At 67.7% G+C, this 54,970-nt stretch carries 62 protein-coding genes and 3 tRNA genes; 60 read left to right on the top strand and 5 right to left on the bottom strand.

What is annotated here, in order from left to right; genetic code table 11:
- Positions 1 to 403 precede the first annotated feature (403 nt).
- From RIU97_RS16605 to RIU97_RS16560, 10 genes are all read left to right on the top strand, one after another.
- Positions 404 to 476 (top strand) — tRNA-Thr (locus RIU97_RS16605).
- A gap of 48 nt (positions 477 to 524) precedes the next feature.
- Positions 525 to 597 (top strand) — tRNA-Met (locus RIU97_RS16600).
- A gap of 88 nt (positions 598 to 685) precedes the next feature.
- Positions 686 to 850, top strand: coding sequence for a 50S ribosomal protein L33 (rpmG, locus tag RIU97_RS16595; protein WP_003956487.1), 165 nt, complete (start codon positions 686 to 688; stop codon positions 848 to 850).
- A 171-nt stretch (positions 851 to 1,021) separates the two neighbouring features.
- Entirely contained in the window at positions 1,022 to 1,474 is a 453-nt protein-coding gene (locus tag RIU97_RS16590) for a MaoC family dehydratase N-terminal domain-containing protein (protein WP_404957500.1), read from the top strand.
- A gap of 1 nt (position 1,475) precedes the next feature.
- A complete protein-coding gene (locus RIU97_RS16585; RefSeq protein ID WP_361753642.1) occupies positions 1,476 to 1,904 on the top strand; it encodes a MaoC family dehydratase in 429 nt (142 codons plus the stop codon).
- Positions 1,905 to 2,367: 463 nt separating this feature from the next.
- Positions 2,368 to 2,937, top strand: coding sequence for a TetR/AcrR family transcriptional regulator (locus RIU97_RS16580; RefSeq protein WP_404957497.1), 570 nt, complete (start codon positions 2,368 to 2,370; stop codon positions 2,935 to 2,937).
- 86 nt (positions 2,938 to 3,023) lie between these two features.
- Positions 3,024 to 4,469 (top strand): DHA2 family efflux MFS transporter permease subunit, encoded by a 1,446-nt coding sequence (locus RIU97_RS16575; RefSeq protein WP_404962857.1) that lies wholly within the window; start codon positions 3,024 to 3,026, stop codon positions 4,467 to 4,469.
- Positions 4,470 to 4,580: 111 nt separating this feature from the next.
- Positions 4,581 to 4,979, top strand: a complete 399-nt coding sequence (locus RIU97_RS16570) for a DUF3291 domain-containing protein (protein WP_404957495.1) — start codon at positions 4,581 to 4,583, stop codon at positions 4,977 to 4,979.
- A complete protein-coding gene (locus RIU97_RS16565) occupies positions 4,976 to 6,091 on the top strand; it encodes a UDP-N-acetylmuramate dehydrogenase (RefSeq protein ID WP_404957493.1) in 1,116 nt (371 codons plus the stop codon). The genes RIU97_RS16570 and RIU97_RS16565 overlap by 4 nt, the downstream gene beginning before the upstream one ends.
- 16 nt (positions 6,092 to 6,107) lie before the next feature.
- The gene (locus RIU97_RS16560; protein WP_404957491.1) at positions 6,108 to 6,524 is read left to right on the top strand and encodes a hypothetical protein; all 417 of its coding nucleotides are present in this window, start codon (positions 6,108 to 6,110) and stop codon (positions 6,522 to 6,524) included.
- Here the strand turns inward: RIU97_RS16560 and RIU97_RS16555 are convergent.
- Together RIU97_RS16555 and RIU97_RS16550 are read right to left on the bottom strand one after the other, a co-directional pair.
- Complete coding sequence (locus RIU97_RS16555; RefSeq protein ID WP_404957489.1) at positions 6,514 to 7,533, bottom strand: adenosine deaminase; 1,020 nt, start codon at positions 7,531 to 7,533, stop codon at positions 6,514 to 6,516. The two genes, RIU97_RS16560 and RIU97_RS16555, sit on opposite strands and share 11 nt — an antisense overlap.
- 144 nt (positions 7,534 to 7,677) lie before the next feature.
- Positions 7,678 to 8,904 carry a pyridoxal phosphate-dependent aminotransferase gene (locus RIU97_RS16550; protein ID WP_404957487.1) on the bottom strand — a complete coding sequence of 409 codons (1,227 nt, stop codon included), beginning with the start codon at positions 8,902 to 8,904 and terminating at the stop codon, positions 7,678 to 7,680.
- A gap of 237 nt (positions 8,905 to 9,141) precedes the next feature.
- On the opposite strand from RIU97_RS16550, the gene RIU97_RS16545 reads away from it, so the two are divergent.
- The 10 genes from RIU97_RS16545 (at position 9,142) to RIU97_RS16500 (ending at position 22,487) form a co-directional block, all read left to right on the top strand.
- A tRNA-Trp gene (locus tag RIU97_RS16545) sits at positions 9,142 to 9,214 on the top strand.
- A 106-nt stretch (positions 9,215 to 9,320) separates the two neighbouring features.
- On the top strand, positions 9,321 to 9,602 hold the full coding sequence (gene secE / locus RIU97_RS16540) for a preprotein translocase subunit SecE (protein WP_030388883.1): 282 nt from the start codon (positions 9,321 to 9,323) through the stop codon (positions 9,600 to 9,602).
- A gap of 84 nt (positions 9,603 to 9,686) precedes the next feature.
- A complete protein-coding gene (gene nusG / locus RIU97_RS16535) occupies positions 9,687 to 10,607 on the top strand; it encodes a transcription termination/antitermination protein NusG (protein WP_404957484.1) in 921 nt (306 codons plus the stop codon).
- 164 nt (positions 10,608 to 10,771) lie between these two features.
- Positions 10,772 to 11,206 (top strand): 50S ribosomal protein L11, encoded by a 435-nt coding sequence (rplK, locus tag RIU97_RS16530; protein ID WP_266934889.1) that lies wholly within the window; start codon positions 10,772 to 10,774, stop codon positions 11,204 to 11,206.
- An 89-nt stretch (positions 11,207 to 11,295) separates the two neighbouring features.
- Positions 11,296 to 12,024 carry a 50S ribosomal protein L1 gene (gene rplA / locus RIU97_RS16525; RefSeq protein WP_362395249.1) on the top strand — a complete coding sequence of 243 codons (729 nt, stop codon included), beginning with the start codon at positions 11,296 to 11,298 and terminating at the stop codon, positions 12,022 to 12,024.
- 179 nt (positions 12,025 to 12,203) lie between these two features.
- Entirely contained in the window at positions 12,204 to 13,130 is a 927-nt protein-coding gene (locus RIU97_RS16520) for a hypothetical protein (protein ID WP_404957481.1), read from the top strand.
- Positions 13,131 to 13,395: 265 nt separating this feature from the next.
- Positions 13,396 to 13,926, top strand: coding sequence for a 50S ribosomal protein L10 (rplJ, locus tag RIU97_RS16515; RefSeq protein ID WP_030710304.1), 531 nt, complete (start codon positions 13,396 to 13,398; stop codon positions 13,924 to 13,926).
- 110 nt (positions 13,927 to 14,036) lie between these two features.
- The gene (gene rplL, locus RIU97_RS16510) at positions 14,037 to 14,420 is read left to right on the top strand and encodes a 50S ribosomal protein L7/L12 (RefSeq protein ID WP_356525203.1); all 384 of its coding nucleotides are present in this window, start codon (positions 14,037 to 14,039) and stop codon (positions 14,418 to 14,420) included.
- A 587-nt stretch (positions 14,421 to 15,007) separates the two neighbouring features.
- Entirely contained in the window at positions 15,008 to 18,490 is a 3,483-nt protein-coding gene (gene rpoB, locus RIU97_RS16505) for a DNA-directed RNA polymerase subunit beta (RefSeq protein ID WP_404957478.1), read from the top strand.
- A gap of 97 nt (positions 18,491 to 18,587) precedes the next feature.
- Positions 18,588 to 22,487, top strand: a complete 3,900-nt coding sequence (locus RIU97_RS16500; protein ID WP_319726621.1) for a DNA-directed RNA polymerase subunit beta' — start codon at positions 18,588 to 18,590, stop codon at positions 22,485 to 22,487.
- A gap of 99 nt (positions 22,488 to 22,586) precedes the next feature.
- On the opposite strand, the gene RIU97_RS16495 is transcribed toward RIU97_RS16500, so the two are convergent.
- The gene (locus RIU97_RS16495; RefSeq protein ID WP_404957476.1) at positions 22,587 to 25,055 is read right to left on the bottom strand and encodes a YfhO family protein; all 2,469 of its coding nucleotides are present in this window, start codon (positions 25,053 to 25,055) and stop codon (positions 22,587 to 22,589) included.
- A 367-nt stretch (positions 25,056 to 25,422) separates the two neighbouring features.
- Between RIU97_RS16495 and rpsL the strand changes: the two genes are divergently transcribed.
- The 4 genes from rpsL (at position 25,423) to tuf (ending at position 29,780) form a co-directional block, all read left to right on the top strand.
- Entirely contained in the window at positions 25,423 to 25,794 is a 372-nt protein-coding gene (rpsL, locus tag RIU97_RS16490) for a 30S ribosomal protein S12 (protein ID WP_007265893.1), read from the top strand.
- A gap of 2 nt (positions 25,795 to 25,796) precedes the next feature.
- Entirely contained in the window at positions 25,797 to 26,267 is a 471-nt protein-coding gene (rpsG, locus tag RIU97_RS16485) for a 30S ribosomal protein S7 (RefSeq protein ID WP_007265894.1), read from the top strand.
- Positions 26,268 to 26,306: 39 nt separating this feature from the next.
- Positions 26,307 to 28,436 carry an elongation factor G gene (gene fusA / locus RIU97_RS16480; protein ID WP_404957472.1) on the top strand — a complete coding sequence of 710 codons (2,130 nt, stop codon included), beginning with the start codon at positions 26,307 to 26,309 and terminating at the stop codon, positions 28,434 to 28,436.
- A gap of 150 nt (positions 28,437 to 28,586) precedes the next feature.
- Positions 28,587 to 29,780 (top strand): elongation factor Tu, encoded by a 1,194-nt coding sequence (gene tuf, locus RIU97_RS16475; protein WP_031146566.1) that lies wholly within the window; start codon positions 28,587 to 28,589, stop codon positions 29,778 to 29,780.
- Between the two features lie 183 nt (positions 29,781 to 29,963).
- On the opposite strand, the gene rfbC is transcribed toward tuf, so the two are convergent.
- Together rfbC and rfbA are read right to left on the bottom strand one after the other, a co-directional pair.
- On the bottom strand, positions 29,964 to 30,563 hold the full coding sequence (rfbC, locus tag RIU97_RS16470) for a dTDP-4-dehydrorhamnose 3,5-epimerase (RefSeq protein ID WP_404957470.1): 600 nt from the start codon (positions 30,561 to 30,563) through the stop codon (positions 29,964 to 29,966).
- Entirely contained in the window at positions 30,560 to 31,435 is an 876-nt protein-coding gene (rfbA, locus tag RIU97_RS16465; RefSeq protein WP_362806209.1) for a glucose-1-phosphate thymidylyltransferase RfbA, read from the bottom strand. Before rfbA ends, rfbC begins: the two co-directional genes overlap by 4 nt.
- A gap of 81 nt (positions 31,436 to 31,516) precedes the next feature.
- On the opposite strand from rfbA, the gene rfbB reads away from it, so the two are divergent.
- The 36 genes from rfbB (at position 31,517) to rpsK (ending at position 54,859) form a co-directional block, all read left to right on the top strand.
- Positions 31,517 to 32,494: a dTDP-glucose 4,6-dehydratase gene (rfbB, locus tag RIU97_RS16460; protein ID WP_361753608.1), complete on the top strand. Its 978-nt coding sequence runs from the start codon at positions 31,517 to 31,519 to the stop codon at positions 32,492 to 32,494.
- Complete coding sequence (gene rfbD, locus RIU97_RS16455) at positions 32,491 to 33,411, top strand: dTDP-4-dehydrorhamnose reductase (protein ID WP_404957467.1); 921 nt, start codon at positions 32,491 to 32,493, stop codon at positions 33,409 to 33,411. The genes rfbB and rfbD overlap by 4 nt, the downstream gene beginning before the upstream one ends.
- On the top strand, positions 33,408 to 34,742 hold the full coding sequence (locus RIU97_RS16450) for a hypothetical protein (RefSeq protein ID WP_404957465.1): 1,335 nt from the start codon (positions 33,408 to 33,410) through the stop codon (positions 34,740 to 34,742). Before rfbD ends, RIU97_RS16450 begins: the two co-directional genes overlap by 4 nt.
- A 68-nt stretch (positions 34,743 to 34,810) precedes the next feature.
- Positions 34,811 to 35,500, top strand: a complete 690-nt coding sequence (locus RIU97_RS16445) for a glycosyltransferase family 2 protein (RefSeq protein ID WP_202200157.1) — start codon at positions 34,811 to 34,813, stop codon at positions 35,498 to 35,500.
- Entirely contained in the window at positions 35,497 to 35,955 is a 459-nt protein-coding gene (locus RIU97_RS16440; RefSeq protein WP_404957462.1) for a DUF2304 domain-containing protein, read from the top strand. Before RIU97_RS16445 ends, RIU97_RS16440 begins: the two co-directional genes overlap by 4 nt.
- A 5-nt stretch (positions 35,956 to 35,960) precedes the next feature.
- On the top strand, positions 35,961 to 36,860 hold the full coding sequence (locus tag RIU97_RS16435; RefSeq protein ID WP_404957460.1) for a glycosyltransferase family 2 protein: 900 nt from the start codon (positions 35,961 to 35,963) through the stop codon (positions 36,858 to 36,860).
- A gap of 31 nt (positions 36,861 to 36,891) precedes the next feature.
- Positions 36,892 to 38,736, top strand: a complete 1,845-nt coding sequence (locus RIU97_RS16430) for a hypothetical protein (RefSeq protein WP_404957458.1) — start codon at positions 36,892 to 36,894, stop codon at positions 38,734 to 38,736.
- A 188-nt stretch (positions 38,737 to 38,924) separates the two neighbouring features.
- Positions 38,925 to 40,037, top strand: coding sequence for a hypothetical protein (locus RIU97_RS16425; protein WP_404957456.1), 1,113 nt, complete (start codon positions 38,925 to 38,927; stop codon positions 40,035 to 40,037).
- A gap of 469 nt (positions 40,038 to 40,506) precedes the next feature.
- A complete protein-coding gene (gene rpsJ, locus RIU97_RS16420) occupies positions 40,507 to 40,815 on the top strand; it encodes a 30S ribosomal protein S10 (RefSeq protein ID WP_003948644.1) in 309 nt (102 codons plus the stop codon).
- A gap of 14 nt (positions 40,816 to 40,829) precedes the next feature.
- Positions 40,830 to 41,474: a 50S ribosomal protein L3 gene (gene rplC / locus RIU97_RS16415; protein WP_007265899.1), complete on the top strand. Its 645-nt coding sequence runs from the start codon at positions 40,830 to 40,832 to the stop codon at positions 41,472 to 41,474.
- A gap of 4 nt (positions 41,475 to 41,478) precedes the next feature.
- On the top strand, positions 41,479 to 42,129 hold the full coding sequence (gene rplD, locus RIU97_RS16410) for a 50S ribosomal protein L4 (RefSeq protein WP_030725940.1): 651 nt from the start codon (positions 41,479 to 41,481) through the stop codon (positions 42,127 to 42,129).
- Complete coding sequence (gene rplW, locus RIU97_RS16405) at positions 42,129 to 42,452, top strand: 50S ribosomal protein L23 (protein WP_030154694.1); 324 nt, start codon at positions 42,129 to 42,131, stop codon at positions 42,450 to 42,452. Before rplD ends, rplW begins: the two co-directional genes overlap by 1 nt.
- Before the next feature lie 39 nt (positions 42,453 to 42,491).
- Positions 42,492 to 43,328, top strand: coding sequence for a 50S ribosomal protein L2 (gene rplB, locus RIU97_RS16400; protein WP_008739715.1), 837 nt, complete (start codon positions 42,492 to 42,494; stop codon positions 43,326 to 43,328).
- Between the two features lie 12 nt (positions 43,329 to 43,340).
- Positions 43,341 to 43,622, top strand: coding sequence for a 30S ribosomal protein S19 (rpsS, locus tag RIU97_RS16395; protein ID WP_008739713.1), 282 nt, complete (start codon positions 43,341 to 43,343; stop codon positions 43,620 to 43,622).
- Between the two features lie 43 nt (positions 43,623 to 43,665).
- Positions 43,666 to 44,013: a 50S ribosomal protein L22 gene (gene rplV, locus RIU97_RS16390; RefSeq protein ID WP_037792011.1), complete on the top strand. Its 348-nt coding sequence runs from the start codon at positions 43,666 to 43,668 to the stop codon at positions 44,011 to 44,013.
- Positions 44,013 to 44,855 carry a 30S ribosomal protein S3 gene (gene rpsC / locus RIU97_RS16385; RefSeq protein ID WP_008739710.1) on the top strand — a complete coding sequence of 281 codons (843 nt, stop codon included), beginning with the start codon at positions 44,013 to 44,015 and terminating at the stop codon, positions 44,853 to 44,855. The genes rplV and rpsC overlap by 1 nt, the downstream gene beginning before the upstream one ends.
- 5 nt (positions 44,856 to 44,860) lie before the next feature.
- Positions 44,861 to 45,280: a 50S ribosomal protein L16 gene (rplP, locus tag RIU97_RS16380; RefSeq protein ID WP_008739704.1), complete on the top strand. Its 420-nt coding sequence runs from the start codon at positions 44,861 to 44,863 to the stop codon at positions 45,278 to 45,280.
- Positions 45,280 to 45,504: a 50S ribosomal protein L29 gene (gene rpmC / locus RIU97_RS16375; RefSeq protein ID WP_073912892.1), complete on the top strand. Its 225-nt coding sequence runs from the start codon at positions 45,280 to 45,282 to the stop codon at positions 45,502 to 45,504. Before rplP ends, rpmC begins: the two co-directional genes overlap by 1 nt.
- Positions 45,504 to 45,788, top strand: a complete 285-nt coding sequence (gene rpsQ, locus RIU97_RS16370) for a 30S ribosomal protein S17 (RefSeq protein ID WP_355410230.1) — start codon at positions 45,504 to 45,506, stop codon at positions 45,786 to 45,788. Before rpmC ends, rpsQ begins: the two co-directional genes overlap by 1 nt.
- A gap of 106 nt (positions 45,789 to 45,894) precedes the next feature.
- The gene (gene rplN / locus RIU97_RS16365; protein WP_008739701.1) at positions 45,895 to 46,263 is read left to right on the top strand and encodes a 50S ribosomal protein L14; all 369 of its coding nucleotides are present in this window, start codon (positions 45,895 to 45,897) and stop codon (positions 46,261 to 46,263) included.
- Between the two features lie 2 nt (positions 46,264 to 46,265).
- Positions 46,266 to 46,577 (top strand): 50S ribosomal protein L24, encoded by a 312-nt coding sequence (rplX, locus tag RIU97_RS16360; RefSeq protein WP_030008468.1) that lies wholly within the window; start codon positions 46,266 to 46,268, stop codon positions 46,575 to 46,577.
- The gene (rplE, locus tag RIU97_RS16355) at positions 46,577 to 47,128 is read left to right on the top strand and encodes a 50S ribosomal protein L5 (protein WP_030388859.1); all 552 of its coding nucleotides are present in this window, start codon (positions 46,577 to 46,579) and stop codon (positions 47,126 to 47,128) included. The genes rplX and rplE overlap by 1 nt, the downstream gene beginning before the upstream one ends.
- A 5-nt stretch (positions 47,129 to 47,133) precedes the next feature.
- Positions 47,134 to 47,319 (top strand): type Z 30S ribosomal protein S14, encoded by a 186-nt coding sequence (locus tag RIU97_RS16350; RefSeq protein ID WP_003956452.1) that lies wholly within the window; start codon positions 47,134 to 47,136, stop codon positions 47,317 to 47,319.
- Positions 47,320 to 47,542: 223 nt separating this feature from the next.
- Positions 47,543 to 47,941, top strand: coding sequence for a 30S ribosomal protein S8 (gene rpsH / locus RIU97_RS16345; protein WP_007265911.1), 399 nt, complete (start codon positions 47,543 to 47,545; stop codon positions 47,939 to 47,941).
- Positions 47,942 to 47,961: 20 nt separating this feature from the next.
- On the top strand, positions 47,962 to 48,501 hold the full coding sequence (gene rplF / locus RIU97_RS16340) for a 50S ribosomal protein L6 (RefSeq protein ID WP_404957446.1): 540 nt from the start codon (positions 47,962 to 47,964) through the stop codon (positions 48,499 to 48,501).
- 2 nt (positions 48,502 to 48,503) lie between these two features.
- Entirely contained in the window at positions 48,504 to 48,887 is a 384-nt protein-coding gene (rplR, locus tag RIU97_RS16335; RefSeq protein WP_030008471.1) for a 50S ribosomal protein L18, read from the top strand.
- A gap of 45 nt (positions 48,888 to 48,932) precedes the next feature.
- Complete coding sequence (gene rpsE, locus RIU97_RS16330) at positions 48,933 to 49,538, top strand: 30S ribosomal protein S5 (RefSeq protein WP_030298218.1); 606 nt, start codon at positions 48,933 to 48,935, stop codon at positions 49,536 to 49,538.
- On the top strand, positions 49,538 to 49,720 hold the full coding sequence (gene rpmD / locus RIU97_RS16325) for a 50S ribosomal protein L30 (RefSeq protein ID WP_005313525.1): 183 nt from the start codon (positions 49,538 to 49,540) through the stop codon (positions 49,718 to 49,720). The genes rpsE and rpmD overlap by 1 nt, the downstream gene beginning before the upstream one ends.
- Positions 49,721 to 49,722: 2 nt before the next feature.
- Positions 49,723 to 50,178, top strand: coding sequence for a 50S ribosomal protein L15 (rplO, locus tag RIU97_RS16320; protein WP_008739693.1), 456 nt, complete (start codon positions 49,723 to 49,725; stop codon positions 50,176 to 50,178).
- A 187-nt stretch (positions 50,179 to 50,365) separates the two neighbouring features.
- Positions 50,366 to 51,679 carry a preprotein translocase subunit SecY gene (gene secY, locus RIU97_RS16315; protein ID WP_404957442.1) on the top strand — a complete coding sequence of 438 codons (1,314 nt, stop codon included), beginning with the start codon at positions 50,366 to 50,368 and terminating at the stop codon, positions 51,677 to 51,679.
- Positions 51,679 to 52,326: an adenylate kinase gene (locus RIU97_RS16310; protein WP_319725412.1), complete on the top strand. Its 648-nt coding sequence runs from the start codon at positions 51,679 to 51,681 to the stop codon at positions 52,324 to 52,326. The genes secY and RIU97_RS16310 overlap by 1 nt, the downstream gene beginning before the upstream one ends.
- A 92-nt stretch (positions 52,327 to 52,418) precedes the next feature.
- On the top strand, positions 52,419 to 53,270 hold the full coding sequence (map, locus tag RIU97_RS16305) for a type I methionyl aminopeptidase (protein ID WP_404957440.1): 852 nt from the start codon (positions 52,419 to 52,421) through the stop codon (positions 53,268 to 53,270).
- A 138-nt stretch (positions 53,271 to 53,408) separates the two neighbouring features.
- Positions 53,409 to 53,630 carry a translation initiation factor IF-1 gene (gene infA, locus RIU97_RS16300; protein ID WP_003956442.1) on the top strand — a complete coding sequence of 74 codons (222 nt, stop codon included), beginning with the start codon at positions 53,409 to 53,411 and terminating at the stop codon, positions 53,628 to 53,630.
- Positions 53,631 to 53,704: 74 nt separating this feature from the next.
- The gene (rpmJ, locus tag RIU97_RS16295) at positions 53,705 to 53,818 is read left to right on the top strand and encodes a 50S ribosomal protein L36 (RefSeq protein ID WP_003956441.1); all 114 of its coding nucleotides are present in this window, start codon (positions 53,705 to 53,707) and stop codon (positions 53,816 to 53,818) included.
- Positions 53,819 to 54,019: 201 nt separating this feature from the next.
- A complete protein-coding gene (gene rpsM, locus RIU97_RS16290) occupies positions 54,020 to 54,400 on the top strand; it encodes a 30S ribosomal protein S13 (RefSeq protein WP_150518306.1) in 381 nt (126 codons plus the stop codon).
- A 54-nt stretch (positions 54,401 to 54,454) separates the two neighbouring features.
- Positions 54,455 to 54,859 carry a 30S ribosomal protein S11 gene (gene rpsK, locus RIU97_RS16285; RefSeq protein WP_003956432.1) on the top strand — a complete coding sequence of 135 codons (405 nt, stop codon included), beginning with the start codon at positions 54,455 to 54,457 and terminating at the stop codon, positions 54,857 to 54,859.
- Positions 54,860 to 54,970: the final 111 nt, after the last annotated feature.

Below are 54,970 nucleotides of genomic sequence, written 5' to 3'. Positions count from 1 at the left end.
CCCTGGCCGCGGCCCACGGCCCAAGATCACGCAGCGTGCTCAGAGCCTAGGGCGCGGCGCACCCCGCTTCACGGAAGAGCGCAATAGTCGTACCGGTGTGGTGCCCGTACGCCGTAGCGCCCGCGCGTGCGCCCCCGTCGGCCGGGCCGGGCCGGGCCGGCTCGGTTCCGCTCCGGCCGACTCCAACCCACGCCCGTGCGGTACGGGTTCGGGCGCGGGCGAGGCGCGCGTTCGACGCCCGCGCGAGTGTGAGCCCGCACACATTTCGCCCGCAAAGTGGGGCGGGAGTGGGGTGGAAGGGGTGGGTGGGTTGATCGAGAAGGGCTTCGGAACCCCCTCGGAGCCCGGTCCCCGCAAAGGATTTGGGCGATCGGCGGGCAACCGTGTAATGTCTTCATCGCTCGCCCCAATAGCTCAGTCGGTAGAGCGTCTCCATGGTAAGGAGAAGGTCTGCGGTTCGATTCCGCATTGGGGCTCTGGTGAGAGAGGTTCCCCACCCTCGGGTGGGGAGCTGATCACATCAAAGCGGCGTAGCTCAGTCGGTAGAGCAAGCGGCTCATAATCGCTGTGTCACCGGTTCAAGTCCGGTCGCCGCTACACACAGTAGCCGATTGCGGGGTCGGTCTCCCGGTCGGCTACTCTTGTATGCGTTCATCCGTCCCAATTTCCGTCAAGGAGCACTCACGTGGCTGCCACCGACGTCCGCCCGAAGATCACGCTGGCCTGCGTGGAGTGCAAGGAGCGGAACTACATCACCAAGAAGAACCGGCGTAACAACCCGGACCGTCTTGAGATGAAGAAGCACTGCCCGCGCTGCAACTCGCACACCGCGCACCGCGAGACCCGCTGACCCCAGCGAAGTCTCGATAACAGGCACCGTCATGAGGTCGTCCCCTTCATTGGGGGGCGGCCTTGTGTCGTTTCCGTGGTCGGCATCCTTAGCTTCGGCTTCGGCTTCCTCTTCGTCTTCTTTCTTCTTGTCTTTGTGTCTTTCGTGTCCCTTCATCAGGAGGTAGTGAGCATGGCTCTCGACCAGTCCTTCGTGGGGCGGAGCTACCCGCCCACCGATCCGTACGAGGTCGGCCGGGAGAAGATCCGCGAATTCGCGGTTGCGGTGGGTGACGCCAATCCCGTCTACACCGACGCCGAAGCCGCCAAGTCGTACGGCTACTCCGATGTGATCGCGCCGCCGACTTTTGTGTTCGCCATCACCTTCAAGGCGGCCGGCCAGGTCATCGAGGACCCGCAGCTGGGTCTGGACTACAGCCGCGTCGTGCACGGCGACCAGAAGTTCGCGTACTCCCGCCCCGTGCGCGCGGGTGACCGGCTCTCGGTGACCTCCACCATCGAGGCCGTGAAGTCGATGGCGGGCAACGACATCATCGACATCCGCGGCGAGGTCCACGACGAGACCGGCGAGCACGTGGTGACGGCGTGGACGAAGCTCGTCTCCCGCGCCCCCGAGGAGGCCTGACATGGCAGCGCAGATCCAGTACGCCGACGTCGAGGTCGGCACCGAGCTGCCGGCGGCGTCCTTCCCCGTGACGCGCGCCACGCTCGTCCAGTACGCCGGCGCCTCGGGCGACTTCAACCCGATCCACTGGAACGAGAAGTTCGCCAAGGAGGTCGGACTGCCGGACGTGATCGCGCACGGCATGTTCACCATGGCCGAGGCGATCCGTGTGGTCACCGACTGGGTCGGCGACCCGGGTGCGGTCGTTGAATACGGCGTGCGCTTCACCAAGCCCGTCGTGGTCCCGAACGACGACCGGGGCGGGCTGATCGAGGTCACCGCCAAGGTCGCCGCGAAGCTGGACGACAACCGCGTCCGGGTCGACGTGACGGCCATGAGCGCGGGCCAGAAGGTCCTGGGCATGTCCCGCGCGGTGGTCGAACTGGCCTGAGGTGCCGAGGTCCTGAGGTGCTGAGGTCCTGAGGTGGGGGTGGGCGGAGGTGCCGGGGTGCCTCCGCTGGGGCCCGCTGTTGGCGCTCGCCTTGGGACTCGTCGCCGGGGCGGAGCCTCTGCGGGGTTTCCCGTCGGTCTCATCGTCTTCCGTGGCGGGACGGTCCCTCAAGGGCGCTCCTTCGTCGCGTCGCTGCGCGATGGCCTGCGGCCACCCTTGACCGACCGTCCCGCCACGGAAAATCGAAGACAGCCGGGAAACCCCCCAAAGAACGGGCCGGGCGATCAAGGCAGGGACAGGTGTGCCGGTGGCCGGCGGCCCGGTCGGGGGGCGCATCAGATCGCTACGCGGTTTCGCATCTCTCAGCGGCTGCCGGCCGTCTGTGGCCGGGGAGGGGGCTCCCTCTCTCGAAGCCCGGGCTCGCCCCTTGACGAAGTTAGTGATTGAGCACTAACTTTGTGGCATGGCGAGGATGAGTGCAGATGAGCGGCGGGAGAGCGTGATTCGTGCGGCGCTGCACGAGTTCGCTCGGGGTGGTTACTACGGGACCTCCACCGAGGCGATCGCCAAGCGGGTGGGTGTTTCGCAGCCGTATCTCTTCCGGCTCTTCCCCAACAAGCAGGCCATCTTCCTGGCCGCCTCCGCGCGCTGTCTGCAGGAGTCGCGGGACGTCTTCGCCGGTGCCTCCGAAGGGCTGCACGGTGAAGAGGCGCTGCAGGCCATGGCCAACGCGTACACCCGGCTGATCGCCGAGGACCCGGACAAGCTCCAGATGCAGCTCCAGGTCTACGTCACCGTGGCCGCCGCAGAAGCGGCCGGCGACCACGAGTTCGGTGAGGTCGTCCGCGCCGGCTGGGTGGAGCTCTGGGACACCGCCCATCTGGCGCTCGGCGCCGATCCGAACGAGACCACGACCTTCATGGCGTACGGAATGCTGATCAACACCCTCGCCGCCATGGGGTTCCCGCCCGAGCACCGGGTCTGGGAGGGTCTCTATCCGTCGGCCCGCGCCACGGGTCGTCTGGAGGCGTGATGCCGGGGTGCGCCCTGCCGTGCGCGCCTTTTTGTCCGCAAAAGTTAGTCAGCAATAACTAACTATCCCCAGGGGGAATCGTGAACATGCACGACACGGACACCAAGCTCCGGGGGCCCGCCGTCTGGGCCCTCATCCTCACCGGCGTGGCCAGCTTCATGGCCGCGCTCGACAACCTGGTCGTCACCACCGCCCTCCCCGCCATCCGCGAGGACCTCGGCGGCCGGCTGGAGGACCTGGAGTGGACGGTGAACGCGTACACGCTCACCTTCGCCGTCCTCCTGATGTTCGGCGCCGCCCTCGGCGACCGCTTCGGCCGCCGCCGGCTCTTCATCGCCGGCCTCGCGGTCTTCACCGGCGCCTCCGCCGCGGCCGCCCTCTCGCCCGGCATCGACGCGCTGATCGCCGCCCGCGCCGTGCAGGGCGTCGGCGCCGCGATCATGATGCCGCTCACCCTCACCCTGCTCACCGCCGCCGTCCCGGCCGCCCGCCGCGGCATGGCCCTCGGCATCTACGGCGCCGTCACCGGCCTCGCCGTCGCCAGTGGCCCCCTCATCGGCGGCAGCCTCACCGAGCACATCTCCTGGCAGTGGATCTTCTGGCTGAACGTCCCGATCGGTCTGGCGCTCATACCGCTCGCCCGTCTGCGGCTCGCCGAGTCCACCGCTCCGGGCGCCCGCCTCGATATCCCCGGCACCCTGCTCATCAGCGGCGGCCTCTTCGGCATCGTCTACGCCCTGGTCAACGCCAACTCCGAGGGCTGGACCAGTGCCCCGGTCCTCACCGGCCTGATCGTCGGAGCCGCGCTCATCGGCGGCTTCATCCACCACGGCTTCACCCACGCCAACCCCATGCTCCCCATGCGGCTCTTCCAGAACCGCGGCTTCCTCGGGATCAACATCGCCAGCCTGCTGATGTTCCTGGGCATGTTCGGCTCGATCTTCCTGCTCAGCCAGTTCCTCCAGGGCGTCGCCGGGTACTCGCCCACCGAGGCGGGACTGCGCATGCTCCCGTGGACCGGAATGCCGATGATCGTCGCGCCGCTGGCCGGGATCCTCTCCGACCGCATCGGCGGCCGTCCCGTCGTCGCCGCCGGCCTGGCGTTCCAGGCCCTCGGCCTCGGCTGGTTCGCGGCGGTCCTGAGCACGGACGTCTCCTACGTCGCCCAGCTGCCGCCGCTGATCCTCAGCGGGATCGGCATGGCCCTCTACTTCGCCCCCTCCGCCAACGTCCTGATGTCCACGGTGGTCCCCGCCGACCAGGGCAAGGCCTCCGGCACCAACAGCGCCCTGCGCGAGGTCGGCGGAGCCCTCGGCGTCGCCGTCCTGGCCTCGGTCTTCTCCGCCCAGGGCGGCTACGAATCCCCGCAGGCCTTCACCGACGGCACCATCCCCGCCCTGTGGATCGGCGCCGGCGCCGTCGCCCTGGCCGCCGCCTTCGCCCTGCTCCTGCCGCGCCGGGCGAAGCCCTCCCCGGTCCCCGCCGCCGTCGAGGCGGTCGCGACCGCCGAGAAGGTGCCCGCCGCCGGCTGACCGGGCCCGGTCCCGCTCGCCGGCCGGGGCCCGCGCGGGAGGCGGCCGGGAGAACCGCAGCACCGCCCGCGCACGAAGATCCGTACGACTCATCGTGAAGGAGTGCCCGCCATGCCCGACATCCCCTGGTCCACCCCCACCCAGGCCTCCCCCGACGCCGAGGTCTACGTCATGGCCTCCCGCTTCGAGACCGCCACCCTCGCCGGCGCCGTCACGTTCTTCCTCAAGGCCCCCGGCATCGTCCTGCAGATCCGCAAGGCTCCCGGCGCCCACGGGGCCGCCCTGCGGGCACGGGTCCTCCGGCGCACCTTCCTGACCCTCTCCGCCTGGGAGGACCGGGACGCGCTCTACCGCTTCGCGCGGAGCGAGCCCCACCGGTCCAGTTCCCGCGCGGCCGCCGCGTTCATGAAGGAATCGGTCTTCACCTTCTGGACCGTGCGCGCCGACGAGCTGCCCATCGGCTGGGAGGAGGCCGAGCGCCGGCTGGCCGAACAGAAGGCCGCCTCGTGAGTCACGGTCCGTGGCCCCGCAGGGATGCGAGGGGCGCGGACCGTACTCTTGTCCACGTGCAGGAACTCCACGACGCCCCCCTCGCCCCGCTGACCACCTTCCGTCTCGGTGGCCCCGCTGCCCGCCTGGTCACCGCGACCACCGACGCCGAGGTCGTCGCCGCCGTGCGCGCCGCGGACGAGAGCGGCACCCCGCTCCTGGTCATCGGCGGCGGCAGCAACCTGGTCATCGGCGACCAGGGCTTCGACGGCACCGCCCTGCGCATCGCGACCACCGGCTTCGTCCTGGACGGCACCACCCTGGAGCTCGCGGCCGGCGAGAACTGGAGCGACGCCGTCGCCCGCACCGTCGAGTCCGGCCTCGCCGGGATCGAGTGCCTCGCCGGAATCCCCGGCTCGGCCGGCGCCACGCCCATCCAGAACGTCGGGGCGTACGGCCAGGAGGTCAGCGACACGATCACCGAGGTCGTCGCCTACGACCGCACCAGCGGCGAGACGGTCACGCTGACCGCCGCCGAGTGCGCCTTCCGGTACCGCAACAGCACCTTCAAGGACCAGCCCGGGCGCTACGTCGTCCTGCGCGTGCGCTTCGCCCTGGAGGACGCGGGGGGCCTCTCCGCGCCGATCAAGTACGCCGAGACCGCCCGAGCCCTCGGCGTCGAGGCCGGCGACCGGGTCCCGGCCGCCACCGCCCGCGAGACCGTGCTGCGCCTGCGCGCCGGGAAGGGCATGGTCCTCGACCCCGCCGACCACGACACCTGGTCGGCCGGCTCCTTCTTCCACAACCCGATCCTGACCGACGAGGCGTACGCCGCCTTCCTCGCCCGCGTCCAGGACCGCCTCGGCGCCGGCACCGCCCCGCCCGCCTACCCCGCCGGCGACGGCCGTACGAAGACCAGCGCGGCCTGGCTGATCGACAAGGCCGGCTTCACCAAGGGCTACGGCACCGGCCCCGCGCGCATCTCCACCAAGCACACCCTCGCCCTCACCAACCGGGGCGAGGCCACCACCGAGGACCTCCTCGCCCTGGCCCGCGAGGTCGTAGCGGGCGTCCACGCGGCCTTCGGCGTCACCCTGGTCAACGAGCCGGTGACGGTCGGCGTCAGCATCTGAGGAGCCCCGGCCGCCCATGCTCTGTCCCCTGCACGGGGCCGGTACGGACCCCACCCGCCTCGTGGGCCGCACGCTCAGCAGAGTCGTCGCGTCCTGGCACGTCAGCGAGGGCGAACGCTCCGAGGCGCCCCTCGACGTCTGGCTGATCGACAGCGTCGGCGACTCGATCCGCATCACCACCGGGTCCGACCAGTGCCTCATCGTCGAGTCCGCGGCCCCCCACGAGCCCTACGACATGGGGGAGTGGGGCCGCATCGAGGTCGGCGAGGACCTCGGCGACCACCCCTTCCTGCGCCACCTCGGCGAGACCGTCGCCTCGGTCGCCGAGTTCGCGCTGCCCGAGCAGGGCCGCACCCACCTGGAGATCGGCTTCCAGGACGGGCGCCGGGTCCGCGCCGACTGCTACGAGGGGGACCTGCGGCTCACCCGGTGAGCCAGTGGTCGATCCCGGCCAGCAGCTTCTCCTGTACGTCGGCGGGCGCGGCCGAACCGCGGACGGACTGGCGGGCCAGCTCGGCGAGCTCCGGGTCCGTGAAACCGTGGTGGCGGCGGGCGATCTCGTACTGGGCGGCGAGCCGGGACCCGAAGAGCAGCGGGTCGTCGGCGCCCAGCGCCATCGGCACGCCGGCCTCGAAGAGGGTGCGCAGCGGGACGTCCTCGGGCCGCTCGTACACCCCGAGGGCGACGTTGGAGGCCGGGCAGACCTCGCAGGTGATCTGGCGGTCGGCGAGCCGCTTCAGCAGCCGGGGGTCCTCCGCGGCCCGTACGCCGTGCCCGATGCGCGCGGCGTGCAGATCGTCGAGGCAGTCGCGGACCGAGGCCGGGCCGGTGAGCTCGCCGCCGTGCGGGGCGGCGAGGAGGCCGCCCTCGCGGGCGATGGCGAAGGCCCGGTCGAAGTCGCGGGCCATGCCGCGGCGCTCGTCGTTGGAGAGCCCGAAGCCGACGACCCCGCGGTCGGCGTAGCGGACGGCGAGGCGCGCCAGGGTGCGGGCGTCGAGGGGGTGCTTCATGCGGTTGGCGGCGATGAGGACCCGCATGCCGAGGCCGGTCTCGCGGGAGGCCGCGTCGACGGCGTCGAGGATGATCTCGACGGCGGGGATCATCCCGCCGAGCAGGGGGGCGTAGGAGGTGGGATCCACCTGGATCTCCAGCCAGCCGCTGCCGTCCCGTACGTCCTCCTCCGCGGCCTCGCGGACGAGGCGGCGGATGTCGTCGGGCTCGCGGAGGCAGGAACGGGCGGCGTCGTAGAGCCGCTGGAACCGGAACCAGCCGCGCTCGTCGGTGGCGCGGAGCTTCGGGGGCTCACCGGTGGTGAGGGCGTCCGGGAGGCGCACGCCGTACTTGTCGGCGAGCTCCAGAAGGGTCGATGGTCGCATCGAGCCGGTGAAGTGCAGGTGGAGGTGGGCTTTCGGCAGAAGCGTGAGATCGCGTACGTGCTCCATTTGTTGATCCTGCCGTACCGCTGCGCTCGGCGGGAGGGGGTTTTACCTTTTGGAGGCTTGCCCGAACGCGAGAGCGGGGCCGGATGTGGCTGAGCGGCGCCGCCCCGGTGGGGCGGCGCCGCTCAGATCTGGTCGCGGGCCGCTTTAGGCCTTGGCCTCGGACAGGAGCTTCTGGACGCGGGAGACGCCCTCCACCAGGTCCTCGTCGCCCAGGGCGTAGGACAGGCGCAGGTAGCCCGGGGTGCCGAAGGCCTCGCCGGGGACGACCGCGACCTCGACCTCGTCCAGGATCAGGGCGGCGAGCTCGACGGAGGTCTGCGGGCGCTTGCCGCGGATCTCCTTGCCGAGGAGGGCCTTGACCGAGGGGTACACGTAGAACGCGCCCTCGGGGGTCGGGCAGACGACGCCCTCGATCTCGTTCAGCATCCGCACGATCGTCTGACGGCGGCGGTCGAATGCCGTGCGCATCTCGTGGACGGCGTCCAGGTTCCCGGAGACGGCGGCCAGCGCCGCGACCTGGGCCACGTTGGAGACGTTCGAGGTGGCGTGCGACTGGAGGTTCGTCGCGGCCTTGACCACGTCCTTGGGGCCGATGATCCAGCCCACCCGCCAGCCGGTCATCGCGTACGTCTTGGCGACGCCGTTGACCACGATGCACTTGTCGGCCAGCTCGGGGACGATCGCGGGGAGGGAGACGAACTTCGCGTCGCCGTAGACGAGGTGCTCGTAGATCTCGTCGGTCAGGACCCACAGGCCCTTCTCGGCGGCCCAGCGGCCGATCGCCTCGGCGTCGGCCTCGGTGTAGACCGCACCCGTCGGGTTGGACGGGGAGACGAAGAGGACGACCTTGGTGCGCTCGGTGCGCGCGGCCTCCAGCTGCTCGACGGAGACCCGGTAGCCGGTGGTCTCGTCGGCGACGACCTCGACCGGGACACCGCCGGCGAGACGGATGGACTCCGGGTAGGTGGTCCAGTACGGAGCCGGGACGATGACCTCGTCACCCGGGTCCAGGATGGCCGCGAAGGCCTCGTAGATCGCCTGCTTGCCGCCGTTGGTCACCAGGACCTGCGACGCGTCGACCTCGTAGCCGGAGTCGCGGAGGGTCTTGGCGGCGATCGCGGCCTTCAGCTCGGGCAGGCCGCCGGCCGGCGTGTAGCGGTGGTACTTGGGGTTGCGGCAGGCCTCGACCGCGGCCTCGACGATGTAGTCCGGGGTCGGGAAGTCGGGCTCACCGGCCCCGAAGCCGATCACCGGGCGCCCGGCGGCCTTGAGGGCCTTGGCCTTGGCGTCGACGGCGAGGGTGGCGGACTCGGAAATGGCGCCGATACGGGCGGACACCCGGCGCTCGGAGGAAGGCGTTGCAGAGGTCATGCGAGCAATCGTCCCAGACGGCAAAGAAGCGCGGCACACCGTTTCAGTCATCGGACCGGACGCGCACCCGGCGGGGGACGGACACCCTCCGGAGGGCGACCGGAGCATGTCAGCGCGGGTGCTGTTCGACGACAGGGCCCGGTTCACGTACACTCACCTGTCGTTGGACCTCGCCAGCCGCTGCAGAGCGTGAGCACTCCGTGCACTCGCTCGGATGCGGTAGGTTGGGGGACGCAAAGGGTCGTAGCTCAATTGGTAGAGCACTGGTCTCCAAAACCAGCGGTTGGGGGTTCGAGTCCCTCCGGCCCTGCTCCACACTCCTTCTCGGATGTGTGTGCGCAGGTACGTACTTAGATGCAACGCCGTGCGGCGCAACCGGGCGCGGTACGGCCACGACCCGGATTCAGGTGAGAGACGTGACGGACGCCCTGGGCTCCATCGACATGCCTGACGCCGAGGACGAGACGCGCGAGAAGAAGGCCCGCAAGGGCGGCAAGCGTGGCAAGAAGGGCCCTCTGGGCCGGCTCGCGCTTTTCTACCGCCAGATCGTCGCGGAACTCCGCAAGGTTGTCTGGCCCACTCGCAATCAGCTCACGACGTACACCACCGTGGTGATTGTCTTCGTCGTCATCATGATCGGTCTGGTGACCGTGATTGACTTTGGGTTTGAAAAAGCCATCAAGTTCGTCTTCGGCTGATCCCCGCGGAGGGCGGCGCCTTGATGGGTGTCGCCCGTTTTCGCATGTTCCACCACCTTTTGTATCCAGGAAGAAGCAGCCACCGTGTCTGACCCGAACCTGAACGCGAGCCACGACTCCGTCGAGTCCGTCGAGGACGAGCTCGACATCGTCGAGGCGGCAGACGCTGTGGACCCCGATGAGGCCGAGCACGCCGACGCCAAGGCGGGTGTCGCCGCCGAAGAGGCCGCGCTGCACGTCGAGGACGAGATCGAGGACGACGCCGAGATCGAGGACGACGCCGAGTTCGAAGAGGCCGCCGACGAGATCGAGGCCGACGCCGACGTCGAGGCCGCGGCCGACGACGCGGAGGCCGAAGAGGCCGCTCCGGTCGAGCCCGCCGAGCCCGTCGACCCCGTCCAGGCCCTGCGCGACGAGCTTCGCCTGCTTCCCGGCGAGTGGTACGTGATCCACACCTACGCCGGCTACGAGAAGCGCGTGAAGGCCAACCTGGAGCAGCGCGCCGTCTCGCTGAACGTCGAGGAGTTCATCTACCAGGCCGAGGTGCCCGAGGAAGAGATCGTCCAGATCAAGAACGGCGAGCGCAAGAACGTCCGGCAGAACAAGCTGCCCGGTTACGTTCTCGTCCGCATGGATCTGACGAACGAGTCCTGGGGCGTCGTCCGCAACACGCCTGGCGTCACCGGCTTCGTCGGCAACGCGTACGACCCGTACCCGCTGACCCTGGACGAGATCGTCAAGATGCTCGCGCCGGAGGCCAAGGAGAAGGCCGACAAGGCCGCCGCGGAGGCCGCCGGTCTGCCGGCGCCCGCCATCAAGCGCACCATCGAGGTCCTGGACTTCGAGGTCGGCGACTCGGTCACCGTCACCGACGGCCCGTTCGCGACGCTGCAGGCGACGATCAACGAGATCAACCCGGACTCGAAGAAGGTCAAGGGCCTCGTCGAGATCTTCGGTCGCGAGACCCCGGTCGAGCTCAGCTTCGACCAGATCCAGAAGAACTGATCTTCTGAGACAACGCTTCCGGACAGGTCAGATCGCCCCGTGAAGGGCGGTCTGACCTGCTCGGTTTTTGGCCCCGCACCGATACCCGTTATCGTGGTGCGGTATGCCTCCATCCGGATGACCGGTTGGCGGCGAAAAACTCTCACTAGGACCCGGAGAGAGCAATGCCTCCCAAGAAGAAGAAGATCACGGGGCTCATCAAGCTCCAGATCAAGGCCGGTGCGGCCAACCCGGCTCCGCCGGTCGGCCCCGCGCTCGGTCAGCACGGCGTCAACATCATGGAGTTCTGCAAGGCCTACAACGCCGCGACCGAGTCGCAGCGTGGCATGGTCGTGCCGGTGGAGATCACGGTCTACGACGACCGTTCCTTCACCTTCATCACCAAGACTCCGCCGGCCGCGCGCCTCATCCTGAAGGCCGCGGGCATCGAGAAGGGCTCCGGCGAGCCGCACAAGACCAAGGTCGCCAAGCTCACCGGCGCCCAGGTCCGCGAGATCGCCGAGCTGAAGATGCCCGACCTGAACGCCAACGACGTCGATGCCGCGATGAAGATCATCGCCGGCACCGCGCGCTCGATGGGCGTCACGGTCGAAGGCTGATCCAGCCACCCTCCAGCACCACCAGTGGTAGGACCAAGCGCTGGTCCGCACCACGACTCCATGCCTGAAGCCAAAACACAGGAGCAGAAGTGAAGCGCAGCAAGACTCTCCGCGCTGCGGACGCCAAGATCGACCGGGAGAAGCTGTACGCCCCGCTCGAGGCCGTCCGTCTCGCCAAGGAGACCTCCGCGACCAAGTTCGACAGCACCGTCGAGGTCGCCTTCCGCCTGGGTGTCGACCCGCGCAAGGCCGACCAGATGGTGCGTGGCACCGTGAACCTCCCGCACGGCACCGGCAAGACCGCCCGGGTCCTGGTCTTCGCGACCGGTGACCGTGCTGCGGCCGCGGAAGCCGCCGGCGCCGACATTGTCGGCGACGACGAGCTGATCAACGAGATCGCCAAGGGCAACCGCCTGAACGAGTTCGACGCGGTTGTGGCCACCCCGGACCTCATGGGCAAGGTCGGCCGTCTCGGCCGCGTGCTCGGTCCCCGTGGCCTCATGCCGAACCCGAAGACCGGCACCGTCACGATGGACGTCGCGAAGGCTGTCACCGAGATCAAGGGTGGCAAGATCGAGTTCCGCGTCGACAAGCACTCGAACCTGCACTTCATCATCGGCAAGGTCTCCTTCTCCGATGAGCAGCTGGTCGAGAACTACGGCGCGGCCCTGGACGAGATCCTTCGTCTGAAGCCGTCCGCCGCGAAGGGCCGTTACATCAAGAAGGCCGCCCTGAGCACCACGATGGGTCCCGGCATCCAGCTGGACTCGAACCGCACCCGGAACCTCCTCGTCGAGGAAGACCCGGCTGCTGTCTGAGCCTGACGGCTCGCTGAGTGGCTGAACGGGCCCCTCGCCCCCTTCACAGGGCGGCGAGGGGCCCGTTTCCGTGTTTCGGGCCACAGACGCGTCGTCACGGCCCTCATCGGGGCGAGATCCCGCCGAGGGGGAACGTAGGGTCGCCTTGAATTCGACGCACGATCATGGGGGAGAACCAGATGCACAAGGCTGTCCGGACCCGGGCCGGTATCGCGGTGGCGGGTACCGCACTGCTCGTGGGCGGCCTCACGGCCTGCGGTGGCGCGAAGGCCGACGCGGGTGGCGGAAGCGCCGACGGGGGCCACGGGGGCGGCGCGAAGGCGCACTCTCCGGTGGAGGCGGTGAAGGCGTCGTACCTGAAGACGGTGGCCGCCAAGTTCGCCAAGGCGGAGCTGTCCACGGTCGGGCCTGACGGCAAGACCAGCGGCCAGTCCGGCACGAAGGGCTGGTACCCGGCCGGCCACGACGTGATCCTCAAGGGCGAGGAGCCCGAGTCCCGGTCGATCATGATGGGCGACCTCGTCTACACCCAGACGGACAAGCCCGTGAACGGCAAGCCCTGGATGAGGATGAACCTGGCCAAGGACGGGAAGCCGGGGATCCGGCTGAACGAGGACCCGGCCGAGTACCTCGCGATGCTGCTGGGCCAGGAGAAGCTCAAGCACGTCGGTGCCGAGAAGACCGACGGCATCGACGCGCAGCACTACAAGGGCAGCCTCACCACCGAGGACCTGCTCAAGGCGGACGAGTCCACCAAGGTCATGGACGAGAAGAACCGCCAGTACCTGCGCGAGGCCGTGAAGCACATCAAGACCTTCGAGGTCGACCTGTGGATCGGCAAGGACGGCTACCCCGTCCGCGTCGACAGCGTGAGCACGGACGCCAAGGGCACCTCGAAGACCACGGCGAAGTTCTCCGGCTTCGGCAGCGCCCCCGCCGTCCAGGCGCCTGCGGCCGACCAGGTCATCGCCTTCGAGAACGTCCTGAAGGGCGTCGACGAGTCACTCGCGGAGACCGACCAGAAGCTGAAGGACGCCGACGACGACCTGAAGGAAGCCGACAAGACGCTGCGGGACGCCGGACTGGGCGGCCTCGGGGGCTCCTGAGACGGCGGGGCCGGAGGCGATTTGCCTCGACTGGACGCCTTCACGTACTCTTCCGGAGAAGCCAAAGACCGCTGGTCGTTGCCGTGCCCGCAAGGGTGCGGCGGCCGAAGGATCCGCTGAGTGCGGACGTCCTGCGCAGGTGTTCGTGGAAGAGCTCCCGGAGTGATCCGGTCGAGCTTCAGCCCCGTGCGCTTGCGCCGGGGCGTTTCGTTTTGTTCAGCCCCTTCTGAGCGGTCCTCATCACCCGGAAGGAGGCCGACGCTCTATGGCAAGGCCCGACAAGGCTGCCGCGGTAGCCGAGCTCACGGACCAGTTCCAGAGCTCGAACGCCGCCGTGCTGACCGAGTACCGGGGTCTCACCGTCGCGCAGCTCAAGACGCTGCGTCGTTCGCTCGGTGAGAACGCCCAGTACGCCGTGGTGAAGAACACGCTGACCAAGATTGCGGCCAACCAGGCCGGGATCACCGCGCTGGACGAGCACTTCGCTGGTCCGACCGCGGTCGCCTTCATCACCGGTGACCCGGTGGAGTCGGCGAAGAGCCTGCGTGACTTCGCCAAGGACAACCCGAATCTCATCATCAAGGCGGGTGTCCTTGATGGTAAGGCGCTCACCGCCGATGAGATCAAGAAGCTTGCGGACCTCGAGTCCCGCGAGGTTCTGCTCAGCAAGCTGGCCGGCGCGTTCAAGGGCAAGCAGTCTCAGGCTGCCTCGCTCTTCCAGGCGCTGCCGTCGAAGTTCGTCCGCACCGCGGAAGCGCTTCGCGTCAAGCTCGCCGAGCAGGGCGGTGCCGAGTAATTCGGCTCGCGCACTGATCCGCGCCGCCTAGCGCGCGGGTCGTAGCGGGCCGTTACGCCCGCCTCTCTATACATCCGGCACCTGCCGAAATAGTGGAAGGATCGCCCATCATGGCGAAGCTCTCTCAGGACGACCTCCTCGCCCAGTTCGAGGAGATGACCCTCATCGAGCTCTCCGAGTTCGTGAAGGCCTTCGAGGAGAAGTTCGACGTCACCGCCGCCGCGGCCGTCGCCGTTGCCGCCCCGGGCGCCCCGGGTGCCCCGGCCGAGGCCGCCGAGGAGCAGGACGAGTTCGACGTCATCCTCACCGGTGCCGGCGACAAGAAGATCCAGGTCATCAAGGTCGTGCGCGAGCTGACCTCCCTGGGTCTCAAGGAGGCCAAGGACCTCGTGGACGGCGCCCCGAAGCCGGTCCTCGAGAAGGTCGCCAAGGAGGCCGCTGACAAGGCTGCCGAGTCCCTCAAGGCTGCCGGCGCGGCTGTCGAGGTCAAGTAACACCTCTGGGGCCTCTCTGAGGCCCCAACCAAGGGCGATCACCCGTAAGGGTGGTCGCCCTTTGGCGTACCCGCTGTGCCTGACTTGCCCTGGTCTCGTTGGGGAGTAGGGTGATCATCGTTGCCCCGAAGCAGGGTCCGAAGATGATCCGCTCGGAGCAGGGGGCCTTGACGAACGGGACGCGGCGCGCAATTCTCAGACCCGTCGAGAGGTCGACCACCTCGATCCGAGATCTGAGGCATGGATCGACTACGAAGAGGGCAGTACTGATACGCGCTCTGTGTACGAGAGCCGCACGCGTTGTACGCAGGGCCGGACGAGCACTGCGTTGGTTGAACGAGTTGGGGAAGGCCTGTTGCCGGTTTCCGGAAACCTGGTCTGGACATCAGTGAGCCAAGTGGCTACACTGACCCTTTGCGCTGCCTGTTAGCTGTCCCCTGCCCGTCGCCAGGGACATGCCCACGCTTGAGCACACTTGATTGATCCGCCCCGACCTGGCCTTTCAGCTGGATTTGGGGGGCTTGTCTTCTGTGTCTGCTGGGACCGGTACGCGCGTAGTGAGTCCGAGCCCTCGGAAGGACCCCCTCTTGGCCGCCTCGCGCAACGCCTCGACCAATACGAACAACGGTGCCAGCACCGCCCCGCTGCGCATCTCCTTTGCAAAGATCAAGGAGCCCCTCGAGGTTCCGAACCTCCTGGCGCTGCAGACCGAGAGCTTTGACTGGCTTCTCGGCAATGCTGCCTGGAAGTCTCGCGTCGAGTCGGCGCTTGAGAGTGGACAGGACGTCCCCACCAAGTCCGGTCTGGAAGAGATCTTCGAGGAGATCTCGCCGATCGAGGACTTCTCCGGGTCGATGTCGCTGACCTTCCGCGACCACCGTTTCGAGCCGGCGAAGAACTCTGTCGACGAGTGCAAGGAGCGCGACTTCACGTACGCGGCTCCGCTGTTCGTCACGGCCGAGTTCACGAACAACGAGACCGGAGAGATCAAGTCTCAGACGGTCTTCATGGGCGATTTCCCGCTCATGACCAACAAGGGCACCTTCGTCATCAACGGCACCGAGCGTGTCGTCGTGTCGCAGCTTGTCCGCTCCCCTGGTGTCTACTTCGACTCCTCCATCGACAAGACGTCCGACAAGGACATCTTCTCCGCCAAGATCATCCCGTCCCGGGGTGCCTGGCTCGAGATGGAGATCGACAAGCGCGACATGGTCGGTGTACGCATCGACCGCAAGCGCAAGCAGTCCGTCACCGTCCTTCTGAAGGCTCTCGGCTGGACCACCGAGCAGATCCTCGAGGAGTTCGGCGAGTACGAGTCCATGCGCGCCACCCTGGAGAAGGACCACACCCAGGGTCAGGACGACGCGCTGCTCGACATCTACCGCAAGCTGCGCCCGGGCGAGCCGCCGACCCGCGAGGCCGCTCAGACGCTGCTCGAGAACCTCTACTTCAACCCGAAGCGCTACGACCTCGCCAAGGTCGGCCGCTACAAGGTGAACAAGAAGCTCGGCGCCGACGAGCCGCTCGACGCCGGTGTGCTCACCACCGACGACGTCATCGCGACGATCAAGTACCTGGTCAAGCTGCACGCCGGCGAGACCGAGACGACCGGCGAGTCCGGCCGTTCGATCGTGGTCGAGACCGATGACATCGACCACTTCGGCAACCGTCGTCTGCGCAACGTCGGCGAGCTCATCCAGAACCAGGTCCGCACGGGTCTGGCTCGTATGGAGCGCGTCGTCCGCGAGCGCATGACGACCCAGGACGTCGAGGCGATCACGCCGCAGACCCTGATCAACATCCGGCCGGTCGTCGCCTCCATCAAGGAGTTCTTCGGCACCAGCCAGCTGTCGCAGTTCATGGACCAGAACAACCCGCTCTCGGGCCTGACCCACAAGCGCCGCCTGTCGGCGCTGGGCCCCGGCGGTCTGTCCCGTGAGCGGGCCGGCTTCGAGGTCCGTGACGTTCACCCGTCGCACTACGGCCGCATGTGCCCGATCGAGACCCCTGAAGGCCCGAACATCGGTCTGATCGGCTCGCTCGCCTCCTACGGCCGCGTCAACGCGTTCGGCTTCGTGGAGACCCCGTACCGCAAGGTCATCGACGGCGTCGTCACCGACGAGGTCGACTACCTGACGGCCGACGAGGAAGACCGCTTCGTCATCGCCCAGGCCAACGCCGGCCTGTCCGAGGACATGCGCTTCACCGAGAACCGCGTGCTGGTGCGCCGTCGTGGCGGCGAGATCGACTACATCGCCGGCGACGACGTCGACTACATGGACGTCTCCCCGCGCCAGATGGTGTCCGTCGCGACCGCGATGATCCCCTTCCTGGAGCACGACGACGCCAACCGTGCCCTCATGGGCGCGAACATGATGCGCCAGGCCGTTCCGCTCATCAAGGCGGAGGCCCCGCTCGTCGGCACCGGCATGGAGTACCGCTGTGCGGTCGACGCCGGTGACTCGATCCGTGCGGAGAAGGACGGTGTGGTCCAGGAGGTCTCGGCCGACTACATCACCGTCGCCAACGACGACGGCACGTACACCACGTACCGCGTCGCCAAGTTCTCCCGCTCGAACCAGGGCACCTCGGTCAACCAGAAGGTCATCGTCAACGAGGGCGACCGGATCATCGAGTCCCAGGTCCTCGCCGACGGTCCCGCGACCGAAGAGGGCGAAATGGCCCTCGGCAAGAACCTGCTCGTCGCGTTCATGCCGTGGGAAGGTCACAACTACGAGGACGCGATCATCCTGTCGCAGCGCCTCGTGCAGGACGACGTCCTCTCCTCGATCCACATCGAGGAGCACGAGGTCGACGCCCGTGACACCAAGCTCGGCCCCGAGGAGATCACCCGGGACATCCCGAACGTCTCCGAGGAGGTCCTCGCGGACCTCGACGAGCGCGGCATCATCCGCATCGGTGCGGACGTCGTCGCCGGCGACATCCTGGTCGGCAAGGTCACGCCCAAGGGTGAGACCGAGCTGACCCCGGAGGAGCGCCTGCTCCGCGCGATCTTCGGTGAGAAGGCCCGCGAGGTGCGTGACACCTCGCTCAAGGTCCCTCACGGTGAGATCGGCAAGGTCATCGGTGTCCGCGTCTTCGACCGCGAGGAGGGCGACGAGCTTCCTCCGGGCGTGAACCAGCTGGTCCGCGTCTACGTCGCCCAGAAGCGCAAGATCACCGACGGTGACAAGCTCGCCGGCCGCCACGGCAACAAGGGTGTCATCTCCAAGATCCTTCCGATCGAGGACATGCCCTTCCTTGAGGACGGCACGCCGGTCGACATCATCCTGAACCCGCTGGGTGTCCCGTCCCGAATGAACCCGGGACAGGTCCTGGAGATCCACCTCGGCTGGCTCGCCAGCCGCGGCTGGGACGTCTCCGGCCTCGGCGAGGAGTGGGCCGAGCGTCTGAAGGTCATCGGGGCCGACCGCGTCGAGCCCGGTACCAACGTCGCCACCCCCGTGTTCGACGGTGCCCGCGAGGACGAGCTCGCCGGCCTCTTCGAGCACACCATCCCGAACCGCGACGGGGACCGCCTGGTCCTCCCGACCGGCAAGGCGCACCTGTTCGACGGCCGCTCCGGCGAGCCGTTCCCGGACCCGATCTCGATCGGGTACATGTACATCCTCAAGCTCCACCACCTGGTCGACGACAAGCTCCACGCCCGGTCGACCGGTCCGTACTCGATGATCACGCAGCAGCCGCTGGGTGGTAAGGCGCAGTTCGGTGGCCAGCGCTTCGGTGAGATGGAGGTGTGGGCGCTCGAGGCTTATGGCGCCGCTTACGCCCTCCAGGAGCTGCTGACCATCAAGTCCGACGACGTCACCGGCCGCGTGAAGGTCTACGAGGCCATCGTCAAGGGCGAGAACATCCCCGAGCCGGGCATTCCCGAGTCCTTCAAGGTGCTCATCAAGGAAATGCAGTCGCTCTGCCTCAACGTGGAGGTGCTGTCCTCGGACGGCATGTCCATCGAGATGCGCGACACCGACGAGGACGTCTTCCGCGCGGCGGAGGAGCTCGGTATCGACCTGTCCCGGCGTGAGCCGAGCAGCGTCGAAGAGGTCTGACGGGCCTGACGGGGGGCTCGCTCAAGAGCCCCCCGTCATCCCCGGGACCGTTCAGACCATGATTGAGACTCGACCCCGAAAGAGGGATTGACGCACAGTGCTCGACGTCAACTTCTTCGACGAGCTGCGGATCGGCCTTGCCACCGCGGACGACATCCGAACCTGGTCGCACGGCGAGGTCAAGAAGCCGGAGACCATCAACTACCGCACCCTCAAGCCCGAGAAGGACGGACTCTTCTGCGAGAAGATCTTCGGTCCGACCCGGGACTGGGAGTGCTACTGCGGCAAGTACAAGCGTGTCCGCTTCAAGGGCATCATCTGTGAGCGTTGTGGCGTTGAGGTCACGCGCGCCAAGGTGCGCCGTGAGCGGATGGGCCACATCGAGCTTGCCGCTCCCGTCACCCACATCTGGTACTTCAAGGGCGTCCCGTCGCGCCTCGGATACCTGCTGGACCTCGCGCCGAAGGACCTCGAGAAGGTCATCTACTTCGCCGCGTACATGATCACGTTCGTCGACGACGAGCGCCGCACCCGCGACCTCCCGTCGCTGGAGGCGCACGTCTCCGTCGAGCGCCAGCAGATCGAGAACCGCCGTGACGCGGACCTCGAAGGCCGTGCCAAGAAGCTCGAGACCGACCTGGGCGAGCTCGAGGCCGAGGGCGCGAAGGCCGACGTACGCCGCAAGGTGCGCGAAGGTGCCGAGCGCGAGATGAAGCAGCTCCGTGACCGCGCCCAGCGCGAGATCGACCGCCTCGACGAGGTGTGGGCCCGCTTCAAGAACCTCAAGGTCCAGGACCTCGAGGGCGACGAGCTGCTCTACCGCGAGCTGCGTGACCGCTTCGGCACGTACTTCGACGGCTGCATGGGCGCCGCCGCGCTGCAGAAGCGCCTGGAGTCCTTCGACCTCGAGGAGGAGGCCGAGCGCCTCCGCGAGATCATCCGTACCGGCAAGGGCCAGAAGAAGACCCGTGCGCTCAAGCGCCTCAAGGTCGTCTCCGCGTTCCTGCAGACCAGCAACAAGCCCAAGGGCATGGTTCTGGACTGCGTGCCGGTGATCCCGCCGGACCTGCGTCCGATGGTGCAGCTGGACGGTGGCCGCTTCGCGACCTCCGACCTGAACGACCTGTACCGCCGCGTGATCAACCGCAACAACCGTCTGAAGCGTCTCCTCGACCTCGGTGCCCCCGAGATCATCGTGAACAACGAGAAGCGCATGCTTCAGGAGGCCGTGGACGCCCTCTTCGACAACGGTCGTCGTGGTCGTCCGGTGACCGGTCCCGGTAACCGTCCCCTGAAGTCCCTCAGCGACATGCTGAAGGGCAAGCAGGGTCGATTCCGTCAGAACCTTCTCGGTAAGCGCGTGGACTACTCCGCGCGTTCCGTGATCGTCGTCGGTCCCCAGCTGAAGCTGCACCAGTGTGGTCTGCCCAAGGCCATGGCGCTGGAGCTCTTCAAGCCGTTCGTGATGAAGCGCCTGGTCGACCTGAACCACGCGCAGAACATCAAGTCGGCGAAGCGCATGGTCGAGCGCGGCCGCACGGTCGTGTACGACGTGCTCGAAGAGGTCATCGCCGAGCACCCGGTTCTGCTGAACCGTGCGCCCACGCTGCACCGCCTCGGCATCCAGGCCTTCGAGCCCCAGCTGGTCGAAGGCAAGGCCATCCAGATCCACCCGCTCGTCTGCACCGCGTTCAACGCGGACTTCGACGGTGACCAGATGGCCGTGCACCTGCCGCTCTCCGCGGAGGCGCAGGCCGAGGCCCGCATCCTGATGCTGTCCTCGAACAACATCCTCAAGCCGGCCGACGGCCGGCCGGTCACGATGCCGACCCAGGACATGGTCCTCGGTCTGTTCTTCCTGACCACCGACGGTGAGCTCCGTGACACCAAGGGCGAGGGCCGCGCGTTCGGCTCCACGGCCGAGGCGACCATGGCGTTCGACAACGGCGAGCTCGCGCTCCAGTCGTCCGTCGACATCCGCTTCCCGGTGGGCACCATCCCGCCGCGTGGCTGGGTGGCGCCGGTCGCCGAGGAAGGCGAGCAGGAGTTCCAGCCGGGCGACAGCTTCCGTCTGCGCACCACCCTGGGCCGCGCGCTCTTCAACGAGCTGCTGCCCGAGGACTACCCGTTCGTCGACTACTCGGTGGGCAAGAAGCAGCTCTCCGAGATCGTCAACGACCTGGCGGAGCGCTACCCCAAGGTCATCGTGGCGGCGACGCTCGACAACCTGAAGGCGGCCGGCTTCCACTGGGCGACCCGTTCGGGCGTCACCGTGGCCATCTCCGACGTCGTCGTGCCCGAGGCCAAGAAGGCCATCGTCGCGGGCTACGAGGCGATGGACGAGAAGGTCCAGAAGCAGTACGAGCGCGGTCTGATCACCAAGGACGAGCGCACGCAGGAGCTCATCGCGATCTGGACCAAGGCGACCAACGAGGTTGCCGAGGCGATGAACGCGAACTTCCCCAAGACGAACCCCATCTTCATGATGGTTGACTCGGGTGCCCGAGGAAACATGATGCAGATGCGACAGATCGCCGGTATGCGTGGTCTGGTGTCGAACGCGAAGAACGAGACCATCCCGCGTCCGATCAAGGCGTCCTTCCGTGAGGGCCTCACCGTTCTGGAGTACTTCATCTCCACGCACGGTGCCCGTAAGGGTCTGGCGGACACCGCCCTGCGTACCGCCGACTCGGGTTACCTGACCCGTCGTCTGGTGGACGTCTCGCAGGACGTGATCATCCGCGAGGAGGACTGCGGCACCGAGCGCGGTCTGAAGCTGAAGATCGCCGTCCGCGGCGAGGACGGCGTGCTGCGCAAGGCCGACGACGTCGAGACCTCGATCTACGCCCGCATGCTGGCCGAGGACGTCGTCATCGACGGCAAGGTCATCGCGCCGGCCAACGTCGACCTCGGTGACGTGCTCATCGACGCCCTGGTCGCCAACGGCGTCGAGGAGGTCAAGACCCGCTCGGTCCTGACCTGTGAGTCCGCGGTCGGCACCTGTGCCTTCTGCTACGGACGCTCGCTCGCCACCGGCAAGCTGGTCGACATCGGTGAGGCGGTCGGCATCATCGCCGCCCAGTCCATCGGTGAGCCCGGTACCCAGCTGACGATGCGTACGTTCCACACCGGTGGTGTGGCCGGTGACGACATCACGCAGGGTCTGCCGCGTGTCGTCGAGCTCTTCGAGGCCCGTACCCCGAAGGGTGTCGCCCCGATCTCCGAGGCCGCCGGCCGCGTGCGGATCGAGGAGACCGAGAAGACGAAGAAGATCGTCATCACGCCCGACGACGGCAGCGACGAGACGGCGTTCCCGATCTCGAAGCGCGCCAAGGTCATCGTGCACGAGGGCGACCACGTCGAGGTGGGCCAGAAGCTCACCATGGGTGCCACCAACCCGCACGACGTGCTGCGCATCCTCGGCCAGCGTGCCGTCCAGGTCCACCTGGTCGGCGAAGTCCAGAAGGTCTACAACTCGCAGGGCGTGTCGATCCACGACAAGCACATCGAGATCATCATCCGGCAGATGCTGCGCCGCGTGACGATCATCGAGTCCGGCGACGCGGAGCTCCTGCCGGGCGAGCTGGTCGAGCGGTCGAAGTTCGAGACCGAGAACCGTCGTGTGGTCACCGAGGGCGGTCACCCCGCCTCCGGCCGTCCGCAGCTGATGGGTATCACCAAGGCCTCGCTGGCGACGGAATCCTGGCTGTCGGCCGCCTCCTTCCAGGAGACGACCCGAGTCCTGACGGATGCGGCGATCAACGCCAAGTCCGACAGCCTCATCGGCCTCAAGGAGAACGTCATCATCGGTAAGCTCATCCCGGCCGGTACGGGCCTCGCCCGCTACCGCAACATCCGGGTGGAGCCGACCGAGGAAGCCAAGGCAGCGATGTACTCGGCCGTCGGTTACGACGACATCGACTACTCGCCCTTCGGCACCGGCTCCGGCCAGGCGGTCCCGCTGGAGGACTACGACTACGGCCCGTACAACGGCTAAGAGCTCGTAAGAAGAAACCCCCCGTCGCTCCGAGAGGAGCGGCGGGGGGTTTCCTCGTTCCTGGGTCTCCCCGCCCCCTGCGGGGCGCAGGGGACAGGCTCAGGCGCGGCGGCGGCGCAGGCCCGTCACCGTGACGCCGGCGAGGACCATCAGGCCGAGCGCGCCGCCCGCCAGGCCCGGGGTGAGGCCCTTGGGGGTGAAGGTGCAGGAGAGCTTGCGGGTGCCCGGGGGGAGGTCCACGGCGAGCAGGCCGTGGAAGCTCTTCGCCGGCGCCGAGCACTGCCAGCCCGCGATGTCGGTCACGGCCAGGACGGCCGTGCCGGTGGCGCCCTGGGGGAGGGTGGCCTCGATGGAGTGGCCGCCCGTGGTGACCTCGGTGGCGCCGGTGGTGGTGAGGTGGCGGACCGCCGTGTCGAGGGCCGCGCGGTCCAGACAGCCCAGCGGATGGTCGCCGGCGGTGGCGTCCTCGGTCTGCGTCCGCACCGTCACGTCGATCCTGCCGGAGGCGGGGACCGGGCCGAGCGGGACGACTCCGGTCATCTCGTCCTCCAGCCGCTGCTGGGCGCCGCCGGTCTCGAGGGTTCCGTAGAGGGCGGGGGAGTACCAGTAGGCCTCGGAGCCGGGGGTGCACCGGGCGGCGTACGTCTGCTCGGTGGCGTTGCCCGCTCGGGTGACCTGCGGGACCTCGTAGACGGTCGCGCCCAGGACGTTCTCCTGGCGTGCGTAGACGCTGTCGGCCGGGCCGGGGGAGGCGTACGAGCCGGTGCGGACGGTGACCAGCGGGGGTGCGGGGAACTTCGAGGCGGTCCAGGTGCCCGGGGCGGACCCCGGGCGGACCCGCGCGCCGATCGAGAAGATCGCGTCGAGCACGGGGTTGTCGGCGCCGAAGAAGGTCCGGCCGTCGTTCTTGAAGCCGTAGCCGAGGGGTTCGAGGGCCTGGTACGTGGCCTCCGGGAGGTAGCTGCTGTAGTACTGCGGGCCCTCCGCACGCAGGGCCAGGGCGTCGTTGTACGCGGTCTGGGGCGCGCCCGAGTCGGTGCGGTACGCGGGCCAGCCGTTCACGCCCCGGACCGCGTCGAAGTGGCCGGTGATCGACCGGTTCGACGTGGCGATCGGCTTGGCCCAGCGCTCGCGGGCCCGGCGGGCGTCCGCGCTCGCCGCGGCGACGGTGGACTCGGCGAGGACCACGCCGATCATCAGGGCCGCGGCCAGGGGGATCAGGACGCGGCGCTTCTCGCCCAGGGAGAGCAGGACGAGCGCGAGCAGCGAGACCGCCCCGCCGCCGAGCACGGCGTGCCAGGTCCAGCCGCCGAAGTCGTCGGTGTGTCGCAGGACGAACGTGGCCGCGACCAGTAGGCCGACGGTCAGGGCCAGGTGGAGGGGGCGCGGCCGGTTCGCCAGCGCCAGCCAGGCGAGGACCACCACCATGCCGCTGAATACGAAGGTCTCCCGGTAGGGGTTGCCGTTCGGCACCGCCAGCCCGTGCCACACGAACTGCGCGGGCGGGAACTGGAAGGAGGCGACCACGAGCAGGGTCGCGGCCGCCCACACCAGGCGGGTCCGCTTCGCGATCTTCGCGTTGAGCAGGAAGCTCCCTGCCAGGATCAGGCCCAGCGAGGCCACGTACAGGCGCGGGCGGCCGCCCCACAGGTGGGTGGCCGGGAGCATGCCGGCGAGGAAGACCTCGATGCGTACGGGGTCGAAGGCGGCGGCCTTGGTGGGCTGCGCGGCGCCGCTGGACAGGAAGGACGGCAGGAGGAGCGGGAGGGTGAGCAGGATCCCGGTCCCCGCGGCCGTCGCGGCCCGCCACACGGCACGCAGCCGCTGCCGGCCGGTCATGTCACGGGTGATCATGCGGATGGCCAGCAGGATGCAGGCGGCCATCGTGGCCATCATCGCGGTGTAGAAGTTCCCGAACCAGGCGAGGGCGACCAGCAGGGCCACGCCCGGCCAGCGCCGCTCCTCCAGGCACCACTCGACGGCGATGCCGAGCATGGGGAGCGCGACCAGGCCCCACAGCCACATCGGGATGTACGAGGCGTCGCTGAGCGCCCAGCCGCACAGGCCGTACGTGGCTCCGAGCACGCCCCGCTGCCACCACGGGCCGGGGTGCAGCTTGCCGAGGTACACGGTCATCACGGCGGCGGCGGCGCCCATCGTGACCGGGGTGACCGCGAAGACGGCCAGGTCGACGTGGGCGCGCGGGACGAGGACGGCCAGCCAGGAGAAGGGGTTGCCGAGGTAGGTGTAGTAGTCGGACAGGAACTGCTGTCCGAAGCCGCCGCGCCAGGAGAAGAGCAGGTCGCCGGCGGCCTGCCCGTGGACCAGGTCCCACAGCGCCCGGTGGAAGGGCACGTACTGGTTGGCCTGGTCGTTGAGGGCGCGGCCCGTGTTGCCGAGGGGGAAGGTGCCACGGGCGACCCAGGCCGCGCAGAAGGCGGCCGCGGTGATGAAGAAGGCGAGGAGGGGGCCGCGGAAACGCCTGGTCCGGCGGATGCCCGGTCTGCGCGGGGCCGGTCGGCCCGGGGCCGGGGGACGGGCGTCGACTGTGGTCGGCTCGGGTGCCACGGTCCCCAATGTCCTGCTCCCTGCTGATCGACTCGCGGGCGTCCCGCGCCGGGCAAGGTGTCAGTTTAGGGCGCCGGGGCGGGGCACAAGGCCGATCGGGCCGTTCCCCGCTTGCGCACGGCGAGTTTTCGTGCTGGGCATTTGTTTTGACCTACCTCTGTGAGGTAGGTACGCTCTGACCTTGTGCCTGGGGTGTGCCCTGGCTCCCGCGTGTGCATAAGACCCCGCGGAGAGTCGAGAAGAACACACCGCAATCTGCGCCTGCCTCACTTCGGTGAGAGCGTGCAGCGTTCGACACACCCGACCGCGTGGGTCGGGGGAGTTCCAGGTTAGTTTCACTACACGGCACACAGAAACCGGAGAAGTAGTGCCTACGATCCAGCAGCTGGTCCGTAAGGGCCGGCAGGACAAGGTCGAGAAGACAAAGACCCCCGCGCTCGAGGCTTCGCCCCAGCGTCGCGGCGTCTGCACGCGTGTGTTCACGACCACCCCGAAGAAGCCGAACTCGGCGCTGCGCAAGGTCGCGCGTGTGCGTCTGACCTCTGGCATCGAGGTCACCGCTTACATTCCGGGTGAGGGACACAACCTGCAGGAGCACTCGATCGTGCTCGTGCGTGGTGGCCGTGTGAAGGACCTGCCGGGTGTTCGTTACAAGATCATCCGCGGTGCGCTTGACACCCAGGCTGTCAAGAACCGCAAGCAGGCCCGCAGCCGCTACGGCGCCAAGAAGGAGAAGTAAGAATGCCTCGTAAGGGCCCCGCCCCGAAGCGCCCGGTCATCATCGACCCGGTCTACGCATCTCCTCTGGTGACGTCGCTCATCAACAAGATCCTCCTGAACGGCAAGCGCTCCACCGCCGAGCGCATCGTTTACGGCGCCATGGAAGGCCTCCGCGAGAAGACCGGCAACGACCCGGTCATCACGCTGAAGCGCGCGCTGGAGAACGTCAAGCCGTCCCTCGAGGTCAAGTCCCGCCGTGTCGGTGGCGCGACCTACCAGGTCCCCGTCGAGGTCAAGCCGGGTCGCCAGTCGACCCTGGCCCTCCGCTGGCTCGTGGGTTACTCCCGCGCCCGTCGTGAGAAGACCATGACCGAGCGCCTCATGAACGAGCTGCTCGACGCCTCCAACGGTCTTGGCGCTGCCGTCAAGAAGCGCGAGGACACGCACAAGATGGCCGAGTCCAACAAGGCCTTCGCGCACTACCGCTGGTAGTCCCAACCCACATCGAGACCGAGAGAAGACTGAGCCGATATGGCTACCACTTCGCTTGACCTGGCCAAGGTGCGCAACATCGGCATCATGGCTCACATCGACGCGGGCAAGACGACCACCACCGAGCGCATCCTGTTCTACACCGGTGTGTCTTACAAGATCGGTGAAGTCCACGACGGCGCTGCCACGATGGACTGGATGGAGCAGGAGCAGGAGCGCGGCATCACGATCACGTCCGCCGCGACGACCTGCCACTGGCCGCTCGAGGACGTCGACCACACGATCAACATCATCGACACCCCGGGTCACGTGGACTTCACGGTCGAGGTGGAGCGTTCGCTCCGCGTCCTCGACGGTGCCGTCACCGTGTTCGACGGTGTCGCCGGTGTGGAGCCGCAGTCCGAGACCGTTTGGCGTCAGGCGGACCGCTACGGCGTGCCGCGCATCTGCTTCGTCAACAAGCTCGACCGCACCGGTGCCGAGTTCCACCGCTGTGTCGACATGATCAAGGACCGCCTCGGTGCGGTTCCGATCGTCATGCAGCTCCCCATCGGTGCCGAGATGGACTTCCAGGGCGTTGTCGACCTGGTCACCATGAAGGCGTTCGTCTGGTCCGCCGAGGCGACCAAGGGCGAGATGTACGACATCGTCGACATCCCGGACAGCCACAAGGAAGCCGCTGAAGAGTGGCACGCCAAGCTGGTCGAGACGGTCGCCGAGAACGACGACCAGATCATGGAGCTGTTCCTCGAGGGCGTCGAGCCCACCGTCGAGCAGCTGCACGCCGCTGTGCGTCGCATCATCATCGGCTCCAAGGGCGAGGGTGGCGCCACCGTCACCGCGGTGTTCTGTGGCACGGCGTTCAAGAACAAGGGCGTCCAGCCCCTGCTCGACGCCGTCGTCCGCTACCTCCCGTCGCCCCTGGACGTCGAGGCCATCGAAGGCCACGACGTCCGGGACGCCGAGGTCGTCGTGAAGCGCAAGCCTTCGGACGACGAGCCGCTCGCGGCGCTCGCGTTCAAGATCATGCGTGACCCGCACCTCGGCAAGCTCACCTTCGTCCGGGTTTACTCGGGCCGCCTGGAGGCCGGCACTGCGGTGCTGAACTCCGTCAAGGGCAAGAAGGAGCGCATCGGCAAGATCTACCGCATGCACGCCAACAAGCGTGAAGAGATCGACGCGGTGGGCGCCGGTGACATCGTCGCCGTCATGGGCCTGAAGCAGACCACCACCGGTGAGACGCTGTGTGACGACAAGGCACCCGTGATCCTGGAGTCCATGGACTTCCCGGCTCCGGTCATCCAGGTCGCCATCGAGCCCAAGTCCAAGGGTGACCAGGAGAAGCTGGGTGTCGCCATCCAGTCTCTCGCGGAGGAGGACCCCTCCTTCCACGTTCACTCGGACGAAGAGACCGGCCAGACCATCCTCGGCGGTATGGGCGAGCTGCACCTCGAGGTGCTGGTCGACCGTATGAAGCGCGAGTTCAAGGTCGAGGCCAACGTCGGCAAGCCGCAGGTCGCGTACCGCGAGACGATCCGCAAGTCGGTGGAGCGTCACGACTACACCCACAAGAAGCAGACCGGTGGTACCGGTCAGTTCGCCAAGGTGCAGATCGCGATCGAGCCGATCCTCGAGGCCGACGGTCCGGCGTACGAGTTCGTGAACAAGGTCACCGGTGGCCGCATCCCGAGGGAGTACATCCCCTCGGTCGACGCGGGTGCGCAGGAAGCCATGAAGTTCGGCATCCTCGCCGGCTACGAGATGACTGGCGTCCGCGTCATCCTTCTCGACGGTGGCTACCACGAGGTCGACTCCTCCGAGCTCGCGTTCAAGATCGCCGGCTCGCAGGCCTTCAAGGAGGCCGCGCGCAAGGCTTCTCCCGTGCTCCTCGAGCCGATGATGGCCGTAGAGGTCACCACGCCGGAGGAGTCCATGGGTGACGTCATCGGTGACATCAACTCCCGCCGTGGCCAGATCCAGGCCATGGAGGAGCGTCACGGCGCTCGCCTCGTGAAGGGCCTCGTGCCCCTTTCGGAGATGTTCGGCTATGTCGGAGACCTCCGCAGCAAGACCTCGGGTCGCGCCAGCTACTCGATGCAGTTCGACTCCTACGCCGAGGTTCCCCGGAACGTCGCCGAGGAGATCATCGCGAAGGTCAAGGGCGAGTAACTCTTCGGAGTACACGCTTTAGGCTTGTCACCGGAGCCTCTGGGTCAACAGGAGTAACACTCCCGTTGTCCCGGGGGAGACCGGCTTTCCAGCAAAGATCACCTGGCGCCGATGAGTAAGGCGTACAGAACCACTCTCCAGGAGGACCCCGTGGCGAAGGCGAAGTTCGAGCGGACTAAGCCGCACGTCAACATCGGCACCATCGGTCACATTGACCACGGTAAGACGACCCTCACGGCCGCCATTACCAAGGTGCTGCACGACGCGTACCCGGACCTGAACGAGGCCTCGGCCTTCGACCAGATCGACAAGGCTCCTGAGGAGCGCCAGCGCGGTATCACCATCTCGATCGCGCACGTCGAGTACCAGACCGAGGCGCGTCACTACGCCCACGTCGACTGCCCGGGTCACGCGGACTACATCAAGAACATGATCACCGGTGCCGCGCAGATGGACGGCGCGATCCTCGTGGTCGCCGCCACCGACGGCCCGATGCCGCAGACCAAGGAGCACGTGCTCCTGGCCCGCCAGGTCGGCGTCCCCTACATCGTCGTCGCCCTGAACAAGGCCGACATGGTGGACGACGAGGAGATCCTGGAGCTCGTCGAGCTCGAGGTCCGTGAGCTCCTCTCCGAGTACGAGTTCCCGGGCGACGACCTGCCGGTCGTCCGCGTCTCCGCGCTGAAGGCGCTCGAGGGCGACAAGGAGTGGGGCGAGAAGCTTCTCGGCCTCATGGCTGCCGTCGACGAGGCCATCCCGACCCCGCCGCGTGACACCGAGAAGCCGTTCCTCATGCCCGTCGAGGACGTCTTCACGATCACCGGTCGCGGTACGGTCGTCACCGGCCGTATCGAGCGTGGTGTCCTGAAGGTCAACGAGACCGTCGACATCATCGGTATCAAGGAAGAGAAGACCACCACCACGGTCACCGGTATCGAGATGTTCCGCAAGCTCCTCGACGAGGGCCAGGCGGGCGAGAACGTCGGTCTGCTCCTCCGTGGCATCAAGCGCGAGGACGTCGAGCGCGGCCAGGTCATCATCAAGCCCGGTTCGGTCACCCCGCACACCGAGTTCGAGGCCCAGGCCTACATCCTGTCGAAGGACGAGGGTGGCCGTCACACCCCGTTCTTCAACAACTACCGTCCGCAGTTCTACTTCCGTACCACGGACGTCACGGGTGTCGTCACCCTGCCGGCCGGCACGGAGATGGTCATGCCGGGCGACAACACCGAGATGACGGTCGCGCTGATCCAGCCGGTCGCCATGGAGGAGGGCCTGAAGTTCGCCATCCGTGAGGGTGGTCGTACCGTGGGCGCCGGCCAGGTCACCAAGATCTCGAAGTAATTCGGGTTCTGACCTGGTAGCTCGTTGAATCGGGCACCAAGTTGCACTGAAGGGCCCCGGCCCATCGCCTCGGCGGTGGGGCGGGGCCCTTCGGCGTGACGGGTCCGCGCGCGGGCCCGGATACGAGAGAGGGCCGCACCCCCGTCCGGGGGTGCGGCCCTCTCTCGTACGTCGTGCGGTGGGTCAGTTCACGCGCAGGGACTCGGTGAACTCCAGGCAGGCGGCGTGATCGGGCAGCAGCCCGGTCTCGATCGCCTCGGCCAGCGACGGGGCGGCCTCGTCGCGGGCGGACAGCAGCGGGACGTCCGCCGGCCACTCGATGCCCAGGTCGGGGTCGAGGGGGTGGACCGAGTGCTCGCCGGTCGGGTTGTACGTCTCCGAGCAGAGGTACGAAAGCGTCGCGTCGTCGCTCAGCGCGCAGAAGCCGTGGCCCAGGCCCTCGGGGATGTAGACCGCGCGGCGGTCCACGTCGTCCAGGCGGACGCCTTCCCACTTGCCGAAGGTGGGGGAGCCGACCCGCAGGTCGACGATGACGTCGAGCACGGCACCGCGCACGCAGGTCACGTACTTGGCCTGGCCGCGCGGCACGTCGGCGAAGTGGATGCCGCGGACCACGCCCGCGGAGGAGACCGAGAGGTTCGCCTGCGCCAGGTTCAGCGGGTGGCCGACGACCTCGGCCAGCCGGTCGAAGCGGTACCACTCGGTGAACAGGCCGCGCGGGTCGCCGTGCAGCTGCGGGGTGACCTCGAAGGCACCCGAGATGGAGAGTTCGCGGAACTTCATCGGGCGTCCTCCTCGTCGAGCAGCGTCAGCAGGTAGTCGCCGTAGCCGCTCTTGGTGAGGGGCTCGGCGAGCGCGCGCAGCTGGGCCGAGTCGATCAGGCCGGCCCGCCAGGCCGCCTCCTCGATGCAGCCGATCTTGAAGCCCTGACGCTCCTCGATCACGCGGACGAACTCGGAGGCCTGGACCATCGAGACGAAGGTGCCGGTGTCCAGCCAGGCGGTACCGCGGTCGAGGATGGTGACGTTCAGCTCGCCGGCCTGGAGGTACGCGTCGTTGACGGCGGTGATCTCCAGCTCGCCGCGGGCGCTGGGCTTCAGGCCGCGGGCGATCTCGACGACCTGGTTGTCGTAGAAGTAGAGACCCGGCACCGCGTAGCGGGACTTGGGCTTCTCGGGCTTCTCCTCGATGGAGATGGCCTGGCCGTTCTCGTCGAACTCGACGACGCCGTACGCGGTGGGGTCGGCCACCGGGTACGCGAACACGCGGCCGCCCTTGGCGCCGGTGTGCTGGGCGAGGCGGGTGCCGAGGCCGCTGCCGTGGAAGATGTTGTCACCGAGGATCAGCGCGACGGACTCGTCACCGATGAAGTCGGCGCCGAGGACGAAGGCCTGGGCGATGCCCTCCGGGCGCTCCTGGACGGCGTACTCCAGCCGCAGGCCGAACTGCGAACCGTCGCCGAGCAGTCGCTCGAACTGGTCGCGGTCTTCCGGGGTGGTGATGATCAGGATTTCGCTGATCCCCGCCATCACCAGGGTGGAGAGGGGGTAATAGATCATCGGCTTGTCGAAGACGGGCAGCAGCTGCTTCGAGACTGCCCGGGTCAACGGCCAGAGTCGCGATCCGGTGCCACCGGCCAAAAGGATTCCACGCATGGGTGAACCCTATGCGAGAGCGTGCAGGGGAGCCGAGCCAAGGGAATGTGACGTTCGGCAGGCCGCTAGACTCTTCGTATTATGCGCATCCTCGTGACCGGCGGCGCCGGCTTCATCGGTTCAGAATTCGTCCGCCAGCAGCTCGGTGCAGATGCCACGGCGCAGATCACTGTCTTCGACAAGCTGACCTACTCGGGCGTCGAGGCCAACCTCGCTCCGGTCGCGGACCACCCCGGCTACACCTTCGTCAAGGGTGACATCTGCGACGCCGAGGCCGTCGACCAGGTCATGCCCGGCCACGACGTCGTCGTGCACTTCGCCGCCGAGTCCCACGTGGACCGCTCGATCGCCGGCGCGGGCCCGTTCGTGATGACCAACGTCGTGGGCACCCAGGTGCTGCTCGACTCCGCCCGCAAGCACGGCGTCGGCCGCTTCGTCCACATCTCCACCGACGAGGTCTACGGCTCGATCAGCGAGGGCTCCTGGACGGAGGAGTGGCCGCTGGTGCCCAACTCCCCCTACTCCGCCTCCAAGGCGTCGTCCGACCTGCTGGCGCTGGCCTACCACCGCACCCACGGCATGGACGTGGTGGTCACCCGCTGCTCCAACAACTACGGGCACTACCAGTTCCCGGAGAAGGTCATCCCGCTGTTCGTCTCCAACCTGATGGACGGCAAGAAGGTCCCGCTGTACGGCAACGGCGGCAACGTCCGCGACTGGCTGCACGTCTCCGACCACTGCCGCGGCATCGACCTGGCCATGCGCAAGGGCCGCGCCGGCGAGGTCTACAACATCGGCGGCGGCACCGAGCTCACCAACAAGGAGCTCACCGGCGTCCTGCTGGAGGCGGCCGGCCTCGGCTGGGAGATGGTCGAGCAGGTCGAGGACCGCAAGGGCCACGACCTCCGCTACTCCATCGACATCAGCAAGATCGGCGCCGAGCTGGGCTACGCCCCGCAGGTCACCTTCGAGGACGGCATCAAGGCCACCATCGAGTGGTACCGCGAGAACCGCGCCTGGTGGGAGCCGCTGAAGGCGAAGGCGGCCCTGCAGAAGTGAGCACCGACCCGCGAGCCGGGCGCTGGCTCGTCACCGGCGCGGCCGGGATGCTCGGCCAGGACGTCCTGGCCGTCCTGAAGCGCGCCCGGATCGAGGCCGTGGGCCTGCGCCGTGCCGACCTCGACATCACCGACCCGGCCGCCGTCCGGGCCGCGGTCGAGGGCTTCAGCGTGGTCGTGAACTGCGCCGCGTGGACCGACGTGGACGGCGCCGAGACCGCCGAGGAAGCCGCCACCGCCGTCAACGGCACCGGCGTACGCGTCCTCGCCGAGGCCTGCGCCGCCGCCCATGTGCGCCTGCTCCACGTCTCCACCGACTACGTGCTGCCCGGCGACGCCTCGGAGCCGTACCGCGAGGACACCGCCACCGGGCCCGTGAACGCGTACGGCCGCTCCAAGCTGGTCGGCGAGCAGGCCGTGACCGAACTGCTGCCGCAGGACGGCTACGTGGTCCGCACCGCCTGGCTGTACGGCGAGCACGGCCCCAACTTCGTCGCCACCATGCTGAAGCTGGCCGCCCAGCGGGACACCCTCGACGTGGTCGACGACCAGCACGGCCAGCCCACCTGGTCCTACGCGCTGGCCCGCCGGCTCGTCGAGCTCGGCCAGGCCGCGCTGCAGGGCCGGGCCATGGGCGGGATCTACCACGGCACCGCGAGCGGCCGGACCACCTGGATGGGGCTCGCCCGCGAGACCTACCGGCTGAGCGGGCTCGACCCCGAGCGGATCCGGCCGACGACCTCCGAGGCGTTCGTCCGCCCCGCCGCCCGCCCCGCCTTCAGCGTGCTCGCGCACGACCGCTGGGACGAGGCGGGCATGGCCCCGCTCGCCGACTGGCGCGAACAGCTGGCCGAGGCGCTCGCCGCCCCCGCCTTCAAGGCACTGGCCGGAGCGGCCCGGGACGGCCGGGCGGGATGAAGACCCTGCTGACCAAGTTGAGCGCGGCGCTGCCGCCGGGCACCGTTGCGGTGGCCGGCGGCACCGTCGTGCTCGGCGCGGCCTCGTACGTCCACCTGGGCGTGGCCGGTCACACCCTGACGACGGACGCCCAGGCGAACGTGTCGGTGCTGTGGACGATCGTGATGTCCATCGGCATCGGCGTCTTCTTCCCCATCGAGCAGGAACTCACCCGGATCGTCTCCGCGCGCGTGGTCCTCGGCCAGGGCGCCGCCCCGGTGCTGCGGCGGGCGACCCTGCTCACCGCGGGGATCCTCGGCGCGACCCTGCTCGTACTCGGCCTCGCCGCGCGGCCCATCGCCGACCTGCTGTTCCACGGGGACCGCGGCCTGGTGGCCGCACTCGGCGGAGCCTTCACCGGCATGGCCGTCTGCTACCTCACCCGCGGGGTGCTCGCGGGCCTCGGCCGCTTCGGCGCGTACGGTGCCCAGCTCGCCGTCGACGGCGGGCTGCGGATCGTACTCGCCTTCGGCTGCGCGCTGTTCGGGCTGAACTCGGCGCTGGCCTTCAGCCTCATCCTCGCCGTCGCGCCCGTCGTCGCGACGCTGGTGACGCTGCCCGCGCTGCTGCGCGCGGTCGGGCCCGGCGAGCCCATCGCCTGGCGGGACCTGTGCAGCGGCCTCGGCCTGCTGGTCTGCGCGACCCTGCTGTCCCAGCTGGTCGTGAACGCGGCCGTGATGAGCACCAAGCTGCTGGCCCCGTCCGACAGCGCGCTGATCGCGGCGCTGCTGAGCGCCCTGGTCCTGGCGCGGGTGCCGCTCTTCGTCTTCGGTTCGCTCCAGGCCTCGCTGCTCAGCGGCCTGACCGCGGCCTTCACCGCCGGTGACCGCGCGGCCTTCTGGGCGATGCTGCGCCGGATCGGCATGGTCGTCGGAGCGCTCGGCCTGCTCGGCGGGGTGCCCGCCACGGTCCTCGGCCCCTGGCTCATCGAGGTGCTCTTCGGCACCGAGGACCCGGTGCTGGACCGCCTCGACTTCTTCCTGCTGTCCGCCGGCACCGTGGCGTACATGTTCGCGATGGTCCTCGGACAGGCGCTGATGGTATTCAAGCGGCACAACCTGCAGTTGCTCTGCTGGGCCGTCGGTACCGCGGTGCTGGTGGGCATCACCCTGGTCCCCGGCGACGTGGCCGTGCGCGTGATCCTCGCCTACGCCCTCGGCTCCACCGCCACCGTCCTCGCTATGCTGGCAGCCCTCAGGCTGAGCTTCCCCGGAGCCGCGGCCACAGCCGGTGAAGCACCCCGGCAGATGGCCGACGCAGGCCCCCCGGGCGTGGGCGCGGCCGGGAAATGACCATGCCTCCCCACGACGTCACACCGATCACCGAGCACTCGTATGTGCCACATTCCGCTGGAGCTACCGTGTCCCAATACGACGATGTCTGGCTGGTCATACCGGCCTATAACGAGGGCCAGGTGATCGCCGAGGTGGTCGAGGGGGCCCGCAAGACGTTCCCCAACATCGTCGTCGTCGACGACGGCAGCACCGACGACTCGGCCAAGCACATAGCGACGACCGGCGCCCACCTGGTGCGCCACCCGGTCAACCTCGGCCAGGGCGCGGCCCTGCAGACCGGCCTCACCTACGCGCTCGCCCAGCCCGGCGCCCGCTACTTCGCCACCTTCGACGCCGATGGTCAGCACCAGACCAAGGACGTCGAGACGATGGTCGCGGTGCTCCGCCGCGACGAGGCCGACGTCGTGCTCGGCTCCCGCTTCATCGAGCAGAACGGCCAGGTGCCGTGGATCAAGCAGGTCGTGCTGCGCACGGCCGCCGCCGTCAGCCCCACCGCGCGCAAGCTCAAGCTCACCGACGCGCACAACGGTCTGCGCGTGCTGGGCCGTGAGGCCGCCGAGCAGCTGAACATCACCATGAACGGCATGGCCCACGCGTCCGAGCTGGTCGGCTTCCTCGCCGGCTCCACGCTGCGCGTCACCGAGGTACCGGTGGACATCCTCTACACCGACTACTCACGCGCCAAGGGTCAGTCCCTGATCAACGGCGTCAACATCCTTTTTGACATTTCGCTGCGGGAGCGTGGGCGTCGATGAAGTACTTCTGGATCCAGCTGCTGCTGATCGTCGGCTCGGTGTCGATGGCCCTGATGTTCATCCGGACCTGGGGCCAGGCGAAGAACCGGGCGTGGAAGCGCATCGCGTTCTCGGCGTTCGTCATCGTCAACGTGTACGCGGTGCTCCGCCCGACCGACGTCACCTGGCTCGCCCAGCAGCTGGGCGTCGGCCGTGGCACCGACCTGGTGCTGTACGTGATGGTGCTCGCGATGGGCTTCCTCACGCTCAACACCTTCCTGCGCTTCCGCTCGCTGGAGAAGAAGATCACCGACCTCGCCCGGACGGTGGCCATCAACGAGGGCGTCCGGCACAACGACGAGCGCCTGGGTGCGGACGCCGTCGTGGCGCAGGCCGCCGCCCCGGACGCCGCCGCCGGTGACAAGGCCGGGGCAGAGGCCGAAGCCGGCGCCGACTCCGACTCCGTGAAGGCCTGAAGTCCATGGTGACCTTCGACTTCATGCTCCCCTACTACGGGGACGTGCAGCTGATGCAGGACGCCGTCCGCAGCGTCCTGGCGCAGACGGACCGGGACTTCCGCCTCGTCGTGATCGACGACGGCAAGGAGCCCGACGTACCCGGCTGGTTCGCGCAGCTCGGTGACGACCGGGTCCACTACACGCGCAACGAACAGAACCTCGGCATCACCAAGAACTTCCAGAAGTGCGTGCGGCTGTCCGAGGCCGACTACGTCGTCATCATGGGCTGCGACGACCTGCTGCACCCGCACTACCTGGAGACCGTGCGCGGGATCGTCGGGGCCCGCCCGGGCATCGGCATGGTCCAGCCCGGCGTCGAGGTCATCGACGGCGACGGCCAGGTGACGGCGGGCCTCGCGGACAACACCAAGAAGCGGCTGTACGCACCGCAGGTGAAGGGCCGCCGGCTGATGGCCGGTGAGGAGCTGGCCGCCAGCGTGCTGCGCGGCAACTGGCTCTACTTCCCGTCGATCGCCTGGCGCGGCGAGGCCCTGCGCAAGGTGAACTTCCGCGACGACTACTCGGTGATCCAGGACCTCGCGCTCGTCGTCGACCTGCTCGAAGACGGTGAGCAGATGGTCATCGACAACTCCACCACCGTGTTCCAGTACCGCCGCCACGCGGTCAGCGAGTCCTCGGTGCAGGCCTTCTCCGGCACCCGCTTCGCCGAGGCCGAGCGGTACTTCTCCGCGGTCGCCGCGCGCATGGACTCCCGTGGCTGGCCGAAGGCGGCCCGCGCGGCGCGCTTCCACAGCGCTTCCCGTCTGCACGCGCTGACGATGCTTCCCGGAGCCCTGCGCCGCGGGCACAAGGAGGGCGCTCGTACGCTGGCGAAGCACGCCTTCACCTCCGGCCAGAACTGAGCCGACTCCGCCCACCATGAAACGGACTGAGATGACACACCTGGCCCCCGAGGAGGTCGGTGAGGCCGGCGCTCCGGCGCAGCGGCCTGCCGAACCGGCGCAAGGCAAGAGCCAGTCGTCCCCCTCCCGGAGCGAGGCGTGGCTGTCCCGGCGGTGGGTACTGGCCCTGGCCGAGGTCGTCGTCAGTCTGGTGGCAGCGCTCGGGTTCACGCTGCTGAGCACGCACATCAGCGTGAACCCGCTCGTCCGCATCGGTCAGGTCAGCGGCCTCGCCAAGCTCCAGATGTACGCGGCCGTACTCGGCCTGCCGCTGCTCGCGATCCTGCTCTTCACCGCCTACCGCGGCACCCTGCACCGCCACCAGCTGGCGAAGCGCCTGGTGTGCGCCGCCCTGGCCGGTCTCGCCACCGGTGTGGTGGCGGGCGGTGTGGTCGTCGCGCTGCGCGGTACGCCCTGGGGCCTCGGCGGCCAGGAGGGCGACCCGAGCGCCCTGATCGCCATGGCCAACTCGTTCCTGCACGGCGAGGGTCCGTCGGGCATCTACCCGCCGCTCTTCCCCGGCCTGATGGCCGTCTGGGCGAAGCTCCGCTACGACGGCGCCGGCGGCACCGGGTTCGCCCTCAAGGACTTCCAGATCTTCTTCACCGCCATCGCGGGCCCGATGACGTACCTGGCCTGGCGGCTGCTGCTCCGGCCGTTCTGGGCGCTGCTGATCGCCGTGCCGTCGGCCATCCTCTTCATGGACCCGATCCGTCCCTACAGCCACGCCAGCATGCTCGTCCTGCTGCCGCTGCTCGGCTACACGCTGCGCGAGATGCGCCGCTGCGGCGACCGGCCGCTGCGCGCGACGCTGCTCCGCGGCGTGGTCCTCGGCCTCGTCTTCGGCGTGGTCTTCCTCTGGTACTCGGGCTGGTACGTCTGGGCCGCACCGGGCGTGTTCCTCCTGGCGCTGTGCGTCTTCCCGTGGCGCGCCGGCAAGGCGGTGGTCAAGCGGACCGCCGCGTTCGTCGGCGTCACCCTGCTGACGGCCGGCGTCGTGGGCGCCCCGCTGATCTACCAGATGGCCCGGCTCGGTTCCCAGACCCCGGACCGCTACGCGTTCCTGGCCGTGTACGTCGACCCGGCGTACGTCCTGGGCTGGGTGTCCGACCGCTCCGGGAAGCTGGAGTACCAGACCTGGCCGGCGGCCGGCGAGATGGCGGGCCAGAGCGGTTTCGCCCTGCTGCTGCTGTTCGCCGTGGGCCTGGGCGTCGGCCTGGCGCTGCGCAACATCATGGTCCTCACCGCCGCCGCCACGCTGGCCGGCGCCTGGCTGGCCCGCTTCTGGTTCGCCTCGCACATGGCGCACGACAAGGCCGTGCAGCTCTTCCCGCGCACCACCTGGATCATCATGTACTGCCTGATGATCCTGGCCGTCCTCGGCATGATGGCCGTGGTGAACCGGGGCTCCGGCTGGGCCGAGCGCACCCTGCGGCCGAGCGGCGCGGCCCCGGCCGCCCGCGTCGTGCCCCGGCGGGTCGTCGCGCAGCTCGCGACCGGCATGGTGTGCGCGGTCGCGCTGTTCGCCACGATGGGCGCGTCCTGGTCGGTCAACCGGTACATGCCGCAGTCCGACAACATGACGATGGGCATCGACGCCTGGCGGGCCCACACCATCAAGAAGGCGGACGGCACCTGCCCGCGCTTCGCGCCGGACAAGAAGAAGTGCGCGGACATCGTCACGAACGACTGGAAGCAGAACGCCGACGACGGCGAGATCTGGTGCGGCGGCATCGGTCCGCTGAACTGGAAGGCCGTCTGCGGGCGCAAGGCGCCGGCGTCGGAGCTGCAGAAGGAAGAGCAGGAGCAGAAGGAACGGGAAAAGGCGAAGAAGTAGCCTTCGTCACCGTCGAGGACCCCCGGCCCGCAGTTCGCTGCGGACCGGGGGTCCTCGCGTATCCGCACCCGTGTTGGCCGGAGCCCGACCCCCATGATCGGACCGGGCCCCGAGGCCAGTAGCATCCGGCCGGTCAGACATGACCTCTGACCGTCACAACAGGGGTTGGGAACGCGGGGGGACGGGGCATGGGAAACGACAACCACAACGACAACGAAGGCGGACGGGGCGTCTCCGACGAGGAATGGCGCCGGTTCCAGGAGGAGGCCGCCGCGGGAACGGGCGCGGCGCCGAGGGAGCCCTCCGCACGGGCTCGGATGGTCACCGAGCGGCTGCGCGCGACGCAGGGCCAGGAGCCGCCGGGGTGGCGCACCGGGCCCGCCCGGCCGGGGCGCCGGCGCCCGGGGCGGCTGGGGGCCGCCGTGGCCGTGGTGCTGATCGCCGGGCTGGCGCTGATCGCCGTACGGCCCGAGCTGGTGATCGACCGGATCACCGGCAAGGCGGACGCCCGCCAAGAGGCGAAGAACGCTGCTCCGCTGCCCGCGGAGTCCGTACGCCCGACCGCGCCCCCGGCGGCCGTGGACCCGGACCGGCCGACTCTGCAGGAACCTTTCCGCGGTTCCCCGGCCCTCCAGTGGGCCGAAGGAGCCGCCGGCATCGAGCTCCCGGAGGCCACGGCCGTCGGCGGGACGTCCAAGCAGCAGGTCGCGGACGCGCTGGAGAAGGCCAGGCAGTTCCTGATCGCGGCCAACCTCGACCCGGCGACCCTGCGCGGGGAGCGGCCGGCCGCCGCCCTGGCGATCCTGGACCCCCGCCAGCCGGAGGTCCCGCAGCGGCTGGAGCAGTCCCTGACGAAGCCCACCGCGGAGAACACCCCGGTGATGCTCTTCACCCGCTTCGACCAGGCGAAGGTCAAGCCGGTCGGTGACGTCGTCAAGGTGCGCGGCAGCATGCGCGCGGAGCAGGGGGAGCCCGGGGAACTCCTCGTGGTGACGGACTACACCTTCGTCCACCCCATGACGGACGGCGGCACGAGCGTGCAGCGCACCATCGTGCGCCGGCAGATCACCCTGAGCCTGCTCGACCCGGCGCGCTGGGCGGCCACCCGGGGCAAGCTCCAGCTGCGCAAGTACGTCTCGGAGTGGTCGAACGTCGGATGCGACTCCGCCGACGGCTTCCTGCACCCGGACTTCCCGCGGGAGGCCCCGGCCGGGTCGGCGCCCACGGGGCCCGCCGTGGATCCGTACGACCGCAGCAGGGACATCCAGGGCGAAGGGTGCGGGACGGTCACCCGCTCCTGACCGGGGGAGAAGCCCCGCCAAGCGATGCGCGTGGTGCAGTTTGACCACTCAGCGTGGCGGGGTATTCTCTTCGGCCCGATTAGCCAGGTACGTGCCTCGTATGGCAGACTACTCAAGTTGCTCGGCTGAGTGCCGATGCTGCGCGCCTCCCGCCGGGAGGACCGGAAGCGAGTCCCACAGTACTCGTCGTCCTTAATCTGCCTCTCGGGGCAGCAATGGGGGCGGACGTACGGGAATCTTCTGGGAAGCGTCAGCACGGTGCCCACCAGGCGCTCGGTGGGTGTTTCTCCCCCGAAACGCGGTCACAGGGACCGCACCCCCTTGGACGAGGGAATTTCCGTATGGGAATTTTCTGTAGAGGGAGTGCGACACGCCCGACCGCGTGGGTCGGAGAGAAGCCGCGGGATCCGTCCCGCAGCCGACCGAGAGCCAGAGCGTTTCCACATACAGACAGGACTACGGAGTAGCCATGGCGGGACAGAAGATCCGCATCCGGCTCAAGGCCTACGACCACGAGGTCATCGATTCCTCGGCGAAGAAGATCGTCGAGACGGTGACGCGCACTGGTGCGTCGGTCGCGGGCCCGGTGCCGCTGCCCACTGAGAAGAACGTGTACTGCGTCATCAAGTCGCCGCACAAGTACAAGGACTCGCGCGAGCACTTCGAGATGCGCACGCACAAGCGCCTGATCGACATCCTCGACCCGACCCCCAAGACCGTTGACTCGCTGATGCGCCTGGACCTTCCGGCCGGCGTTGACATCGAGATCAAGCTCTGAGAGGCGTCGAGAAGATGGCAAAGCAGATCAAGGGCGTCCTGGGCGAGAAGCTCGGCATGACCCAGGTCTGGGACGAGAACAACCGTGTCGTCCCGGTGACCGTGGTCAAGGCCGGACCCTGCGTCGTTACCCAGGTCCGTACGAACGACATCGACGGCTACGAGTCGGTCCAGATCGCCTTCGGCGAGATCGACCCGCGCAAGGTGAACAAGCCCCTCAAGGGCCACTTCGCCAAGGCCGACGTGACCCCCCGCCGCCACCTGGTGGAGCTCCGCACCTCCGACGCCAGCGAGTACACGCTCGGCCAGGAGATCACTGCTGAGGTGTTCGAGTCCGGCGTCAAGGTTGACGTCACGGGCAACAGCAAGGGCAAGGGCTTCGCCGGTGTCATGAAGCGGCACAACTTCCGGGGCCTCGGCGCCGGTCACGGTGTGCAGCGCAAGCACCGCTCTCCCGGTTCGATCGGTGGCTGTGCCACCCCTGGGCGTGTCTTCAAGGGCATGCGCATGGCCGGTCGCATGGGTAACGAGCGTGTCACCACCCAGAACCTGACCATCCACGCGGTTGACGCGGAGAAGGGTCTGCTCCTCATCAAGGGTGCGGTCCCCGGTCCGAACGGCGGCCTCGTCCTGGTCCGTACCGCGGCCAAGGGGGCTTGAGGTAATGAGCACCATTGACATCCTTTCGCCGGCAGGCGACAAGGCCGGTACCGTCGAGCTCCCCGCGGAGATCTTCGACGCGAAGACCAGCGTTCCGCTGATCCACCAGGTCGTTGTCGCTCAGCTGGCTGCTGCCCGTCAGGGCACGCACAAGACCAAGCGCCGTGGCGAAGTCCGTGGTGGTGGCCGCAAGCCGTACCGCCAGAAGGGCACCGGCCGCGCGCGCCAGGGTTCGACCCGTGCGCCGCAGTTCGTCGGCGGTGGCGTTGTCCACGGCCCGCAGCCGCGTGACTACTCCCAGCGGACCCCGAAGAAGATGAAGGCCGCCGCCCTCCGCGGTGCCCTCTCGGACCGTGCGCGTCACTCCCGCATCCACGTCATCACCGGCGTGGTCGAGGGTGCCGCCTCCACGAAGGCCGCCAAGACGCTGTTCGGCAAGATCTCGGAGCGCAAGAACCTGCTCCTGGTCGTCGACCGCGCCGACGAGGCCGCGTGGCTGTCCGCCCGCAACCTGCCCCAGGTTCACATCCTGGAGCCGGGCCAGCTGAACACGTACGACGTGATCGTCTCTGACGACGTGGTCTTCACCCAGGCCGCTTTCGAGTCCTTCGTGTCTGGCCCCAAGGCCGATGAGACCGAAGGGAGCGACGCCTGATGTCTGAGGCGACCGTTACCAGCAAGACCTTCACTGACCCGCGCGACCTGCTGATCAAGCCGGTTGTCTCGGAGAAGAGCTACGCGCTGCTGGACGAGAACAAGTACACGTTCATCGTCGCGCCCGGCTCCAACAAGACCCAGATCAAGCAGGCCGTGGAAGCGGTCTTCGGGGTCAAGGTCACCGGGGTCAACACGATCAACCGTCAGGGTAAGCGCAAGCGCACCAAGACCGGTTTCGGCAAGCGCGCTGACACCAAGCGCGCCATCGTGACCCTCGCTGAGGGCGACCGAATCGACATCTTCGGCGGCCAGGCCTCCTAACGGAGGTCTAGTCGTCCGGAATCGGACGAGGACTGAGAAATGGGTATCCGCAAGTACAAGCCGACGACCCCGGGCCGTCGTGGCTCCAGCGTCGCCGACTTTGTCGAGATCACGCGGTCCACGCCGGAGAAGTCGCTGGTTCGCCCCCTGCACAGCAAGGGCGGCCGTAACAACACCGGTCGGATCACTGTTCGCCACCAGGGTGGTGGACACAAGCGCGCCTACCGCGTGATCGACTTCCGTCGTCACGACAAGGACGGCGTGCCGGCCAAGGTCGCGCACATCGAGTACGACCCCAACCGCACTGCGCGCATCGCGCTCCTGCACTACGCGGACGGCGAGAAGCGCTACATCATCGCGCCGAAGGCTCTGAAGCAGGGCGACCGGATTGAGAACGGCCCCACGGCCGACATCAAGCCCGGCAACAACCTGGCCCTCCGCAACATCCCGGTCGGTACCACGATCCACGCGATCGAGCTCCGTCCCGGTGGTGGCGCCAAGTTCGCCCGTTCCGCGGGTGCCTCCGTGCAGCTGCTGGCGAAGGAGGGCACGATGGCCCACCTTCGTATGCCTTCCGGTGAGATCCGCCTGGTCGACGCGCGCTGCCGCGCCACCGTCGGTGAGGTCGGCAACGCCGAGCAGTCGAACATCAACTGGGGCAAGGCCGGCCGCATGCGCTGGAAGGGCGTTCGCCCGTCCGTCCGCGGTGTCGCGATGAACCCGGTTGACCACCCGCACGGTGGTGGTGAGGGCAAGACCAGTGGTGGTCGCCACCCGGTCTCCCCGTGGGGTCAGAAGGAGGGTCGTACTCGCTCGCCGAAGAAGGCTTCGAGCAAGTACATCGTCCGCCGCCGCAAGACGAACAAGAAGCGCTAGGAGCGGGTTTAGATGCCGCGCAGTCTCAAGAAGGGGCCCTTCGTCGACGACCACCTCGTAAAGAAGGTGGACGTCCAGAACGAAGCCGGCACCAAGAACGTCATCAAGACCTGGTCCCGTCGCTCGATGATCATCCCCAGCATGCTGGGTCACACCATCGCGGTGCACAACGGCAAGACCCACGTCCCGGTGTTCGTCACCGAGTCGATGGTCGGCCACAAGCTCGGCGAGTTCTCGCCGACTCGCACCTTCCGCGGCCACGTCAAGGACGACCGGAAGTCGAAGCGCCGCTAAAGGCGGGGTGGTTACGACTATGACTTACACCGAAGGGACAACCATGGAAGCCAGGGCCCAGGCGCGGTACATCCGCGTCACGCCCATGAAGGCCCGCCGAGTGGTGGACCTTATCCGTGGCATGGATGCCACGGAGGCTCAGGCGGTCCTGCGTTTCGCCCCGCAGGCCGCGAGCGTGCCGGTTGGCAAGGTGCTTGACAGCGCCATTGCCAATGCCGCACACAACTACAACCACCCGGACGCCTCCACGCTGGTCATCAGCGAGGCGTTCGTGGACGAGGGCCCGACCCTGAAGCGGTTCCGTCCGCGTGCGCAGGGCCGTGCCTACCGGATCCGCAAGCGGACCAGCCACATCACCGTGGTCGTCAGCAGCAAGGAAGGTTCCCGGTAATGGGCCAGAAGGTAAACCCGCACGGGTTCCGGCTCGGCATCACCACCGACTTCAAGTCGCGTTGGTACGCCGACAAGCTGTACAAGGACTACGTCAAGGAAGACGTCGCCATCCGTCGGATGATGACGTCCGGCATGGAGCGCGCCGGCATCTCGAAGGTTGAGATCGAGCGCACCCGTGACCGCGTGCGTGTGGACATCCACACCGCTCGTCCGGGCATCGTCATCGGCCGCCGTGGCGCCGAGGCCGACCGCATCCGCGGTGACCTCGAGAAGCTCACGGGCAAGCAGGTCCAGCTGAACATCCTCGAGGTCAAGAACCCCGAGCTCGACGCTCAGCTGGTTGCCCAGGCCGTTGCCGAGCAGCTCTCCTCCCGCGTCTCCTTCCGTCGCGCCATGCGTAAGAGCATGCAGGGCACGATGAAGGCCGGCGCCAAGGGCATCAAGATCCAGTGTGGCGGCCGTCTCGGCGGCGCCGAGATGTCCCGCTCCGAGTTCTACCGCGAAGGCCGTGTGCCGCTGCACACCCTCCGCGCGAACGTGGACTACGGCTTCTTCGAGGCCAAGACCACCTTCGGCCGTATCGGTGTGAAGGTCTGGATCTACAAGGGCGACGTCAAGAACATCGCCGAGGTTCGCGCCGAGAACGCTGCGGCCCGTGCGGGTAACCGCCCGGCCCGTGGCGCGCAGGGCGCTGGCGACCGTCCCGCCGGCCGTGGTGGCCGTGGTGGCGAGCGCGGCGGCCGTGGTGGCCGCAAGCCGCAGCAGGCTGCTGGTGCCGAGGCCCCCAAGGCCGACGCTCCCGCCGCCGCTCCGGCCGAGAGCACCGGAACGGAGGCCTGACCGACATGCTGATCCCTCGTAGGGTCAAGCACCGCAAGCAGCACCACCCGAAGCGCAGCGGTATGGCCAAGGGCGGTACTGAGGTCACGTTCGGCGAGTACGGCATCCAGGCGCTGACCCCGGCGTACGTGACGAACCGCCAGATCGAGGCGGCTCGTATTGCGATGACCCGCCACATCAAGCGTGGCGGCAAGGTCTGGATCAACATCTACCCGGACCGCCCGCTGACGAAGAAGCCGGCCGAAACCCGCATGGGTTCCGGTAAGGGTTCTCCCGAGTGGTGGATCGCCAACGTGCACCCGGGCCGGGTCATGTTCGAGCTGTCCTACCCGAACGAGAAGATTGCTCGTGAGGCGCTCACCCGCGCTGCTCACAAGCTTCCGATGAAGTGCCGGATTGTTCGGCGCGAGGCAGGTGAGTCGTGATGGCGACGGGAACCAAGGCGTCCGAGCTGCGTGAGCTCGGCAACGAGGAGCTCGTTGGCAAGCTGCGCGAGGCCAAGGAGGAGCTGTTCAAGCTCCGCTTCCAGGCGGCCACGGGTCAGCTGGAGAACAACGGCCGGCTCAGGTCCGTCCGCAAGGACATCGCTCGCATCTACACCCTGATGCACGAGCGTGAGCTCGGTATCGAGACGGTGGAGAGCGCCTGATGAGCGAGAACAACGTGACTGAGAACAAGACCGACCGCGGTTTCCGCAAGACCCGTGAGGGTCTGGTCGTCAGCGACAAGATGGACAAGACCGTCGTCGTCGCCGTTGAGGACCGCGTGAAGCACGCCCTGTACGGCAAGGTCATCCGCCGTACGAACAAGCTCAAGGCGCACGACGAGCAGAACGCTGCCGGCGTCGGCGACCGCGTCCTCATCATGGAGACGCGTCCGCTGTCGGCGAGCAAGCGCTGGCGCATCGTCGAGATCCTCGAGAAGGCCAAGTAATTCGTCCGGGGGGTTTCCCCCGGATTCGTTCCGCCAGGCTCGGTGGGGGCCTCGCTCCTCGGAGTGAAGCCCCCGCCGGGAACCGGCAGACAAACAGGAGATACACGTGATCCAGCAGGAGTCGCGACTGCGTATCGCCGACAACACTGGTGCCAAGGAAATCCTTTGCATCCGTGTTCTCGGTGGTTCCGGTCGCCGCTACGCGGGCATCGGTGACGTCATCGTCGCCACCGTCAAGGACGCGATCCCCGGTGGCAACGTGAAGAAGGGTGACGTCGTCAAGGCGGTCATCGTTCGCACCGTCAAGGAGCGTCGCCGCCAGGACGGCTCGTACATCCGCTTTGACGAGAACGCCGCCGTCATTCTGAAGAACGACGGCGACCCTCGCGGCACCCGTATCTTCGGCCCGGTGGGCCGTGAGCTGCGCGAGAAGAAGTTCATGAAGATCATCTCGCTCGCGCCGGAGGTGCTGTAAGCATGAAGATCAAGAAGGGCGACCTGGTTCAGGTCATCACCGGTAAGGACAAGGGCAAGCAGGGCAAGGTCATCGTTGCCTTCCCCGCTGACAACCGCGTCCTCGTCGAGGGTGTCAACCGGGTCAAGAAGCACACCAAGGCTGCGCAGAACCAGGCCGGTGGCATTGTGATCACCGAGGCCCCGGTCCACGTCAGCAACGTTCAGCTGGTTGTGGAGAAGGACGGCAAGAAGGTCGTCACCCGCGTCGGCTACCGCTTCGACGACGAGGGCAACAAGATCCGCGTTGCCAAGCGGACGGGTGAGGACATCTGATGGCTACCACTCCGCGTCTCAAGACGAAGTACCGCGAGGACATCGCGGGCAAGCTGCGTGAGGAGTTCTCCTACGAGAACGTCATGCAGATCCCCGGCCTCGTGAAGATCGTGGTCAACATGGGTGTGGGCGACGCCGCCCGCGACTCCAAGCTGATCGACGGCGCCATCAAGGACCTGACGACGATCACCGGTCAGAAGCCGGCCGTCACGAAGGCCCGGAAGTCCATCGCGCAGTTCAAGCTGCGCGAGGGTCAGCCGATCGGCTGCCACGTCACCCTCCGTGGTGACCGCATGTGGGAGTTCCTGGACCGTACGCTGTCGCTCGCGCTGCCGCGTATCCGTGACTTCCGTGGTCTGTCGCCGAAGCAGTTCGACGGCCGTGGCAACTACACCTTCGGTCTCACGGAGCAGGTCATGTTCCACGAGATCGACCAGGACAAGATCGACCGTACCCGGGGTATGGACATCACCGTGGTCACCACGGCGACCAACGACGACGAGGGCCGCGCCCTCCTTCGTCACCTCGGCTTCCCCTTCAAGGAGGCGTAAGCGAGATGGCGAAGAAGGCTCTCATCGCGAAGGCTGCCCGCAAGCCCAAGTTCGGTGTGCGTGCGTACACCCGCTGCCAGCGCTGCGGTCGCCCCCACTCCGTGTACCGCAAGTTCGGCCTGTGCCGCGTCTGCCTTCGTGAGATGGCTCACCGTGGCGAGCTGCCGGGCGTGACCAAGAGCTCCTGGTAAATCACCCTCGTCCGCAAGGACTTGGGCGCTACCAGGCACTCTCGGTAAGCATCTGGACGGTGGGTGCCCAGCCGCGCATGCCTTAGGCTTGTGTGGTTGGGCGTCCGCCGCCCATAACGACTTACTACGCCGTAGGTCCCCGCACCGCACCCGTCCCGCCACTGAGTGGGGAGAGGGATGGCGCATACAGGAAACCCCGGCGAGAGAGGCCGAAGGCCACTTCATGACCATGACTGACCCGATCGCAGACATGCTCACTCGTCTGCGTAACGCTAACTCGGCGTACCACGACACCGTCGTGATGCCGCACAGCAAGATCAAGTCGCACATCGCAGAGATCCTCAAGCAGGAGGGTTTCATCACCGGCTGGAAGGTCGAGGACGCCGAGGTCGGCAAGAACCTCGTCCTCGAGCTGAAGTTCGGGCCGAACCGCGAGCGCTCCATTGCGGGCATCAAGCGGATCTCGAAGCCCGGTCTGCGCGTGTACGCGAAGTCCACCAACCTGCCCAAGGTGCTCGGCGGCCTGGGCGTGGCGATCATCTCCACGTCCCACGGTCTCCTCACCGGCCAGCAGGCAGGCAAGAAGGGCGTAGGTGGGGAAGTCCTCGCCTACGTCTGGTAGTCGGGAACGGAGGAAAAGCAATGTCGCGAATCGGCAAGCTCCCCATCCAGGTTCCCGCCGGTGTGGACGTCACCATCGATGGCAGCACGGTCGCGGTGAAGGGCCCCAAGGGTTCCCTCTCCCACACCGTTAAGGCTCCCATCGCCGTCGAGAAGGGCGAGGACGGCGTTCTGAACGTCACCCGTCCGAACGACGAGCGTCAGAACAAGGCCCTGCACGGCCTGTCCCGCACGCTGGTGGCGAACATGATCACCGGTGTGACCACGGGATACGTCAAGGCTCTCGAGATCAGCGGTGTCGGTTACCGTGTCCTGGCGAAGGGCTCCAACCTGGAGTTCCAGCTGGGTTACAGCCACCCGATCCTGGTGGAGGCGCCCGAGGGCATCTCCTTCAAGGTCGAGTCGCCGACCAAGTTCTCGGTCGAGGGCATCGACAAGCAGAAGGTCGGCGAGGTCGCCGCCAACATCCGCAAGCTGCGGAAGCCCGACCCGTACAAGGCCAAGGGTGTCAAGTACGCCGGCGAAGTCATCCGCCGCAAGGTCGGAAAGGCTGGTAAGTAGCCATGGCATACGGTGTGAAGATCGCCAAGGGCGACGCGTACAAGCGCGCTGCCAAGGCTCGCCGCCACATCCGCATCCGCAAGAACGTCTCGGGTACGGCGGAGCGTCCGCGCCTCGTCGTGACGCGTTCCAACCGCAACATCGTTGCTCAGGTCATCGACGACCTCCAGGGTCACACCCTGGCGTCGGCGTCGACCCTGGACGCTTCGATCCGCGGTGGCGAAGGCGACAAGAGCTCGCAGGCCCAGGCTGTCGGCGCGCTCGTCGCCGAGCGTGCCAAGGCTGCGGGTGTCGAGACCGTCGTGTTCGACCGCGGTGGCAACCGATACGCCGGGCGCATTGCCGCTCTGGCTGACGCCGCCCGCGAAGCCGGGCTGAAGTTCTAAGCCCCGGTTCCGGGACTCACGGACGTAACAGAGAGAGGTAATCCAATGGCTGGACCCCAGCGCCGCGGAAGCGGTGCCGGTGGCGGCGAGCGGCGGGACCGGAAGGGTCGCGACGGTGGCCCTGCCGCCGAGAAGACCGCTTACGTTGAGCGCGTTGTCGCGATCAACCGCGTCGCCAAGGTTGTCAAGGGTGGTCGCCGCTTCAGCTTCACCGCGCTGGTCGTGGTGGGCGACGGTGACGGCACTGTAGGTGTCGGTTACGGCAAGGCCAAGGAAGTTCCCGCGGCCATCGCCAAGGGTGTCGAGGAAGCCAAGAAGAACTTCTTCAAGGTTCCGCGCATCCAGGGCACCATCCCTCACCCGATCACGGGCGAGCGTGCCGCGGGCGTCGTGCTCCTGAAGCCGGCTTCCCCCGGTACCGGTGTTATCGCCGGTGGCCCGGTGCGCGCCGTTCTGGAGTGCGCCGGCGTTCACGACATCCTGTCGAAGTCGCTCGGCTCGTCGAACGCGATCAACATCGTGCACGCGACCGTGGCAGCGCTCAAGGGTCTGCAGCGTCCCGAGGAGATCGCGGCTCGCCGTGGTCTGCCCCTCGAGGACGTCGCTCCCGCGGCTCTGCTCCGTGCGCGTGCCGGGGCGGGTGCTGCGTAATGGCCCGCCTCAAGATCACGCAGACGAAGTCGTACATCGGCAGCAAGCAGAACCACCGCGACACGCTGCGTTCGCTCGGGCTCAAGCGCCTGAACGACGTCGTCGTCAAGGAGGACCGCCCCGAGTTCCGCGGAATGGTTCACACCGTCCGCCACCTCGTGACGGTTGAGGAGGTTGACTAATCATGGCTGAGAACAGCCCGCTGAAGGCCCACAACCTCCGTCCCGCCCCCGGCGCCAAGACCGCGAAGACCCGTGTCGGTCGTGGTGAGGCGTCGAAGGGTAAGACGGCCGGTCGTGGTACGAAGGGCCAGAAGGCCCGTTACCAGATCCCGCAGCGCTTCGAGGGCGGGCAGATGCCCCTCCACATGCGCCTGCCGAAGCTCAAGGGCTTCAAGAACCCGTTCCGCACCGAGTTCCAGGTCGTGAACCTGGACAAGCTCGGCGCTCTCTACCCCGAGGGTGGAGAAGTCACGGTGGCCGACCTGGTCGCCAAGGGCGCGGTTCGCAAGAACAGCCTCGTCAAGGTCCTGGGCCAGGGCGAGCTCTCCGTGGCGCTGCAGGTTTCGGTTGACGCCGTCTCCGCCTCCGCCAAGGAGAAGATTGCCGCTGCCGGCGGCACCGTCACCGAGCTCGTCTAAGACGATTTCAGTGGCTGAATAGCTCGAAACCCGACCGGGGATGCCTCACATATGGGGCATCCCCGGTTGGTCGTTCCACGGAAGGCACACTCGCCGGTAAGGTGGCGTGCACCTTTGCTTTGTCGTATACGTCGATCCCTCAGACCGTCACCTCTGACGCAGTAGCGCGGGGGTCGCAGGAGGCACCGTGCTCACCGCGTTCGCCCGGGCGTTCAAGACGCCCGACCTGCGCAAGAAGCTGCTCTTCACGCTCGGCATCATCGTGCTGTTCCGGCTCGGGTCCCACATCCCGGTACCCGGCGTGAGCTATAAGAACGTACAGATCTGCGTCGAACAGGCGGGCAACAGCAATGGGCTGTTCGGCCTCGTCAACATGTTCAGCGGCGGCGCGCTGCTGCAGATCACGATCTTTGCGCTCGGCATCATGCCGTACATCACGGCGAGCATCATCCTGCAGCTGCTGACCGTGGTCATCCCGAAGCTGGAGACCCTCAAAAAAGAGGGACAGTCCGGCACGGCGAAGATCACTCAGTACACGCGCTATTTGACGGTCGCCCTTGCGATCCTGCAGGGCACCGGCCTTGTCGCCACCGCCCGCACCGGTGCCCTTTTCGGGAGCTGCCCGGTCGGTCGCGAGATCGTCCCGGACCGGTCGATCTTCACCACGATCGTCATGGTGGTCACCATGACCGCCGGCACCTGCGTCGTCATGTGGCTCGGTGAGCTCATCACCGACCGCGGCATCGGCAACGGCATGTCGATCCTCATGTTCATCTCGATCGCCGCCGGCTTCATCGGCGCGCTGTGGCAGATCAAGCTCCAGGGCAAGATCGCCGACGGCTGGGTCGAATTCGGTGTCGTCATGCTGGTCGGCCTCGCGATGGTCGGCCTGGTGGTCTTCGTCGAACAGGCGCAGCGCCGGATCCCGGTCCAGTACGCGAAGCGCATGATCGGCCGCCGTGCCTACGGCGGTACCTCGACCTACATCCCGCTCAAGGTGAACCAGGCGGGCATCATCCCCGTCATCTTCGCCTCGTCGCTGCTCTACATCCCGGCGCTGGTCGTGCAGTTCAGCGGGTCCACCGCGGGCTGGGCCACCTGGATCCAGAAGCACTTCGTCAAGGGCGACCACCCGTACTACATCGCGGTCTACTTCCTCCTGATCGTCTTCTTCGCGTTCTTCTACGTGGCGATCTCGTTCAACCCCGAGGAAGTTGCAGACAACATGAAGAAGTATGGTGGGTTCATCCCGGGTATTCGTGCCGGTCGACCCACCGCTGAGTACCTGAGCTACGTGCTCAACCGGATCACCTGGCCGGGGTCGCTGTACCTGGGTCTCATCGCTCTTGTGCCGACGATGGCGTTGGCCGGCTTCGGAGCGAACCAGAACTTCCCGTTCGGCGGGACGAGCATCCTGATCATCGTGGGTGTGGGTCTGGAAACCGTGAAGCAGATCGAGAGCCAGCTCCAGCAGCGTAATTACGAAGGGTTCCTCCGCTGATGCGAATCGTCCTCGTCGGACCGCCCGGTGCGGGCAAGGGAACGCAGGCCGCGTTCCTTGCCAAGAACCTGTCGATCCCGCACATCTCCACGGGCGACCTGTTCCGGGCCAACATCAGCCAGGGCACCGAGCTGGGCAAGCAGGCGAAGGCGTACATGGACGCCGGCGACCTGGTCCCCGACGAGGTGACCATCGGCATGGCGAAGGACCGGATGGAGCAGCCGGACGCCGTGGGCGGCTTCCTGCTCGACGGTTTCCCGCGCAACGTCTCGCAGGCCGAGGCCCTCGACGTGATGCTCCAGGCGGAGGGCATGAAGCTCGACGCCGTCCTCGACCTGGAGGTCGAGGAGGACGAGGTCGTCAAGCGGATCGCCGGTCGCCGGATCTGCCGCAACGACTCTTCGCACGTCTTCCACGTCACGTACGCCCCGCCGAAGGCCGAGGGCGTGTGCGACACCTGCGGCGGCGAGCTGTACCAGCGCGGTGACGACTCCGAGGCCACGGTCCGCAACCGGCTGGAGGTCTACCACACGCAGACCGAGCCGATCATCGACTACTACAAGGCCCAGGGCCTGCTGGTGACCATCCCGGCCCTCGGTGAGGTCGCGGACGTCACGAAGCGCGCGATGGACGCCCTCAAGAAGTAGTGCCCCCGTAGTGCAAGAACGGCCGCGGTGTCCCCAGGACATCGCGGCCGTACTGTTGAGAAGACTCGTACCGAGGCTGGAAGGCGTTTTTCATGGTCCAGATCAAGACCCCCGAGCAGATCGCGAAGATGCGCGAGGCGGGGCTGGTCGTCGCCGCGATCCACGCGGCGACCCGTGAGGCGGCCGTTCCGGGCGCCACGACGCGTGATCTGGACATGGTGGCCCGCAAGGTGATCGCGGACGCCGGCGCCAAGTCGAACTTCCTCGGCTACGGCGGCTTCCCCGCGACGATCTGCACCTCGGTGAACGAGGTCGTCGTCCACGGCATCCCGGACGACCAGACGGTCCTCAAGGACGGCGACATCATCTCGATCGACGCCGGCGCCATCGTCGACGGCTGGCACGGCGACGCCGCGTACACCGCCTTCGTGGGCACTGGGCACGCCCCTGAGCTCCTGGAGCTCTCCCGGGTGACCGAGGAGTCCATGTGGGCCGGTATCGCCGCCATGAAGCTCGGCAACCGCCTCGTGGACATCTCCAAGGCGATCGAGACGTACATCAAGCGCCAGCCGCGTCCCGCCACCGGTGACCACAGCCTCGGCAAGTTCGGGATCATCGAGGACTACGGCGGCCACGGCATCGGGTCCGAGATGCACATGGACCCCCACCTGCTGAACTACGTCTCGCGCAAGCGGGGCAAGGGCATCAAGCTGGTCCCGGGCCTCTGCCTGGCGATCGAGCCGATGGTCTCCCTGGGCACCGCCCAGACGGAGGTCCTGGCGGACGACTGGACCGTCATCACCACGGACGGCACCTGGTCCTCGCACTGGGAGCACTCCATCGCCCTGACGGAGGCCGGTCCGATCGTTCTGACCAGCCCGGACTGCGGCAAGGCGAAACTGGCGGAATACGGGGTCACCACGGCTCCGGACCCGCTGGCGTAATGATCTACACTCTGGGGCAAACTTTCCGGATTCGTCTTTCTGGGTGCCCTGACGTAGACTAACTCGTCGGCTCTCGTGCACTTCCATGCCTGCATGGCGCACCGAGCCGATCAAGGTAGCCGATTCGAAGGGCGAAGCGTGGCCAAGAAGCAAGGTGCCATCGAAATCGAGGGCACCGTGATCGAGTCCCTCCCGAACGCGATGTTCAAGGTGGAACTGCAGAACGGTCACAAGGTCCTCGCGCACATCAGCGGCAAGATGCGCATGCACTACATCCGCATCCTCCCGGATGACCGGGTCGTCGTGGAGCTGTCTCCGTACGACCTGACGCGTGGCCGGATCGTCTACCGATACAAGTAGATCTTGTCCTCACTCCTGCCTGGGCGTCTTGTCCCGGTGCGGGTGGTGGCACTGACCCGGAGAACCTCACCAACATGAAGGTCAAGCCGAGCGTCAAGAAGATCTGCGACAAGTGCAAGGTGATCCGCCGTCACGGCCGGGTCATGGTCATCTGCGACAACCTGCGCCACAAGCAGCGCCAGGGCTGACGCACGCCGACCGACCTGCCTTAACGCAGTTCTTCGCGCGACGTAAGAAAACGTACATACGCAGAATCCGCCCAGCCCCGCAAGGGGCCGGCGGCACCTCCGGCGGGGGCCGGGGACCCGGACGTACCACCACCCATTCAGGTGTGGTCGGCGGTCGGGGCTGATTCTGCGGAAGACCCCCGAACACACAGGAGCCATTGAATGGCACGCGTTTCCGGTGTTGACATCCCGCGCGAAAAGCGTGTGGAGATCGCACTCACCTACGTCTTCGGTGTCGGTCGCACCCGGTCCAAGGAGATCCTTGCGGCCACCGGTGTGAACCCGAACACCCGCGTTCGTGACCTGGCCGAAGAGGACCTGGTCAAGATCCGCGAGTACGTGGACGCCAACCTCCGCACCGAGGGTGACCTCCGCCGCGAGATCCAGGCCGACATCCGCCGCAAGGTCGAGATCCAGTGCTACCAGGGCATCCGCCACCGTCGCGGCCTCCCGGTGCACGGTCAGCGCACCAGCACGAACGCGCGTACCCGCAAGGGCCCGCGTCGCGCGATCGCCGGTAAGAAGAAGCCGGGCAAGAAGTAGTCCTGTTCAGCGGTCTTGCGCTGTAGGACCGACCACCTCCCGTAGGAGATTTAGATGCCCCCCAAGGGTCGTCAGGGCGCTGCCAAGAAGGTGCGCCGCAAGGAAAAGAAGAACGTCGCTCACGGGCACGCCCACATCAAGAGCACGTTCAACAACACCATCGTTTCGATCACCGACCCCTCGGGCAACGTGATCTCCTGGGCCTCCGCCGGCCACGTCGGCTTCAAGGGCTCGCGCAAGTCCACCCCCTTCGCCGCGCAGATGGCCGCCGAGTCGGCCGCCCGCCGCGCGCAGGAGCACGGCATGCGCAAGGTTGACGTCTTCGTCAAGGGTCCGGGCTCCGGCCGCGAGACCGCGATCCGCTCCCTCCAGGCCACCGGCCTCGAGGTCGGCTCGATCCAGGACGTCACCCCCACCCCGCACAACGGCTGCCGCCCGCCGAAGCGCCGCCGCGTCTGACGCAGCGGACGCACCTGTGCGTTCTTGAGTGTCCGGGCGGTACGACCCCTTCGGGGGCCGTGCCGCCCGTACCCTTGCAGTAGCCGTACCTCGGTACGGCATCCCGTCGGG

This window comes from Streptomyces sp. 147326, assembly GCF_045000215.1.
In the GTDB taxonomy this organism is placed as follows: domain Bacteria; phylum Actinomycetota; class Actinomycetes; order Streptomycetales; family Streptomycetaceae; genus Streptomyces.
This window is presented reverse-complemented; position numbering and strand designations above follow the sequence as displayed.

Bases quoted from the DNA above. Each gene is read 5' to 3' on its own strand.
- RIU97_RS16590 (WP_404957500.1), top strand. From the start codon at position 1,022: ATGGCTCTCGACCAGTCCTTCGTGGGGCGGAGCTACCCGCCCACCGAT.
- RIU97_RS16585 (WP_361753642.1), top strand. From the start codon at position 1,476: ATGGCAGCGCAGATCCAGTACGCCGACGTCGAGGTCGGCACCGAGCTG.
- RIU97_RS16580 (WP_404957497.1), top strand. From the start codon at position 2,368: ATGGCGAGGATGAGTGCAGATGAGCGGCGGGAGAGCGTGATTCGTGCG.
- RIU97_RS16575 (WP_404962857.1), top strand. From the start codon at position 3,024: ATGCACGACACGGACACCAAGCTCCGGGGGCCCGCCGTCTGGGCCCTC.
- RIU97_RS16570 (WP_404957495.1), top strand. From the start codon at position 4,581: ATGCCCGACATCCCCTGGTCCACCCCCACCCAGGCCTCCCCCGACGCC.
- RIU97_RS16560 (WP_404957491.1), top strand. From the start codon at position 6,108: ATGCTCTGTCCCCTGCACGGGGCCGGTACGGACCCCACCCGCCTCGTG.
- RIU97_RS16555 (WP_404957489.1), bottom strand. From the start codon at position 7,533: ATGGAGCACGTACGCGATCTCACGCTTCTGCCGAAAGCCCACCTCCAC.
- RIU97_RS16550 (WP_404957487.1), bottom strand. From the start codon at position 8,904: ATGACCTCTGCAACGCCTTCCTCCGAGCGCCGGGTGTCCGCCCGTATC.
- rplK (WP_266934889.1), top strand. From the start codon at position 10,772: ATGCCTCCCAAGAAGAAGAAGATCACGGGGCTCATCAAGCTCCAGATC.
- RIU97_RS16520 (WP_404957481.1), top strand. From the start codon at position 12,204: ATGCACAAGGCTGTCCGGACCCGGGCCGGTATCGCGGTGGCGGGTACC.
- rplJ (WP_030710304.1), top strand. From the start codon at position 13,396: ATGGCAAGGCCCGACAAGGCTGCCGCGGTAGCCGAGCTCACGGACCAG.
- rplL (WP_356525203.1), top strand. From the start codon at position 14,037: ATGGCGAAGCTCTCTCAGGACGACCTCCTCGCCCAGTTCGAGGAGATG.
- rpsG (WP_007265894.1), top strand. From the start codon at position 25,797: ATGCCTCGTAAGGGCCCCGCCCCGAAGCGCCCGGTCATCATCGACCCG.
- fusA (WP_404957472.1), top strand. From the start codon at position 26,307: ATGGCTACCACTTCGCTTGACCTGGCCAAGGTGCGCAACATCGGCATC.
- rfbC (WP_404957470.1), bottom strand. From the start codon at position 30,563: ATGAAGTTCCGCGAACTCTCCATCTCGGGTGCCTTCGAGGTCACCCCG.
- rfbA (WP_362806209.1), bottom strand. From the start codon at position 31,435: ATGCGTGGAATCCTTTTGGCCGGTGGCACCGGATCGCGACTCTGGCCG.
- rfbB (WP_361753608.1), top strand. From the start codon at position 31,517: ATGCGCATCCTCGTGACCGGCGGCGCCGGCTTCATCGGTTCAGAATTC.
- RIU97_RS16450 (WP_404957465.1), top strand. From the start codon at position 33,408: ATGAAGACCCTGCTGACCAAGTTGAGCGCGGCGCTGCCGCCGGGCACC.
- RIU97_RS16440 (WP_404957462.1), top strand. From the start codon at position 35,497: ATGAAGTACTTCTGGATCCAGCTGCTGCTGATCGTCGGCTCGGTGTCG.
- RIU97_RS16435 (WP_404957460.1), top strand. From the start codon at position 35,961: ATGGTGACCTTCGACTTCATGCTCCCCTACTACGGGGACGTGCAGCTG.
- RIU97_RS16430 (WP_404957458.1), top strand. From the start codon at position 36,892: ATGACACACCTGGCCCCCGAGGAGGTCGGTGAGGCCGGCGCTCCGGCG.
- RIU97_RS16425 (WP_404957456.1), top strand. From the start codon at position 38,925: ATGGGAAACGACAACCACAACGACAACGAAGGCGGACGGGGCGTCTCC.
- rpsJ (WP_003948644.1), top strand. From the start codon at position 40,507: ATGGCGGGACAGAAGATCCGCATCCGGCTCAAGGCCTACGACCACGAG.
- rplC (WP_007265899.1), top strand. From the start codon at position 40,830: ATGGCAAAGCAGATCAAGGGCGTCCTGGGCGAGAAGCTCGGCATGACC.
- rplD (WP_030725940.1), top strand. From the start codon at position 41,479: ATGAGCACCATTGACATCCTTTCGCCGGCAGGCGACAAGGCCGGTACC.
- rplW (WP_030154694.1), top strand. From the start codon at position 42,129: ATGTCTGAGGCGACCGTTACCAGCAAGACCTTCACTGACCCGCGCGAC.
- rplB (WP_008739715.1), top strand. From the start codon at position 42,492: ATGGGTATCCGCAAGTACAAGCCGACGACCCCGGGCCGTCGTGGCTCC.
- rpsS (WP_008739713.1), top strand. From the start codon at position 43,341: ATGCCGCGCAGTCTCAAGAAGGGGCCCTTCGTCGACGACCACCTCGTA.
- rplV (WP_037792011.1), top strand. From the start codon at position 43,666: ATGGAAGCCAGGGCCCAGGCGCGGTACATCCGCGTCACGCCCATGAAG.
- rpsC (WP_008739710.1), top strand. From the start codon at position 44,013: ATGGGCCAGAAGGTAAACCCGCACGGGTTCCGGCTCGGCATCACCACC.
- rplP (WP_008739704.1), top strand. From the start codon at position 44,861: ATGCTGATCCCTCGTAGGGTCAAGCACCGCAAGCAGCACCACCCGAAG.
- rpmC (WP_073912892.1), top strand. From the start codon at position 45,280: ATGGCGACGGGAACCAAGGCGTCCGAGCTGCGTGAGCTCGGCAACGAG.
- rpsQ (WP_355410230.1), top strand. From the start codon at position 45,504: ATGAGCGAGAACAACGTGACTGAGAACAAGACCGACCGCGGTTTCCGC.
- rplX (WP_030008468.1), top strand. From the start codon at position 46,266: ATGAAGATCAAGAAGGGCGACCTGGTTCAGGTCATCACCGGTAAGGAC.
- rplE (WP_030388859.1), top strand. From the start codon at position 46,577: ATGGCTACCACTCCGCGTCTCAAGACGAAGTACCGCGAGGACATCGCG.
- RIU97_RS16350 (WP_003956452.1), top strand. From the start codon at position 47,134: ATGGCGAAGAAGGCTCTCATCGCGAAGGCTGCCCGCAAGCCCAAGTTC.
- rpsH (WP_007265911.1), top strand. From the start codon at position 47,543: ATGACCATGACTGACCCGATCGCAGACATGCTCACTCGTCTGCGTAAC.
- rplF (WP_404957446.1), top strand. From the start codon at position 47,962: ATGTCGCGAATCGGCAAGCTCCCCATCCAGGTTCCCGCCGGTGTGGAC.
- rplR (WP_030008471.1), top strand. From the start codon at position 48,504: ATGGCATACGGTGTGAAGATCGCCAAGGGCGACGCGTACAAGCGCGCT.
- rpsE (WP_030298218.1), top strand. From the start codon at position 48,933: ATGGCTGGACCCCAGCGCCGCGGAAGCGGTGCCGGTGGCGGCGAGCGG.
- rpmD (WP_005313525.1), top strand. From the start codon at position 49,538: ATGGCCCGCCTCAAGATCACGCAGACGAAGTCGTACATCGGCAGCAAG.
- rplO (WP_008739693.1), top strand. From the start codon at position 49,723: ATGGCTGAGAACAGCCCGCTGAAGGCCCACAACCTCCGTCCCGCCCCC.
- RIU97_RS16310 (WP_319725412.1), top strand. From the start codon at position 51,679: ATGCGAATCGTCCTCGTCGGACCGCCCGGTGCGGGCAAGGGAACGCAG.
- map (WP_404957440.1), top strand. From the start codon at position 52,419: ATGGTCCAGATCAAGACCCCCGAGCAGATCGCGAAGATGCGCGAGGCG.
- rpmJ (WP_003956441.1), top strand. From the start codon at position 53,705: ATGAAGGTCAAGCCGAGCGTCAAGAAGATCTGCGACAAGTGCAAGGTG.
- rpsM (WP_150518306.1), top strand. From the start codon at position 54,020: ATGGCACGCGTTTCCGGTGTTGACATCCCGCGCGAAAAGCGTGTGGAG.
- rpsK (WP_003956432.1), top strand. From the start codon at position 54,455: ATGCCCCCCAAGGGTCGTCAGGGCGCTGCCAAGAAGGTGCGCCGCAAG.